The organism is Mesorhizobium sp. B2-4-1 (assembly GCF_006442185.1).
In the GTDB taxonomy this organism is placed as follows: Bacteria; Pseudomonadota; Alphaproteobacteria; order Rhizobiales; family Rhizobiaceae; genus Mesorhizobium.
The window spans coordinates 723,245-775,774 of the sequence record NZ_VFVN01000002.1 but is presented as its reverse complement, the minus strand read 5'-3'; the positions used below and the strand labels follow the sequence as shown (position 1 = coordinate 775,774).

49 protein-coding genes, 1 tRNA gene and 2 pseudogenes (1 of these 52 running past the window's edge) are annotated in these 52,530 nt (G+C 62.3%); 34 read left to right on the top strand and 18 right to left on the bottom strand.

Features of this window, described 5'->3' with window-relative positions; genetic code table 11:
- The first annotated feature begins 217 nt into the window (after window positions 1-217).
- A complete protein-coding gene (locus tag FJ949_RS08380; RefSeq protein WP_140494980.1) occupies window positions 218-502 on the top strand; it encodes a hypothetical protein in 285 nt (94 codons plus the stop codon).
- A 21-nt stretch (window positions 503-523) separates the two neighbouring features.
- Here FJ949_RS08380 and tldD read toward each other — a convergent pair whose 3' ends face one another.
- Together tldD and FJ949_RS08370 are read right to left on the bottom strand one after the other, a co-directional pair.
- A complete protein-coding gene (gene tldD / locus FJ949_RS08375; protein ID WP_140494978.1) occupies window positions 524-1,936 on the bottom strand; it encodes a metalloprotease TldD in 1,413 nt (470 codons plus the stop codon).
- Between the two features lie 164 nt (window positions 1,937-2,100).
- Window positions 2,101-2,646 carry an invasion associated locus B family protein gene (locus FJ949_RS08370; RefSeq protein WP_140494976.1) on the bottom strand — a complete coding sequence of 182 codons (546 nt, stop codon included), beginning with the start codon at window positions 2,644-2,646 and terminating at the stop codon, window positions 2,101-2,103.
- 258 nt (window positions 2,647-2,904) lie between these two features.
- On the opposite strand from FJ949_RS08370, the gene coxB reads away from it, so the two are divergent.
- The 12 genes and pseudogenes from coxB to rnhA all read left to right on the top strand — a co-directional run bounded on the left by coxB (window position 2,905) and on the right by rnhA (window position 12,310).
- Window positions 2,905-3,921, top strand: coding sequence for a cytochrome c oxidase subunit II (coxB, locus tag FJ949_RS08365; protein ID WP_181167186.1), 1,017 nt, complete (start codon window positions 2,905-2,907; stop codon window positions 3,919-3,921).
- A 38-nt stretch (window positions 3,922-3,959) separates the two neighbouring features.
- Window positions 3,960-5,612, top strand: coding sequence for a cytochrome c oxidase subunit I (gene ctaD, locus FJ949_RS08360; RefSeq protein WP_140494972.1), 1,653 nt, complete (start codon window positions 3,960-3,962; stop codon window positions 5,610-5,612).
- A 72-nt stretch (window positions 5,613-5,684) separates the two neighbouring features.
- Window positions 5,685-6,629: a heme o synthase gene (locus FJ949_RS08355; protein WP_140494970.1), complete on the top strand. Its 945-nt coding sequence runs from the start codon at window positions 5,685-5,687 to the stop codon at window positions 6,627-6,629.
- 2 nt (window positions 6,630-6,631) lie between these two features.
- Window positions 6,632-6,793 carry a hypothetical protein gene (locus FJ949_RS08350; protein ID WP_140494968.1) on the top strand — a complete coding sequence of 54 codons (162 nt, stop codon included), beginning with the start codon at window positions 6,632-6,634 and terminating at the stop codon, window positions 6,791-6,793.
- Between the two features lie 8 nt (window positions 6,794-6,801).
- Complete coding sequence (locus tag FJ949_RS08345; RefSeq protein ID WP_140494966.1) at window positions 6,802-7,434, top strand: cytochrome c oxidase assembly protein; 633 nt, start codon at window positions 6,802-6,804, stop codon at window positions 7,432-7,434.
- Window position 7,435: 1 nt separating this feature from the next.
- Entirely contained in the window at window positions 7,436-8,314 is an 879-nt protein-coding gene (locus FJ949_RS08340) for a cytochrome c oxidase subunit 3 (protein ID WP_140494964.1), read from the top strand.
- A 76-nt stretch (window positions 8,315-8,390) separates the two neighbouring features.
- Window positions 8,391-8,575: pseudogene (locus tag FJ949_RS30620) on the top strand (L,D-transpeptidase family protein); the annotation flags it as partial.
- Window positions 8,576-8,578: 3 nt separating this feature from the next.
- Window positions 8,579-8,965, top strand: coding sequence for a DUF983 domain-containing protein (locus FJ949_RS08330; RefSeq protein ID WP_140494962.1), 387 nt, complete (start codon window positions 8,579-8,581; stop codon window positions 8,963-8,965).
- Complete coding sequence (locus FJ949_RS08325; protein ID WP_181169779.1) at window positions 8,962-9,714, top strand: SURF1 family protein; 753 nt, start codon at window positions 8,962-8,964, stop codon at window positions 9,712-9,714. Before FJ949_RS08330 ends, FJ949_RS08325 begins: the two co-directional genes overlap by 4 nt.
- Window positions 9,715-9,801: 87 nt before the next feature.
- Entirely contained in the window at window positions 9,802-10,812 is a 1,011-nt protein-coding gene (gene ispH / locus FJ949_RS08320; protein ID WP_140494960.1) for a 4-hydroxy-3-methylbut-2-enyl diphosphate reductase, read from the top strand.
- A 5-nt stretch (window positions 10,813-10,817) separates the two neighbouring features.
- Complete coding sequence (locus tag FJ949_RS08315) at window positions 10,818-11,780, top strand: homoserine kinase (protein ID WP_140494958.1); 963 nt, start codon at window positions 10,818-10,820, stop codon at window positions 11,778-11,780.
- Window positions 11,777-12,310, top strand: a complete 534-nt coding sequence (gene rnhA / locus FJ949_RS08310) for a ribonuclease HI (protein WP_140494956.1) — start codon at window positions 11,777-11,779, stop codon at window positions 12,308-12,310. Before FJ949_RS08315 ends, rnhA begins: the two co-directional genes overlap by 4 nt.
- A gap of 155 nt (window positions 12,311-12,465) precedes the next feature.
- Here rnhA and FJ949_RS08305 read toward each other — a convergent pair whose 3' ends face one another.
- From FJ949_RS08305 to FJ949_RS08295, 3 genes are all read right to left on the bottom strand, one after another.
- Window positions 12,466-12,945, bottom strand: a complete 480-nt coding sequence (locus tag FJ949_RS08305) for a DUF2938 domain-containing protein (protein ID WP_140494954.1) — start codon at window positions 12,943-12,945, stop codon at window positions 12,466-12,468.
- A 2-nt stretch (window positions 12,946-12,947) separates the two neighbouring features.
- Window positions 12,948-13,430: a peroxiredoxin gene (locus FJ949_RS08300; protein ID WP_140494952.1), complete on the bottom strand. Its 483-nt coding sequence runs from the start codon at window positions 13,428-13,430 to the stop codon at window positions 12,948-12,950.
- Window positions 13,431-13,515: 85 nt separating this feature from the next.
- The gene (locus tag FJ949_RS08295) at window positions 13,516-14,322 is read right to left on the bottom strand and encodes a protein-disulfide reductase DsbD domain-containing protein (protein WP_140494951.1); all 807 of its coding nucleotides are present in this window, start codon (window positions 14,320-14,322) and stop codon (window positions 13,516-13,518) included.
- Between the two features lie 169 nt (window positions 14,323-14,491).
- Here FJ949_RS08295 and FJ949_RS08290 point away from each other — a divergent pair, with 169 nt between their 5' ends.
- Window positions 14,492-15,100, top strand: coding sequence for a YqgE/AlgH family protein (locus FJ949_RS08290; protein ID WP_140494949.1), 609 nt, complete (start codon window positions 14,492-14,494; stop codon window positions 15,098-15,100).
- 22 nt (window positions 15,101-15,122) lie between these two features.
- Here FJ949_RS08290 and FJ949_RS08285 read toward each other — a convergent pair whose 3' ends face one another.
- Genes FJ949_RS08285 through thrC form a run of 4 tightly spaced genes read right to left on the bottom strand, consistent with a single transcriptional unit; the run spans window position 15,123 to window position 21,331 of the window.
- On the bottom strand, window positions 15,123-18,011 hold the full coding sequence (locus tag FJ949_RS08285; protein WP_140494947.1) for an EAL domain-containing protein: 2,889 nt from the start codon (window positions 18,009-18,011) through the stop codon (window positions 15,123-15,125).
- 3 nt (window positions 18,012-18,014) lie between these two features.
- The gene (locus FJ949_RS08280; protein WP_140494945.1) at window positions 18,015-18,611 is read right to left on the bottom strand and encodes a GNAT family protein; all 597 of its coding nucleotides are present in this window, start codon (window positions 18,609-18,611) and stop codon (window positions 18,015-18,017) included.
- Window positions 18,612-18,626: 15 nt separating this feature from the next.
- Window positions 18,627-19,919, bottom strand: a complete 1,293-nt coding sequence (locus tag FJ949_RS08275) for a pitrilysin family protein (RefSeq protein ID WP_140494943.1) — start codon at window positions 19,917-19,919, stop codon at window positions 18,627-18,629.
- A 14-nt stretch (window positions 19,920-19,933) separates the two neighbouring features.
- The gene (thrC, locus tag FJ949_RS08270; protein ID WP_140494941.1) at window positions 19,934-21,331 is read right to left on the bottom strand and encodes a threonine synthase; all 1,398 of its coding nucleotides are present in this window, start codon (window positions 21,329-21,331) and stop codon (window positions 19,934-19,936) included.
- Between the two features lie 129 nt (window positions 21,332-21,460).
- On the opposite strand from thrC, the gene FJ949_RS08265 reads away from it, so the two are divergent.
- Window positions 21,461-22,186, top strand: coding sequence for a hypothetical protein (locus FJ949_RS08265; RefSeq protein WP_140494939.1), 726 nt, complete (start codon window positions 21,461-21,463; stop codon window positions 22,184-22,186).
- A 34-nt stretch (window positions 22,187-22,220) separates the two neighbouring features.
- Here the strand turns inward: FJ949_RS08265 and FJ949_RS08260 are convergent, their stop codons facing one another.
- Window positions 22,221-22,910, bottom strand: a complete 690-nt coding sequence (locus tag FJ949_RS08260) for an HAD family hydrolase (RefSeq protein WP_140494937.1) — start codon at window positions 22,908-22,910, stop codon at window positions 22,221-22,223.
- Window positions 22,911-23,075: 165 nt separating this feature from the next.
- On the opposite strand from FJ949_RS08260, the gene FJ949_RS08255 reads away from it, so the two are divergent.
- Complete coding sequence (locus FJ949_RS08255; RefSeq protein WP_140494936.1) at window positions 23,076-24,209, top strand: site-specific DNA-methyltransferase; 1,134 nt, start codon at window positions 23,076-23,078, stop codon at window positions 24,207-24,209.
- A gap of 66 nt (window positions 24,210-24,275) precedes the next feature.
- Here the strand turns inward: FJ949_RS08255 and FJ949_RS08250 are convergent, their stop codons facing one another.
- Together FJ949_RS08250 and mutY are read right to left on the bottom strand one after the other, a co-directional pair.
- Entirely contained in the window at window positions 24,276-24,887 is a 612-nt protein-coding gene (locus FJ949_RS08250; RefSeq protein ID WP_140494934.1) for an HAD family phosphatase, read from the bottom strand.
- Window positions 24,884-26,098, bottom strand: coding sequence for an A/G-specific adenine glycosylase (gene mutY / locus FJ949_RS08245; protein ID WP_140494932.1), 1,215 nt, complete (start codon window positions 26,096-26,098; stop codon window positions 24,884-24,886). Before mutY ends, FJ949_RS08250 begins: the two co-directional genes overlap by 4 nt.
- A 56-nt stretch (window positions 26,099-26,154) precedes the next feature.
- On the opposite strand from mutY, the gene FJ949_RS08240 reads away from it, so the two are divergent.
- The 3 genes from FJ949_RS08240 (at window position 26,155) to smc (ending at window position 31,114) form a co-directional block, all read left to right on the top strand.
- Window positions 26,155-26,655 (top strand): DUF721 domain-containing protein, encoded by a 501-nt coding sequence (locus tag FJ949_RS08240; protein WP_140494930.1) that lies wholly within the window; start codon window positions 26,155-26,157, stop codon window positions 26,653-26,655.
- A 142-nt stretch (window positions 26,656-26,797) separates the two neighbouring features.
- Window positions 26,798-27,541: a DsbA family protein gene (locus FJ949_RS08235; protein ID WP_140494928.1), complete on the top strand. Its 744-nt coding sequence runs from the start codon at window positions 26,798-26,800 to the stop codon at window positions 27,539-27,541.
- A 114-nt stretch (window positions 27,542-27,655) separates the two neighbouring features.
- On the top strand, window positions 27,656-31,114 hold the full coding sequence (smc, locus tag FJ949_RS08230; protein ID WP_140494926.1) for a chromosome segregation protein SMC: 3,459 nt from the start codon (window positions 27,656-27,658) through the stop codon (window positions 31,112-31,114).
- 78 nt (window positions 31,115-31,192) lie between these two features.
- Here smc and FJ949_RS08225 read toward each other — a convergent pair whose 3' ends face one another.
- The 3 genes from FJ949_RS08225 to FJ949_RS08215 all read right to left on the bottom strand — a co-directional run bounded on the left by FJ949_RS08225 (window position 31,193) and on the right by FJ949_RS08215 (window position 32,180).
- Window positions 31,193-31,561 (bottom strand): VanZ family protein, encoded by a 369-nt coding sequence (locus tag FJ949_RS08225; protein WP_140494924.1) that lies wholly within the window; start codon window positions 31,559-31,561, stop codon window positions 31,193-31,195.
- Window positions 31,562-31,627: 66 nt separating this feature from the next.
- Window positions 31,628-31,702 (bottom strand) — tRNA-Gln (locus FJ949_RS08220).
- Window positions 31,703-31,835: 133 nt separating this feature from the next.
- A complete protein-coding gene (locus FJ949_RS08215) occupies window positions 31,836-32,180 on the bottom strand; it encodes a VOC family protein (protein WP_140494922.1) in 345 nt (114 codons plus the stop codon).
- A gap of 214 nt (window positions 32,181-32,394) precedes the next feature.
- Here FJ949_RS08215 and ppdK point away from each other — a divergent pair, with 214 nt between their 5' ends.
- Window positions 32,395-35,073, top strand: coding sequence for a pyruvate, phosphate dikinase (gene ppdK, locus FJ949_RS08210; protein WP_140494920.1), 2,679 nt, complete (start codon window positions 32,395-32,397; stop codon window positions 35,071-35,073).
- Window positions 35,074-35,217: 144 nt separating this feature from the next.
- The gene (locus tag FJ949_RS08205; RefSeq protein ID WP_140494917.1) at window positions 35,218-35,958 is read left to right on the top strand and encodes a polysaccharide deacetylase family protein; all 741 of its coding nucleotides are present in this window, start codon (window positions 35,218-35,220) and stop codon (window positions 35,956-35,958) included.
- 38 nt (window positions 35,959-35,996) lie between these two features.
- On the opposite strand, the gene FJ949_RS08200 is transcribed toward FJ949_RS08205, so the two are convergent.
- Both FJ949_RS08200 and FJ949_RS08195 read right to left on the bottom strand, forming a co-directional pair.
- Window positions 35,997-36,386 (bottom strand): DUF427 domain-containing protein, encoded by a 390-nt coding sequence (locus FJ949_RS08200; protein WP_140494914.1) that lies wholly within the window; start codon window positions 36,384-36,386, stop codon window positions 35,997-35,999.
- Between the two features lie 139 nt (window positions 36,387-36,525).
- Window positions 36,526-36,882: a hypothetical protein gene (locus FJ949_RS08195; protein ID WP_140494911.1), complete on the bottom strand. Its 357-nt coding sequence runs from the start codon at window positions 36,880-36,882 to the stop codon at window positions 36,526-36,528.
- Between the two features lie 305 nt (window positions 36,883-37,187).
- Between FJ949_RS08195 and FJ949_RS08190 the strand changes: the two genes are divergently transcribed.
- Together FJ949_RS08190 and FJ949_RS08185 are read left to right on the top strand one after the other, a co-directional pair.
- Complete coding sequence (locus tag FJ949_RS08190) at window positions 37,188-38,816, top strand: fatty-acid--CoA ligase (RefSeq protein ID WP_140494909.1); 1,629 nt, start codon at window positions 37,188-37,190, stop codon at window positions 38,814-38,816.
- 175 nt (window positions 38,817-38,991) lie between these two features.
- Window positions 38,992-39,777 (top strand): DUF1499 domain-containing protein, encoded by a 786-nt coding sequence (locus FJ949_RS08185; protein WP_140494907.1) that lies wholly within the window; start codon window positions 38,992-38,994, stop codon window positions 39,775-39,777.
- 10 nt (window positions 39,778-39,787) lie between these two features.
- Here the strand turns inward: FJ949_RS08185 and FJ949_RS08180 are convergent, their stop codons facing one another.
- Window positions 39,788-40,696 carry an MBL fold metallo-hydrolase gene (locus FJ949_RS08180; RefSeq protein WP_140494904.1) on the bottom strand — a complete coding sequence of 303 codons (909 nt, stop codon included), beginning with the start codon at window positions 40,694-40,696 and terminating at the stop codon, window positions 39,788-39,790.
- Window positions 40,697-40,813: 117 nt separating this feature from the next.
- Between FJ949_RS08180 and FJ949_RS08175 the strand changes: the two genes are divergently transcribed.
- The 11 genes and pseudogenes from FJ949_RS08175 to FJ949_RS08125 form a co-directional block, all read left to right on the top strand.
- Entirely contained in the window at window positions 40,814-41,404 is a 591-nt protein-coding gene (locus tag FJ949_RS08175) for a biotin transporter BioY (protein WP_140494902.1), read from the top strand.
- A gap of 398 nt (window positions 41,405-41,802) precedes the next feature.
- On the top strand, window positions 41,803-43,080 hold the full coding sequence (locus FJ949_RS08170; RefSeq protein ID WP_140520791.1) for a sugar transferase: 1,278 nt from the start codon (window positions 41,803-41,805) through the stop codon (window positions 43,078-43,080).
- A gap of 41 nt (window positions 43,081-43,121) precedes the next feature.
- A complete protein-coding gene (locus FJ949_RS08165; RefSeq protein ID WP_140494898.1) occupies window positions 43,122-44,396 on the top strand; it encodes a nucleotide sugar dehydrogenase in 1,275 nt (424 codons plus the stop codon).
- Complete coding sequence (locus FJ949_RS08160) at window positions 44,396-45,421, top strand: NAD-dependent epimerase (RefSeq protein ID WP_140494896.1); 1,026 nt, start codon at window positions 44,396-44,398, stop codon at window positions 45,419-45,421. Before FJ949_RS08165 ends, FJ949_RS08160 begins: the two co-directional genes overlap by 1 nt.
- A gap of 103 nt (window positions 45,422-45,524) precedes the next feature.
- Window positions 45,525-46,220, top strand: a complete 696-nt coding sequence (locus tag FJ949_RS08155; protein ID WP_181168414.1) for a methyltransferase domain-containing protein — start codon at window positions 45,525-45,527, stop codon at window positions 46,218-46,220.
- Window positions 46,221-46,367: 147 nt separating this feature from the next.
- Window positions 46,368-47,534, top strand: coding sequence for a glycosyltransferase (locus FJ949_RS30615; RefSeq protein WP_140494892.1), 1,167 nt, complete (start codon window positions 46,368-46,370; stop codon window positions 47,532-47,534).
- Window positions 47,416-48,666 (top strand): glycosyltransferase, encoded by a 1,251-nt coding sequence (locus tag FJ949_RS08145; RefSeq protein WP_224646759.1) that lies wholly within the window; start codon window positions 47,416-47,418, stop codon window positions 48,664-48,666. The genes FJ949_RS30615 and FJ949_RS08145 overlap by 119 nt, the downstream gene beginning before the upstream one ends.
- A gap of 43 nt (window positions 48,667-48,709) precedes the next feature.
- The gene (locus tag FJ949_RS08140) at window positions 48,710-49,954 is read left to right on the top strand and encodes an oligosaccharide repeat unit polymerase (RefSeq protein WP_140494888.1); all 1,245 of its coding nucleotides are present in this window, start codon (window positions 48,710-48,712) and stop codon (window positions 49,952-49,954) included.
- Window positions 49,947-50,834: pseudogene (locus tag FJ949_RS30985) on the top strand (oligosaccharide flippase family protein); the annotation flags it as partial. The gene FJ949_RS08140 and the pseudogene FJ949_RS30985, both read left to right, overlap by 8 nt.
- Before the next feature lie 320 nt (window positions 50,835-51,154).
- Window positions 51,155-52,414: a glycosyltransferase family 4 protein gene (locus FJ949_RS30980; RefSeq protein WP_224646753.1), complete on the top strand. Its 1,260-nt coding sequence runs from the start codon at window positions 51,155-51,157 to the stop codon at window positions 52,412-52,414.
- Window positions 52,415-52,443: 29 nt separating this feature from the next.
- Window positions 52,444-52,530, top strand: the 5' end (the start) of a protein-coding gene (locus FJ949_RS08125) for a glycosyltransferase family 4 protein (protein WP_140494882.1). Its footprint extends 1,068 nt past the window's final position; only the first 87 of its 1,155 coding nucleotides appear in the window; it begins with the start codon at window positions 52,444-52,446; its stop codon lies off the right edge, out of view.

The following is a 52,530-nucleotide window of genomic DNA, read 5'->3' as shown; positions in this document are numbered from 1 at the left end:
ACAATCGAGGCAGCCGAATGCAGGAACTACTTCGAAAACGCAGGCTACGCTTCCGTCAAGATATGAAACGCTCTAGCCCTGCTCAGCGAGACTGGTCGCGTCATGCAGTCTGCCCCGAAATCCCAGCCAGATTTATCGCTAAAGTTGTGGATCATCGCCACTGCAGTTGAATCTGCCCCGCAAAAAGGCATAATCCAAATTGGGATAGGGGGAGAAGATGATTTCACCAGGTTTTGTTGCCGAGATTTTTGGTTCGGCTCTCATCATGGCGCTCACCGGTGCGGTGCTCGCTTGGATCTTGAGAAAATTCACGCGTGTGGGGCTGGTGCCATCCTATGCGCTTGGCGTCGCGGTCATGACGTTTGTCGGCGCTGCGCTCTATGTCTCGGGCCATGATGGGACCGTCGACTACCTGAGTGCATGGACCCAGTACGCGATCGGCGGCGTTATCGGCTTCCTGATCCTGTATGCCACGTCGCGCCGGTCTGTAAGCAAGACCTAGCAGACTGGCCACGAGGCGGCTTCAAACCCTTGTGCCGCCGACCGTCATCTGGTCCATCCTGAGGTGCGGCTGGCCGACGCCGACCGGCACGCCCTGTCCAGCCTTGCCGCACATACCGATGCCGTTGTCGAGCTTCATGTCATTGCCGATCATCGAAACGCGGTGCATGGCGTCGGGCCCGTTACCGATCAGCATGGCGCCCTTGATCGGTTGCGTCACCTTGCCGTTCTCGATCATGTAGGCTTCGGTGCAGCCGAACACGAACTTTCCGGAGGTGATGTCGACCTGGCCGCCGCCGAAGGAGACGGCATAGATGCCGTTCCTGACCGAGGCGATGATCTCGTCCGGCTCCATGTCGCCCGATGTCATGTAGGTGTTGGTCATGCGCGGCATCGGCTGGTGCGCGTAGCCCTCGCGCCTTCCGTTGCCGGTGGCCCGCATGCCCATCAGCCGGGCGTTCTGGCGGTCCTGCATGTAACCGACCAGCTTGCCGTCCTCGATCAGCACGTTGCGCGCCGAAGGCGTGCCTTCATCGTCGACGGTGAGCGACCCGCGTCGTTCCGCGATCGTGCCGTCATCGACGACGGTGACGCCCTTTGCCGCCACCTGCTGGCCCATCAGGCCGGCGAAAGCGGATGTCTTCTTGCGGTTGAAGTCGCCTTCCAGCCCGTGGCCGACGGCCTCGTGCAGCATGACGCCGGGCCAGCCGCTGGAGAGCACGATGTCGAAAGTGCCGGCCGGCGCCGGTACGGCTTCGAGATTGACCAGCGCCTGACGCAGCGCCTCCTTGGCGGCGTGCTTCCAGCTGTCCTCGACGAGGAAGTCGCCGAACGCCTTGCGTCCGCCCATGCCGTAGGAGCCGCTTTCCTGGCGGTCGCCGTCGCCGACCACCACCGACACGTTCACCCTGACCAGCGGCCGGATGTCGCGCACCACCTGGCCGTCGGCGCGCACGATCTCGACATGCTGCCAGGACGAGGTCAGCGATGCCGAGACCTGGCGCACGCGCGGATCCTCGGCGCGCAGCCATGCGTCGACTTCCTGCAACAGCTTCGCCTTGGCCTCGAAGGAAGGGGAGGGGATCGGGTTCTCATCGCCATAGAGATGGCGGTTGGTGCGGGCGGGCGCGGCGGCAAGCGTTCCGGAATAACCGCCCTTGACGGTCGAGACGGCATTAGCCGCGCGTCGCAGCGAAGCCTCGGACAGGTCGCTGGAGTGGGCATAGCCGCTGGCTTCGCCGGCAACCGCGCGTAGGCCGAAACCCTGGTCGGTGTTGAAATTGGCCGTCTTCAGCCGACCGTTGTCGAACATCAGCGCTTCGCTCTCGCTGTATTCGACGAACAACTCGCCATCGTCGGCGCCGTTGATGGTCTCTGCGACGATCTCCTTGACGCGATCGTCGGAAATATCGAATTGGCCGATAAGGCTGTTCATGGCGTATGTCCGTGGATGAATGGTTATATCCGGGATGTAGGCGCGAAGCCGCGCCCAGACAATCGCCAATCGTCATTCAAATGCAGGGCGGCGGCGTCCCGGATCTATCCCAGGTCCGGAAAACCTATCGTTGATCGGCAGCTCCCGGGTCGAGGCGCGGGAGTCTACGGCAGGGCCGCAAATCCGTCGGCAAAACCCTTGAGGTCCACCGGGATGCCGATGCCTTCTTCTGGCGTCTGGAAGACGATGAACGTGGCCGACGTGCCGGTCTTCAGCGTATCGAGCAGCGGCTTCTCGAGAATGACCTCAGCGTAGCAGCCGTCCTGGAAGCAGCGCACGAAATAAGCGCGGCCGATATCCTTGCCGTCGACATTGAGGCCGAGCCCGTTGGGCAAGAGCACGCCGAGCGGCGCCAGCACGCGCAGGATCTCCGCCTTGTTGTCGGCGGTGCGCAGCACCACGACCGACAGCCCCATCTCGGGGCGGTCCTCGGCGACGACGTTCTGCATCATCACGCATTGTTCCGACGTGGCGCCGGCCGGCGTGTCGCAGATGATCGACCACGCGCCATGGGTCGAGCGCACCGTGCCGCTCGGCTGGGCCGCGTTGGCCTGGCCGGCGGCCGACAAGCCGGCGACGGACAAGGCGGCGAGAAAGATGACCTTCGCCAAGGGGCTCGAAAGCCCAAATCCCGACAGCCAAGAGTTCATGACGGCTCCATTGCGAATCACGGCACTTTAAGCCGCGCCAAAGCCAAGTAAAGGACGAGACAGCGGCCGAGCCGCCACGAAAATGCCCATGCGGCGCTTTTCCTAGCCAATTTCGCCCGAATTACGACGCCAGGCGCGCCGGCCGGCAGCAAGCAGCCGATCCGTCGAACATAGCCGATTCGCCATGGCGGCCGCCGCCTTCAAAGATGCATTCCGGCTTGCGCGCAAAAATGCCGCACGGTTTCCTCCGCTCCTTTCTTGCGGAGGGAAAAAGAGTATGGTTTGAACCAGCTTGAGACAGTCGGGATTCCCGTCCCGGCATTGTTCGTTATTCTCGTGGACACAGCCGCGAGGAACTGGGAGACGAAGAGGGCGATGAGAAATTTCCTGGCAAACGCCAAGCTTCCAGCAAGTGCCAAGTTTCTAAGCGCTTGTGCCGTTACCACGTTTTTCGCCGGCACGGCCGCCCATGCCGATCAGCCCGTCGAGTGGGAGACGACCTTCCAGGCGCCGGCAACCGACATGATGCGCCAGATCGAGTGGTTCGGAAACTACACGATGTGGTTCATCATCCCGATCACCGCCCTGGTATTGGTCCTTCTGATCTACTGCATCGTGAAATTCCGCGCGAGCGCCAACCCGGTTCCGTCCAAGACCAGCCACAACACGCTGATCGAGGTGATCTGGACTGTCGGCCCCGTCGTCGTCCTGCTCTGCCTCGCCATCCCCTCGTTCCAGCTCTTGACCGCGCAGTACACGCCGCCGGAAGAAGCCAAGCTCACCGTCAAGGCGACGGGCAACCAGTGGAACTGGGATTACGAATACCAGACCGACAACACGCTCTCGTTCAACTCGGCGATCCTCCAGGATGGCGACCGTGCCGCCGCCGGCAAGGAAGATCGCAAGGTCTATCCGCGCCTGCTTGCCGTCGACAACGAGATGGTGGTGCCCGTCCACACGATGACCCGGGTGCTCGTCACCGCGACCGACGTGATCCATTCCTTCGCCATGCCGTCCTTCGGCATCAAGATCGATGCCATTCCCGGCCGCACCAACGAGACCTGGTTCAAGGCGGAGAAGGAAGGCCTCTACTACGGCCAGTGCTCGCAGCTCTGCGGCAAGGACCATGCCTTCATGCCGATCGCCATCCGCGTCGTCTCCGACGCGCAGTTCAAGACCTGGCTGGCTGCGGCCAAGACCGATCTGCCCGGCGCCAACAAGACGCTGATGGCCGAGGTCGATGGCCAGAACAAGGTAGCGGCCGCCGGCAACTGATGCCGCGGGTTAGCAAGATTTAGGGAACGGAGCGGAACATGGCAGACGCTGCAGCTCACGACGGGCACGACCACAAGCCTTATCATGGTTGGGTGCGCTGGGTTTATTCGACCAACCACAAGGACATCGGTACGCTCTACCTGATCTTCGCGATCATGGCCGGCATCATCGGCGGCGCGCTGTCGGTCGCCATCCGCATGGAGTTGCAGGAGCCTGGCATCCAGATCTTCAGCGGTCTGGCGCAGATGGTCTACGGCATGAACGGTGACGCCGCGATCGACGGCGGCAAGAGCATGTACAACGCCTTCGCCACAGCGCACGCGCTGATCATGATCTTCTTCATGGTCATGCCGGCCCTGATCGGCGGTTTTGCCAACTGGATGGTGCCGATCATGATCGGCGCCCCGGACATGGCGTTCCCGCGCATGAACAACATCTCGTTCTGGCTGCTGCCGCCGGCTTTCATCCTGCTGCTTATCTCGATGTTCGTGCCGAGCGCGCCTGGCGCCTACGGCGTCGGCGGCGGCTGGACGCTCTATCCGCCGCTTTCGACCTCCGGTCAGCCCGGTCCGGCCATGGATCTGGCGATCCTGTCGATTCACATCGCCGGCGCGTCCTCGATCCTGGGTGCCATCAACTTCATCACCACCATCTTCAACATGCGCGCGCCAGGCATGACGCTGCACAAGATGCCGCTGTTTGCTTGGTCGGTGCTGGTCACCGCATTCCTGCTGCTGTTGTCGCTTCCGGTCCTTGCCGGCGGCATCACCATGCTGCTTACCGACCGCAATTTCGGCACGACCTTTTTCGCTCCCGATGGCGGCGGCGATCCGCTGCTGTTCCAGCACCTGTTCTGGTTCTTCGGCCATCCGGAAGTGTATATCCTGATCCTGCCGGGCTTCGGCATCATCAGCCATATCGTCTCCACCTTCTCGCGCAAGCCGGTGTTCGGCTATCTCGGCATGGCCTACGCCATGGTCGCGATCGGCGCGGTCGGCTTCATCGTCTGGGCGCACCACATGTACACGACCGGCCTGTCGCTCGACACGCAGCGCTACTTCGTCTTCGCCACCATGGTCATCGCGGTGCCGACGGGCGTGAAGATCTTCTCCTGGATCGCGACGATGTGGGGCGGATCGATATCGTTCAAGCCGCCGATGCTGTGGGCGCTGGGCTTCATCTTCCTGTTCACGATCGGTGGTGTTACCGGGGTTCAGCTGGCCAATGCCGGTCTCGACCGGTCGCTGCACGACACCTATTTCGTGATCGCGCACTTCCATTACGTGCTGTCGCTGGGGGCGGTGTTCGCCATCTTCGCCGGCTGGTACTACTGGTTCCCGAAGATGACCGGCTACATGTATTCGCCCGTCATCGCCAACACCCATTTCTGGGTCATGTTCGTCGGCGTCAACCTTGTCTTCTTCCCGCAGCACTTCCTCGGCCTTGCCGGCATGCCGCGCCGCACCATCGACTATCCGGACGCGTTTGCGGGCTGGAACATGGTGTCGTCCTACGGTTCGTACATTTCGGCCGTCGGCGTGGTGATCTTCCTCTATGGCGTGTTCGAAGCCTTCCAGAAGAAGCGGATCGCTGGCGCCAATCCATGGGGCGAGGGCGCAACGACGCTGGAATGGCAGCTGCCGTCGCCGCCGCCGTTCCACCAATGGGAGCAGCTGCCGAAGATCAAATAAGGCGGCAGCCCGGAATTGAAACCGCCGGCCTGCCGGCGGTTTCGGCCAAACGGAATATGGATTTGAGTACGCATGGCCCTTGTCGACGAAACCAGCATTGACGAAGCGGGCTTCCGCATGTCGGAAGCGACGGCGGGTGATTTCTTCGCCCTCCTGAAGCCGCGCGTCATGTCGCTGGTGGTGTTCACCGCCTTTGTCGGACTGGTCGCGGCACCCGTGACCATCAATCCGCTGCTGGCGGTGATCGCGATCCTGGCTATTGCCATCGGGGCTGGTGCCTCCGGCGCGCTCAATATGTGGTACGATGCCGATATCGACGCGGTGATGACACGCACCGCCACCCGCCCGGTGCCGGCCGGCCGCATCCAGCCCCACGAGGCGTTGAGCTTTGGGTTGGTGCTTTCGGTTTTGTCGGTGATGACGCTCGGCGTGCTGGTCAACTGGCTGTCGGCGGCGCTGCTGGCCTTCACCATCTTCTTCTATGCCGTCGTCTACACAATGTGGCTGAAGCGCTGGACGCCGCAGAACATCGTCATCGGCGGTGCTGCCGGCGCCATTCCGCCCGTGATCGGCTGGGCCGCGGTGACCGGCACGGTCAGCCTGGAGAGCGTCGTCCTGTTCCTCATCATCTTCCTGTGGACGCCGCCGCATTTCTGGGCGCTGGCGCTGTTCAAGTCGCAGGATTATGAACGCGCCGGCATCCCGATGATGCCCAATGTCGCCGGCCCGGCGTCGACCCGCCGTCAGATCTTCGCCTATGCTCTGGTGCTGGCCCCGGTCGGTGTGCTGCCGTGGCTGCTTGGCTACACCACGCCGTTCTATGGCGTGGCTGCCCTGCTGCTCGGGCTCGGCTTTGTCTGGTATGCGTGGAAAGTGCTTGGCATGTCCGACGACGATCGCGCGATGAAGCCAGCCAAGGCGTTGTTCGGCTATTCGCTGCTCTATCTCTTCGCCATCTTCGCCGTCTATCTCGCCGACAGCGTCGTCGAACGTGCACTTGCGGTGGGTGGAGCATGAGCATGATCGAAGACAAGCTCGAAACGGTCACCTTGACCGAACGCCAGCGGAAGGCCCGGCGCAACCGCTCGGTCGCCATCGGCGTAGCCTTGGCCGTGCTGGTCGTTATCTTCTATATCGCGACGATCGTGAAGTTCGGTCATAACCTCTCTGGCACGATGTGAGGCGGGAGATGGGTGTCGACACGAGCGCCAAACCGGCCGGGCACAACAGCAACCGCCTTGTTGCGGCCGTCTGCGTTGCCTTCTTCACCGGCATGATCGGCATGGCCTATGCCGCGGTGCCGCTGTACAAGATGTTCTGCCAGGCGACAGGCTATGGCGGCACGACGCAACGCGTCGAGAAGCAGTATGCCGGCCGCGTGCTCGATCGCGAGATCACCGTCCGCTTCGACGCCAATATCGCCGGCGTGCCGTGGGATTTCCAGCCGGTCCAGCGCTCGATGACCATGAAGATCGGCGAGACGGTGCAGGCGCACTATCAGGCGACCAACAAGTTCGATCGCCCCATCACCGGCCGCGCCACCTTCAATGTCCAGCCTGAACTGGCGGGTCCCTATTTCAACAAGGTCGAATGCTTCTGCTTCACCGACACCACGCTGAAGCCCGGCGAAACGCTTGACATGCCGGTCCTGTTCTACGTGGACCCCGATATCGTCAACGTGCCGGAACTGAAGGACGTGAAGACGATCACCCTGTCCTACACGATGTTTCCGGTCGAGAAGAACAAGCCGGTCGCATCGTCAGAGCCGGTCCAGGGCAACAGCAAGACAATTTCAAATACCGAAGGAAATCTCGGGGGTTGATATGGCAGACGCGCACGCAAAACATCACGACTATCATCTCGTCGACCCGAGCCCGTGGCCTTTCCTGGGATCGATAGGGGCGCTCGTCACCGCCTTTGGCGGCGTTTGCCTCATGGAATACCTGAAGGGCGGCTCGTTCCCGATCTTCGGCTTCAACATCGCCAATCCGTGGCTGTTCTTCATCGGCCTCGCGATCGTCCTCTACACCATGTTCGCCTGGTGGTCGGACACGATCAAGGAAGCGCATGAGGGCCATCACACGCGGGTCGTGTCGTTGCATCTGCGCTATGGCATGATCATGTTCATCGCCTCCGAGGTGATGTTCTTCGTCGCTTGGTTCTGGGCCTATTTCGATGCCAGCCTGTTTCCGAGCGAAGCCCACCAATATGCCCGCACCGCGTTCACCGGCGGTGTCTGGCCGCCGAAGGGCATGGAGGTTCTCGATCCTTTCCACCTGCCGCTCTATAACACCGTGATCCTGCTGTTGTCGGGCACCACGGTCACCTGGGCGCACCACTCCCTTATCCACGGCGATCGCAAGGGGCTGATCAACGGGCTGGTGCTGACCGTCGGCCTCGGCATGCTGTTCACCATGGTGCAGGCCTACGAGTACATGCATGCTCCGTTCGCCTTCAAGGATTCCATCTACGGCGCCACCTTCTTCATGGCGACCGGCTTCCACGGCTTCCATGTCATCATCGGCACCATCTTCTTGGCCGTCTGCCTGATCCGGGCCATGAAGGGCGATTTCACGCCCAAGCAGCATTTCGGTTTCGAGGCTGCCGCATGGTACTGGCATTTCGTCGACGTGGTCTGGTTGTTCCTGTTCGCCTCGATCTACGTCTGGGGATCGGTCGGCGCGGTAATCGAAGCCCACTGATACCGGTCTGATGACTTTGAAGGGGCGGCTGCGGCAACGTGGCCGCCCTTCTTCTTTTCGGTCCAATGCGATCCGGGCGGTTGCGAGGGCGCACAGTGTCGATGCCGGCGGTATGATCATGATCCACGGCCAGCCGAACGGATTCGGCGGCTGCTTCAATTGGTCGGCTGGACCGACGGCGGCATTGCCGTTACGGACTCCGGCATGGACGAAGTCTGGGCGGTGGTGATCGATGGAACACCCATCAGGATTGAGCGGTAAGCAATGAGCGACGACAAGGCGATCTGGCCTCCGATCGACCCTATTTCCGCGGGCTTGCATGGACGCTGCCCGCGCTGCGGCGAGGGGCGGCTGTTTTCCGGCTTTCTCACCGTAGGCAAACGCTGCACCAATTGCGGTCTTGATTATTCCTATGCCGATGCCGGCGACGGGCCCGCGGTTTTCGTCATCCTGATCATCGGCTTCATCATCGTCGGCCTGGCGCTCTGGGTCGAAGTGACGCTGAGCCCGCCGCTCTGGCTGCATCTGCTGGTCTGGATCCCGCTGGCGCTGGTGCTGTGCCTGACGGCGCTCCGGCTGATCAAGGGGGTGCTGCTTACGCTGCAGTACCGCAACAAGGCGGCCGAGGGCCGGCTGGATCGCGGCGAATGACCGACATGTCCGCCAAGGGCGGTCGTTCGCGGCCAGGATCGGTATTGCTGCTTGGCATTGGCCTCGTCCTGCTCCTGATCCTGCTGGCGCTCGGCACCTGGCAGGTCCAGCGCCTGCACTGGAAGGAAGGTCTTATCCAGACCATCGACCAGCGCACCCACTCGCCGCCGCTCCCGCTGGCCGAGGTGGAGAAACAATTCGCCTCGACTGGGGACGTCGACTACACGCCGGTGACGGTGACCGGCACGTTCCTGCATTCCGGCGAGCGGCATTTCTACGCAACATGGGAAGGCGAAGCCGGCTTCAACGTCTACACGCCGCTGGCCCTCGACGATGGCCGCTTCGTCCTGATCAATCGCGGTTTCGTGCCATACGATCTGAAGGATGCCGCCAAGCGCGCCAAGGGACAGGTCGCGGGCAAGGTCACGGTCACCGGCCTCGCTCGCAATCCGCTGCCGGCAAAGCCGTCGATGATGCTTCCCGACAACGACGTGGCGAAGAACATCTTTTACTGGAAGGACCGTGACGTGATGGCGGCGAGCGCTGGCTTGCCGGCGAGCGCCAAGCTGGTGCCAATCTTCATCGACGCCGACAAGACGCCGAATCCGGGCGGTTTGCCCATCGGCGGTGTCACCATCATCGACCTGCCGAACAGCCATCTGCAATATGCCGTGACCTGGTATGGGCTTGCCGCGGCACTTGCCGCCGTTCTCATCCTGCGGCTTCGCAGGCCAGCGAAAGAGGAATGAGCGCGACCGACCCGCTTGAAGGGCCATCGCCCTTGACAGGACGGGGGTAGGCACCTCATTTCGGCTCTGATCAAACGGCCCGGATTCATGCTTCAGACCACGACAAAGCCTTCTCTGACGATCCGCCTCTGCCAGCCGCGCGGTTTTTGCGCCGGCGTCGACCGTGCTATCCAGATCGTCGTGCTGGCGCTGAAGAAATATGGCGCGCCGGTCTATGTCCGCCATGAGATCGTGCACAACCGCTATGTCGTCGAGGGTCTGCAAAGCCTTGGCGCCGTCTTTATCGAGGAACTTTCCGAGATTCCGGCCGAACATCGGCAGTCGCCGGTCGTCTTTTCCGCGCATGGCGTGCCGAAGTCGGTACCGGCGGATGCCCAGGCGCGCAATTTGTTCTATCTCGACGCCACCTGTCCGCTGGTCTCCAAGGTCCACAAGCAAGCGATGCGCCACCAGCGGCTCGGCCGCCACGTGCTCCTGATCGGCCATGCCGGACATCCCGAGGTGATCGGCACGATGGGACAATTGCCGGAGGGCGCGGTAACGCTGATCGAGACCGAAGCCGATGCCGCGAGGCTTGCGCCGGCGGACCCGAAGGCGCTCGGCTTCGTCACCCAGACCACGCTATCGGTCGAGGACACGGCCGGCATCATCCGCGCGCTGCAGGACCGCTTTCCCGACCTGAAGGCGCCGGCGGCGGAATCGATCTGCTATGCCACCACGAACCGTCAGGAAGCGGTCAAGGATACCGCTGCGGGCGCCGATCTCTACCTGATCGTCGGCGCGCCCAATTCCTCCAATTCGCGGCGTCTTGTCGAAGTGGCTGAGCGTGCGGGGGCTGCGATGTCGCTTCTCGTGCAGCGCGCCGCCGAGATTCCGTGGGATGACATCGGCGACATCTCGACGCTCGGTCTGTCGGCGGGGGCATCCGCCCCGGAGATCATCGTCGACGAGATCATCGATGCGTTCCGCCAGCGCTTCGATGTCACGATCGACCTGGCCATCACGGCCACTGAAACGGAGGATTTTCCCGTCATGCGGGTACTGCGCGATGTCGAACTGACGGCGGCCGACATGGCTTTCGTCAACGGGGCGCCGTAAGGCACATGGCGGTCTACACCGACGTTGCGGAAGGCGAACTCGGCGCATTCCTGAAGCACTACCCAGTCGGCGATCTCCTGTCCTACAAGGGCATCGCGGAGGGCACCGAGAACTCGAATTTTTTGCTGCACACCTCCAGCGGCTCCTACATCCTGACGCTCTATGAAAGACGGGTCGAAAAGGCGGATCTGCCGTTTTTCCTCGGGTTGATGGGCCATCTCGCCAAAAAGGGTGTGTCCTGCCCGCTGCCGGTAACCGCGCATGACGGCAGCGTCATCGGCACGCTGGCGGGCCGGCCGGCCGTCATCATCACTTTCCTCGAGGGTCTCTCGCTCCGGCGGCCGACATCGATCCATTGCGCCGAGGTCGGCAAGGCGCTGGCCTCCCTGCATCTGGCCGGTGCCGACTTTCCGATGACCCGCCCCAATGCGCTCGCCATCGACGGCTGGCGCAAGCTCTGGTCGGCAGCCCGCGACCGTGCCGACGAGGTCGAGCCGGGCCTTGCGGCCGAAGTCGACGCCGACTTCGCCGACTTCGAGCGGAATTGGCCGAAGGGTCTCCCGGAAGGCATCATCCATGCCGATCTTTTCCCGGACAATGTGTTCTTTCTCGGCGAGAAGCTCTCCGGCCTGATTGATTTTTATTTCGCTTGCAACGACCTCTACGCCTATGACGTCGCCACATGCCTGAACGCCTGGTGTTTCGAGAAGGATTTTTCCTTCAATCTCACCAAGGGCAAGGCGCTGCTTGCCGGCTACCAAGGTGTGCGGCCTCTGAGCAATCAGGAAAAGGCGGCACTTCCGATGCTGGCACGGGGCTCGGCGCTGCGTTTCATGCTGACCCGGCTGTATGACTGGCTGACCGTTCCCGATGGCGGGCTGGTAATGAAACGCGATCCGACCGAATACATCAGAAGAATGCGGTTTCATCGGACGATCAAATCTGCTTCGGAATATGGGCTGGCATGAGCAAACACGTTGAGATCTTCACCGATGGCGCCTGTTCGGGCAATCCCGGCCCGGGCGGCTGGGGCGCGATCCTGCGCTTCAATGGCGCCACCAAGGAACTATCGGGTGGCGAGGCCGAGACGACCAACAACCGTATGGAATTGCTTGCCGCCATCTCGGCGCTGAATGCGCTCAAGGAACCTTGCACGGTCGATCTTCACACCGACAGCAAATATGTCATGGACGGCATTTCAAAGTGGATCCATGGCTGGAAGAAGAACGGCTGGAAGACCGCCGACAAGAAGCCCGTCAAGAACGGCGAACTCTGGCAGGCGCTGGATGAAGCCAATCGGCGTCACAAGGTCACCTGGATCTGGGTCAAGGGCCATGCCGGCCATACCGAGAACGAACGCGCCGACGAACTTGCTCGTGAGGGCATGGCGCCGTTCAAGAAGGGCCCGGTCAGGCTTGTTTCTACCCCACCCAAGCCGGTCTCGCAGTCCAAACAGCCGGCGGTGGCAAAGGCGCGGCGTTCGACCCAAAGCTATTGAATTCCGGGGCGGCACCATCCCCAGGCTGGGATCTCTGTCATGCCGGGCCTGCGCTATGTGACGCATCCCCAGGTTCAGGTGGCCGGAATGGGACGACGCGCGCCGAATTGTCCACGGGTGGCGGCCGATCGGCAGGCCGGCACAGCCGCAGATCCTCAGCGGATCAGCAGCGCCGTACCGTAGAGTCCGAAAGCGAACACGGTGTGTGACACCAGATTCAGCGCCCGTACCTTCATCGGGTTGGGCCGCTTCGACGCTGCCCAGCCCGCGCCCATGCCGGGCGCCAGCAGGAACCAGCCGGCGCCGACCGTGACCATGCCGAGGATGAAAGCCGGCAGGAAAGTCGGCGCGACAAGCCAGCCCGCTCCGGCCACCACGACAAGGATGATGCCGTAGACGATGCCGACAAAATAGTGAAAGGCCCAGCCCAAAGCCGATTCGTGTACATAGGGCGTCGCATCGCCAATATCGTCGTGAAAGACTTTTTCCCGTAAATGCCAGACCCAGCGGCCAACGGGGGCCCAGTTCGGCCGTGCTTGACCGAACATCTTGTAGAGAAGAAAGGCCCAGACATCCATCAACAGCGTGGCGCCGATGCCGATCGCCACGCTACGCCAGGCGATGTCGAACGTCATGGTCAGAGCAGTTCGAGGATCTTGGCGGCGCCGGATTCATCGACGCCCGGCTTGGTCTCGACATTGAGCGACGTGACCTTGCCGTCATCGACGATCATTGAAAACCGCTTCGACCGAAGACCCATGCCTCCGCCGGAGAAGTCGGCGTCGAGGCCGATCGCCTTGGCGAAGTCGCCATTGCCGTCGGCGAGGAACAGGATCTTGCCCTCACCGCCGGTGAAGCGCGCCCAGGCGCCCATGACATGGACGTCGTTGACCGAAACCACGGCGATCGTATCGACACCGCGCGCCAGGATGGCGTCGCGGTTCTCCAGGTAGCCGGGCAAATGATTGTTGCTGCAAGTCGGCGTGAAGGCGCCCGGCACGGCAAACAGCACGACCTTCTTTCCCGCAAAAATCTCGGCCGTCGTGATCGGCTTGGGACCGTCGGCAGTCATCGTCTTGAACGTCGTATCGGGCAGTCTGTCGCCAGCGGAAATAGTCATGAGTTCCTCGCTTGGGAGAATGGGGAAGGACGTAGCCTTGGGTAGCGAACTATGCGGTTTCCCGCAACCATCGCGGGGGGCTGGATCAAGGGAAAGGCAAGAGCCCTTCGACCGCGCCTGCCGAACTCGTCAGCGTATAGTGAAGTCCGCCATCCGTGGGTGTCGTCGATGGCCGGTCGAGGATCGGCACGGTGAAGACCAGCTTGCCGTCCTTCTGGCTACGGGCCGGCGAACCGAACATGTAGTCGCGGTCTCCTGCGACGAAGAAGTCCGCCGCTTCCGGATCGCCGGGAAAGCTCGCCTCCACAACCAGCGTTTCATGGTCGCCCGGCAGCACGTTGATGCCGAAGTCGGATCTTGCCGGCGCGGGCAAGGCGGCGAAGCTCGCCTTGACCAGCTCCGCGTCCTCGGCATTGTCCGGGTCGGAGCCGGGGTCGACGGTCAGCCGCGTCTGCACAGGGATGCATATCGTCTCGCAAATGCCAAGGAAAATGTCGGCGTCGATGACGGACGGATCCTTCGCGGCCGACAGCGTGAACGTCACCGGCAGCGAGACCGGATAGTCGTAGCCCGCCCATTTGCCGTAGCCGTCGTCATTACGCTTCGGCGCCGGGAAGGAGAGGCTGGCATCGGAAATGTTGGTGCTGGCCGAGATATCGAGTTGCGGCGGCACACCCGCGTCGCCCGGGTCGCGCCAATAAGTCTTCCAGCCAGGCTTGAGCGCTATGTCGAGAACGCCCCGGATGCGGCCGGCATCGTCGGGCTTGCCGCTCGTCACCAGCCTTACCTTGCCGCCTTCGCTGTTGTACCAGGCGGACGAAGAGGCGGCGGCTGGGAGTGTGATTGCCGATCCGACAGCGGCGCCGAGCAACAGGATTTTCAAGCTTTGCATGGTGATGATTTGATCGTCCGTTCATGGCCGTGCAATGATTTCATGGTCTTGCCGGTATCATATTTGCGTGACCTTTGCCGCAGGTAATGATCGGCCGGCGGAACGGGCTTGGTCGAAAACCGGCGCGGTACATCTTTTCGGCGCCCGGGAAACGCGTTACGCTCTGATCATGGACTTGTTGCGCCACAAGAAGACGGCCGCCGGCAGCGGCTTTCTCGACGATCAGTTCCTCATTGCCATGCCCGGCATGAAGGACGACCGTTTCACGCGCTCGGTCATCTACATCTGCGCCCACAGCGATGAGGGCGCGATGGGCCTGATCATCAACCAGACGCAGCAGATGCTGTTTCCGGACCTTTTGGTGCAACTCGGCATCATGAACGAGCACGAGGCGATCCGGTTGCCCGCCCGTACCCGTGATTTCGTCGTTCGCAATGGCGGGCCCGTCGACCGCAGCCGCGGCTTCGTGCTGCATACGGGCGATTACCGGGTGGAGTCTTCGCTGACCGTTTCCGACGATGTCTGTCTGACCGCGACCGTCGACATATTGCGCGCCATATCGTCGGGCCGGGGACCCCGTCACGCGCTGATGGCGCTGGGTTATTCGGGCTGGGGCGCCGGCCAGCTGGAAACCGAGATAGCCGAAAACGGCTGGCTGACCTGTCCGGCTACTCCGGAGCTTCTGTTCGATACCGACATCGAGCGCAAATACGATCGGATTCTTGCCTCGATCGGCATCGACCTCGCCCATTTGAGTGTAGCGGCCGGCCACGCCTGAGCTCCAGCGGCGTGAAAGCCAATTACGCCTGCGTCAGCGGATACTGTTCCTTCAGCGTCTTCAGCACCTGATCCCCGGGCATCGGGGCGCCGAACATGAAGCTCTGCACATATTCGCAGCCCATCTGGCGCAGCTCCAGCGCGTCGCGCTCGTCCGAAATGCCTTCGGCGACCACCGACAGGCCGAGCTCATGCGCCATGCTGACCATGGATTTGAGCAGCACGGCGCGTTTGGGCGTGCTGTCGTCCACGAAACTCTTGTCGATCTTGATCGTGTCGAAGGGAAAGCGCGTCAGATAGGCGAGCGAAGAATAGCCGGTACCGAAATCGTCGAGCGACAGGCCGATGCCGAGCTGCTTCAGCTTGGTCAGCACATGGGCAGTCTGCTCGGGATTGTCCATAACCAGCGATTCCGTGAGCTCGAGCCGGAAGCAGCGCGGCTTCAGATTGGCCCGCGCAATCACGGAGCGGACGTCGCTGACCAGGTCGCGGCGGATGAGCTGGCGGCTGGAGAGGTTGACCGAAACCGACAGCGGCGCGTCGCCGATCTGCTTTTGCCATGCCGCCAGATCCTCGGCGGCCTGCTGCATGGCGAACAGCCCAAGCTGTACGATCAGCCCGCAGCTTTCGGCGACCGGAATGAAATCCGCCGGCGGGATCATGCCGCGGCGCGGATGGTCCCAGCGCAGCAATGCCTCGAAGCCGGCGACGCTGCCATCTTCCAGCCGAACGATCGGCTGGTAGGCAAGCGTGAATTCGCGCCGTTCGATGGCGCGGCGCAGGTCGGATTCGAACTGCAGCCGATCGGTGCCGACGGCGCGGAAGGCCGGACGGAACGGTTCGATCCGGTCGCCGCCGAAGCGCTTGGCCTGGTGCATGGCAAGCTCGGCGTCCTTGACCATGTCCTCGGCCGAGGTCTGCGCCGAGGTCCAGGTGATCAGCCCGATCGAGGCGGTCAGCACGATCTCGCGCTTGGCAAAGGTGATCGGGGCGTTGATGGCATGCTTGATGGCGTCCGCCACCGCCGCGATGCGGGCCGGGTCCTGCTCGGAAAGCAGCATCAAGGCGAACTGGTCGCCGGCGAAGCGTGACAGCGAGTCCTTCGGCTTCAAGAGCCGGTGCAGGCGTCGCGCGATGGTGAGCAGGATGGTGTCGCCGGCCGAGATGCCGAGCCCGTCATTGACCTGCTTGAAGCGGTCGATGTCGATGACGAAGACGGTCGGGCGCACCTTCTCTTCGGTCCGTGCGATCGAGATGATCGCCTCGAGCCGGTTCATGAACAATTCGCGATTGGGCAGGCCGGTGAGGTTGTCGTGCACCGCGTCGTGCAGCAGCCTCTCCTCGGATTTTTTCTGCTCGGTGACGTCAACCATGGTGCCGACACAGCGGATGACCTCACCGTCCGATCCGATAACCGGGCGCGCGCGCAGCGCAAACCAGTGATAGTGGCCGTCGGCGCCGCGCAACCGGAAGTTCTGCGCCACCTTGCCGCGACGGTGCTCGAGCACCACGTCGAGCGTGGTGCGGAACGTGTCGCGGTCATCGACATGCAGCACCGGCAGCCAGTTGCGGGCTGCACCCCCCAGGCTGTTGGGGGCGAGGCCGAGCTGGATGCTGACGTCGGGCTTGGTGACGACGCGGTCGCGCAGCACGTCCCAGTCCCACACCGTGTCGCCCGAGCCGGCCACCGCCAGCGCCTGCCGCTCGAGGTCGGAGAACAGACCCTGGTGCAGCGCGCCGCCGGCAAAGGCATGCTGCATGACGGTGAAGCCGATCAGCAGGATGATGAGGATCAGACCGCCGCCAAGCGCCGGCTGGGCGATGTCGTTGTCGAGCATGCCGGTTATCGCCATCCACGATCCGCATAGCCACAACAGCACCATCACCCAACTGGGCACCAGCATGATGGCACGGTCATAGCCGCGTATGCCGAGGAAGATGATCAGGCCGAGCCCGGTCAGCGCGGTGGCGGCGAAGGACAGCCTGGCGATGCCCGCGGCGACCGCCGGGTCGACGATGGCGACGCCGGCGATCAAGAGCAGCCCGAGGATCCAGACCAGCGCCCCATAGCTGAAATGGCCGTGCCATCGGTTGAGGTTGAGATAGGCGAACAGGAACACCACGAAGGTCGCCGCCAGGGCCACCTCCGTTCCCGCCCGCCACATCTGCTCGTTGCCGGGCGATATCTCGATGATCTTGTTGAGGAAGCCGAAATCGACGCAGATATAGGCAAGCACGGCCCAGGCGAGTGCCGCGGTCGCGGGGAACATGGAGGTTCCCTTGACCACGAACAGGATGGTCAGGAACAGCGCGAGAAGCCCGGCGATGCCGATGACGATGCCGCGGAACAGCGTGTAGGAATTGACTGAGTCCTTGTAGGATTCCGGGTCCCAGAGATAGACCTGCGGCAGCTTGGGCGAGGCGAGTTCGGCGATGAAGGTGATCACCGTTCCCGGGTTCAGCGTCACCCGGAAGACGTCGGCGTCCGGGCTGCTCTGGCGGTCGAGCGCAAAGCCTTCGCTGGGCGTGATCGCGGCGATACGGGTCGAGCCGAGATCCGGCCAGAAGATGCCGGAATTGACCAGTCGGAAATGCGGCGCCACGATCAGCCGGTCGAGCTGCTGGTCGGTGGTGTTGGCAAGCGCGAACACGGCCCAGTCGCCGGTGGAACGGGCGTCATTGGCCTCGACCTCGATGCGTCGCACGATGCCGTCGGGTCCGGGCGCGGTCGAAACCTGGAAGTTTTCGCCCTGGTTGCGGTAGATTTCCACGGCGCCGGACAGATCGAGCGCGACATCGTCGCGAGCGATCTTGATCGGTTCGACGGCAAAGGCCGAGGACGCCGCCCACAGCGTCAGGATCGTCGCGAGGACAAAGGCGAACAGCGGCCCGTTGCGCAGGAATTTCGTCAAAAATCAGTCCTTCGTTCCAGCGCCTGGCGGATCGTCCGCGATCCGGGCGTAGAGGTAGTGGTCCTGCCAGATGCCATTGATCCTGAGGTAGGATCGCAGAAGTCCTTCGCGCCGGAATCCGGCTTTTTCAAGCACACGGATCGACCTGATATTGTCGGGAATACAGGCCGCTTCGATCCGGTGCAACCTCAGCGTATCGAAGGCGAAGCGGGTCACGACCTTGACGGCGTCGGTCATCAGGCCACGACCGCCGAAGCGCTCGCCGATCCAGTAGCCGACATGCCCGCTCTGCGAGACCCCGTGGCGTATGTTGCCGAGCGTAATTCCGCCAGCCAACCTGCCGCTCGACTTCTCGAATATGAAGAAGGCGATCGCGGTTCCCTGCGCATAGTCCTCGCGGTAGCGGCTGATGCGCAGTCGCCATGCCGCCCGGTCAAGCTCGTCCGGCGCCCAGCGCGGCTCCCATGGTTCGAGGAATGCCCGGCTCTCGCCGCGCACAGTCGACCACTCCCGGTAGTCATTGGTGAACGGCACGCGCAGCGTCACGCGGTCGCCCTTCAGTGCCGGCAGGTCGCGGCGAAAGAAAGGGAGCGCGAACACGGCGCTTGTGCGGGCTTAGACGGCGAGCTTGCGGGCCGTGGTGGGCGTGCCCGGAAGCGAATCGAGGATCGCTTCGTATGGCGCCAGCGTACCCACGGGCCCTACAGCGGTAAGCGTCGGTTTGGTCGAGAACAGCCGTGACGACAGGTCGGTCAAACGATCGACCGTCAGCGCCGAGAGCCGCTCCATCAGTTCCTCCTTGGCGATCGGCCGGCCGAACAAGAGCAGCTGTCGCGCGATCTGCGAGGCGCGGCTGGCCGGACTTTCCGCCGACATGATCAGACCTGCGCGGTATTGTGCGCGCGCCCGGTCCAGCTCTTCCTGCAGGATGTTCTCGCCGGCCTTCTGCAATTCCTCGATGATGACGGGCACCAGTTCGGCGATGTCGCTCTGCCCGGTCGCGGCATGGACGCCGAATATGCCGGTGTCGGAAAAGCCCCAGTGGAAGGCATAGACCGAATAGCACAGGCCACGCTTTTCGCGGACTTCCTGGAACAGCCTGGACGACATGCCGCCGCCGAGGATCATCGACAGCACCTGCGAGGCGTAGAAATCGCGCACATGGTAGGCGCGGCCTTCGAAGCCCAGCACGATCTGCGCGTCCATCAGGTCGCGGTCCTCGCGGAAATCGCCGCCGACATATTGCGCATATTGCGGGATGGTGTTGTCGGCCTTGGTGCGGAAGCCGCCGAGCTGCTTTTCCACTTCGCGCACGAAATTGTCGTGCTTGATGTCGCCGGCGGCCACGATCACCATGCGTTCGGCGCCATACTGGCGCTCGATGAAATCGTGCAATTGCTTCGAGGTAAAGGATTTGACGGTTTCCGGCGTGCCCAGAATCGAGCGGCCGATGGTCTGGTGGCGAAAGGCCGTCTCGGTGAACCGGTCGAACACGATGTCATCGGGCGTGTCGTGCGCGGCGCCGATTTCCTGCAGGATCACGTGCTGCTCGCGTTCGAGCTCCTGCGGATCGAATTCCGATTCCTGCAGGATGTCGGCAAGAATGTCGACGGCCAGCGGCACGTCGTCGGAGAGCACCCTGGCATAGTAGGATGTGGTCTCGACGCTGGTGGCGGCGTTGATCTCGCCGCCCACGTCCTCGATCTCCGATGCGATCTCGAAGGCTGTTCGCCGCTTTGTGCCCTTGAACGCCATGTGCTCGAGCAGATGGGCCATGCCATGCTCTTCGTCACGCTCATTGCGGGCACCCGACTTGACCCAGGCACCCAGGGCAACCGATTCGATGCTTGGAAGGGTTTCGGTGGCGACTGTCAGGCCGTTCGACAGACGGCTTACCTCAACACCCATATGGTTCGTACTCCTTAACGCGCCGCTCGCGCACGGCGGCTGACGTAATCTTCCACCATTTTCAGGTCGGATGGAAGTACCGTGTATTTTTCCTCCGATGTCATCAACCCACCTAGCCATGCGGGCAGCGCGGGTGACACGCCGCTGGCGGCCTCGACGGCGGCCGGGAATTTTGCTGGGTGCGCAGTGCCCAGCACCACCATCGGCACGGCATTCGAAGCCTTGCCGGCCGCGACATGCACGGCTGCCGCGGTATGCGGATCAAGCAGGTAGTTGCTGGCCGCGAGCGTCGAGCGGATCGTCGCGGCGACCTCGTCCATATCTGCGCGGCCGGCATCGAATTCGGCTCGCATCCCCGCGATTTCCGTGGCTTCTATGGTGAAGGCGCCGGATTGTTTGAGCCCGGCCATGTAGCGCCGCACGGTCGCCGGGTCGCGGCCCGACGCCTCGAACAGCAGGCGCTCGAAATTCGACGACACCTGAATGTCCATGGAAGGCGAGGTGGTCGCGAACACGCCCTTGGTGCGGTATTCGCCGGTCGCGAAAGTGCGTGCCAGTATGTCGTTGTCGTTGGTGGCGATGACCAGCCGATCGATCGGCAGTCCCATTTTTTTGGCGGCGTAACCGGCAAAGATATCGCCGAAATTCCCTGTGGGCACGGTGAAGGAGACGGGGCGATCGGGCGCGCCGAGCGACAGGGCCGAGGAGAAATAATAGACGATCTGGGCCATGATGCGGGCCCAGTTGATTGAATTCACCCCCGACAGCGAGACACGGTCGCGAAAGCCGTGATCGTTGAACATGTCCTTGAGCATGCCCTGGCAATCGTCGAAATTGCCTTCGATCGCCAGGGCATGCACGTTCTCAGCCTTCGATGTCGTCATCTGCCGTTGCTGCACCGGCGACACGCGGCCATGCGGGAAGAGAATGAAGATGTCGGTGCGGCTGCGCCCGGCGAAGGCGTCTATCGCTGCTCCGCCGGTGTCGCCCGATGTGGCGCCGACGATGGTGGCATTCTGGTTGCGTTCGGCGAGCACATGGTCCATCAGCCGGGCGAGCAACTGCATCGCTACGTCCTTGAAGGCGAGCGTAGGTCCATGGAAGAGTTCGAGGACAAAAGCGTTGGGGCCGGTCTGGACCAGCGGGCAGACAGCCTCGTGGCGGAAGGTGGCATAGGCCTCCCGCACCAGACGCTCGAACACGGGGGCCGGGATTTCGTCGCCAAGAAACGGCGACAGCACCCGGATGGCCAGTTCGGGATAGGCCAAGCCGCGCATGGCGCGGATCTCGGCCATCGAGAATTGCGGCCACTGGCGCGGCACATAGAGCCCGCCGTCGCGTGCCAGGCCTGTCAGGACGGCATCGCAAAACCCAAGCGCGGGCGCCTCGCCGCGGGTACTCACATATTGCATCGTCACAATTCCGTTACTGCCTTGGGTTTTCGACCCACGCAAGGTGGTTAATTTCTACGCTGGCTCAGTCGCATTTTTGCCGCGCGGTTGATATACGTCACCAGCTTTGCGAGAGGGAAGTGCAGTTTCATGGCGTTTCATACATTCAGCGGTCGCTTTTTCGCGGGTCTTGCGCTCACCGGCTTTATGCTTGCCGCCGCCGGCTGCCAATCAGGCGACAACGGTATGCTGAACCTGGGTTTTGGCAAGAAGGACCCGACCGCGCCACCGCCGCCGCAGGACCCCAAGATTCTGGCCAGCCAGTTGAATGCCTATTGCCCGAGGGTGATGCTTCGCGACGGCACGGCATTCTTCAACACCTACGCCAACGAAGCCCGGAAGCCCAGGCCCAAGCTCAAGAAGACCGGCGACGCCGCGCAGGATGCCGCGGCCCAGGCTGCGGCCGATGCTGCCGCTGCTACTCCGCCGGACGATTCGGCGAGGGTCATTTATCAGGCCTCGATCAGCGACGTGACCCGCGATTGCAGCCGCGCCGACGGACAGCTGACGATGAAGATCGCCGTCGCCGGCAAGATCGTGCCGGGGCCGAAATTCACGCCCGGCACCATCACCATGCCGATCCGCACCGCGGTGATGCATGGCACCGAGGTGCTTTATTCGCAGATCCACCAATATCAGGTCCAGGTTACCGACCCCTCGGTCGCCACGCAGTTCGTGTTCACCGATTCCAACATCGTCGTGCCGGCGCCGACGGCGCAGGATTATCAGGCCTATGCCGGCTATGATGAAAATGCGCCGAAGGCCGCGACCGACAAATCGAAGAAAAACAGGAAGAAAGCCGCCGCGACCAACTAAATCCGCAGGGTGCTCGTCGGGGCCTAGCGGACGCTCACACGTCCGCCGACCATTCTGATAGGGCGACCAGCGTGCCGCTCAGATCCGCCCAGCGGCGGATCACCGTCTCGGCGCCCGCCTCCGTCAGCGCATCGGCATGGCCGGGATAGCTATGGGCGGCGCCCGTGAACCCGATGACACGCATTCCTGCCGACCTTGCGCCGGTCACGCCGTGCACGGAATCCTCGATGACGAAAGTGTTTGCCGGATGGGCGCCGAGCTTTTCGGCGGCGAACAGGAACACGTCCGGAGCCGGTTTGGTTTTTCCGGTCGGCGTCTCCATCGCGGAGAAGATGCGCCCGGCAAAGAATGGCAGCAGATGCACCTTCTCCAGCATGAATTCTATCCGCTCCGAGCGTGAGTTGGAGCAGATGCAACGTTGCGCCGTCACCGAGGCGACCGCTTCGCGCACGCCCTCGATGGCACGAACGTCGCTGCGCAGTTTCCGGTCGACCAGCTCTTCGGCGCGATCGATCAGCGAAACCTGGAACGGGATGTTGGACTTCTCCTCAACCCGCATCAGAATGTCCTTGAACGTCAGCCCCGCATAAGTCTCGGCAATCTCCTCGGCCGAGATTTCGTACCCGGACAAGGTCAGGAGCTCGGCCTCGACGCGCGCGGCGATGATTTCGGAATCGACGAGCACGCCGTCGCAATCGAAGATGACAAGGTCTGGCTGGGGCATGGTGATCCGGGCAATGAGAACGGGCAGGCTTCAGGCGGCGCGGCATACACCAACGGGCACGTCGGCGCAAACCGGCGGCGTCCGATCGCTGCCCTTCACCGAATATTTACGCTGATCGGTAACCATAACCGGGAGTAAACAGTAACGCGTGCCTTGGGTGTAAAAATGTCAGCCGTGCGTCTTGTCGACGAGCTTTCCCATGCTCCCCAGCAATCCGAATGGCTGGACACGATCCTGAAGGGCGACTGCGTCGCGGCGCTCGACCGGCTGCCCGAAAAATGCATCGACGTCATCTTCGCCGATCCGCCCTACAATCTGCAGCTCGACGGCGACCTGCACCGGCCCGACCAATCCAAGGTCGACGCGGTCGACGACGACTGGGATCGGTTCGAGAGCTTCGAGGCCTACGATGCCTTCACGCGCGCCTGGCTGCTGGCCGCGCGCCGGGTGCTGAAGCCCAACGGCACCATCTGGGTCATCGGCTCCTATCACAACATCTTCCGGGTCGGGGCCAAGATGCAGGACCTCGGCTTCTGGATCCTCAACGACGTCGTATGGCGCAAGACCAACCCGATGCCGAATTTTCGCGGCCGCCGCTTCCAGAACGCGCATGAGACGATGATCTGGGCCTCCCGCGACCAGAAGGGCAAGGGCTATACCTTCAACTACGAAGCGTTGAAGGCGTCGAACGACGACATACAGATGCGTTCCGACTGGCTGTTCCCGATCTGCACCGGTGGCGAGCGGCTGAAGAACGACAATGGCGATAAACTGCACCCGACGCAGAAGCCGGAGGCGCTGCTCGCCCGCGTCATGATGGCCTCGACCAAGCCCGGCGACGTCGTGCTCGATCCCTTCTTCGGCTCCGGCACGACAGGCGCGGTGGCCAAGCGCCTTGGCAGGCATTTTGTCGGCATAGAGCGCGAGCAGGCCTATATCGACGCCGCCAATGAACGCATCGACGCGGTGCGGCCGCTCGACGGCGCGGACCTGACCCTGCTCACTGGCAAGCGCGCCGAGCCTCGCGTCGCCTTCGTCAGCCTGATCGACACCGGGCTGGTGACGCCCGGTGCTACGCTCTACGACGCCAAGAAGCGCTGGGCGGCCAAGGTTCGCGCCGATGGCACGGTGGCGATCGGCGACAGTGCCGGATCGATCCACAAGATCGGCGCCGAAGTTCAGGGCCTGGATGCCTGCAACGGCTGGACCTTCTGGCACTATGAGCGCAGCGGCGGCCTGACCCCGATCGACGAACTGCGTCGCATCGCGCGTCTCGGCATGGAAAGGGCAGGGGGCTGACCCTGCCGATTGCCGCGGCCTTGGCGTTGGTTCAAAGTCTCAACGAAGTACTGGAAGCGATTCAAATCACGCCTTGATTCCGAGCCGCTCAAGGTCTGCTTGAAGTGTCTTGGCATCGGTGAACAGCACTGCCTGCCAGCCGGCCGCTTTGGCGCCGTCGACATTCTTCTGGCTGTCGTCGATGAACAGCGTCGCGGACGGTTCGAGCTCGAACGCGGCGACGTGATGGTCGTAGATGTCGCGATCCGGCTTGATCTTGCCGATCTCACCCGAAATGGTGACACCGCGCGGACGATTGAGAAAATCGAAGCGTTTGCGCGCTTCGGCCAGCGTATCGGCGGCGAAGTTGGTCAGCATGGTGACATCGTGGCCGCTGTCGATCAGACCGACCATGATGGCGACGCTGTCGTCATAGGCATGCGGCACCATGTCGTGCCAGTGGCGGCGAAAATTGCGGATGTTTTCCGCGTGATCCGGGTGGTCCGCGATCAGCAGCGTTTCCGCCTCTTCCCATGTCCGGCCGCGGTCCTGCTCGATGTTCCAGTCATGCGTGCAGACATTGTCGAAGAACCACTTTCTCTCCTCGGCATCGGGAATAAGCCGGCTGAACGGGATGTTCGGGTCGTAGTGGATCAGCACTTTGCCGATGTCGAACACGATGTGGCGGATTTCAGTCATGGGGCCTCTCTGCACTGTTCGGTGACGGCTTTTTTCGTCGCGCCGGGTATCGCAGCCTCGATTGCCTTTTTCATGACAGTGGGCAGCGCTTCACCCGAAATGTCCGACGGCAGCGACCAGAAATGCCCGGCGGGCGTCTCGCCGGTGCTTCGGGCGAGGAAGATTTCGAGCTCGAGCGCAAAATGGGTGAAGACATGCGCGATCCGGCCGGCTTGTCGCCAGTCGCCGGGAAAGGGTGCGGCCGCCGCTGTGGTCGCGCCGTCCAGCCGCGCCGTCCAGCCGGTCGTCGGCACCTCGGTCATGCCGCCGAGCAGCCCTTTGTCGGCGCGTTTGCGCAGAAGAATGGCACCGTCGCTTCGCACGGCGACGAAGGCTGCGCCGCGCCGCAGCGGTTTGTCGGCCTTGGGCAGGCGCACGGGATATTGTTCAGGATCGCCTGAAACGACCGCGCTGCAGCCCTCGCGCAGCGGGCAAAGCATGCAGCGCGGCCGGCGCGGGGTACAGATCGTGGCGCCGAGGTCCATCATCGCCTGAGCGAAATCGCCGGGCCTCGTCGTGGGAACCATGCGCTCGACACGGGCGCGAATGTCGGCCTTGGCTTCGCTGAGCGGCGTGGCAATGGAGAACAGGCGGGTCACGACACGTTCGACATTGCCATCGACGACGGCAGCCGGCCGGTCGAAAGCGATCGCCGCGATCGCCGCCGAAGTATAGGCGCCGATGCCCGGCAATTCCTTCAAGCCGGCTTCCGTATCCGGAAACCGGCCGTCGCGCCCGGCCACCAGATCGGCACAGGCCTTGAGGTTGCGGGCACGGGAATAGTAGCCGAGCCCTGCCCAGGCTTTCATCACGTCCTCGACGGGCGCCGCCGCCAGCGCCGCGACATCAGGCCATTTCTCGACAAAGGCGCGAAAATAGGCCTTCACGGCTTCAACCGTGGTCTGCTGCAGCATGACCTCCGACAGCCAGATCCGGTAAGGATCGGGCCGCACGCCACGGGCATGGTCGCGCGGGGTCACGCGCCACGGCAACTCGCGATGATGCACGTCGTACCATGCGAGCAGGCGGGATGCGGTATCGCCAGCTTTGCTGCTGTCCCCGGACGCAGCTCTGCTGCTGTCACTAGACGCAGCTTTGCTGCTGTCACTAGACGCAGCTTTGCTGCTGCTGTCCTCTGATATGGCCTTGCGGGTCTGCTCGTGCGGTGCCATTGATCTCGTATCGGCCTCGGCCGGGAAGAGTGGAGGTGGGTGGCTGGAGAACGCACATGGCAGGGAAAAAGCCCTTCGGCAATCCCGTTCCGGTGAGCGATCTCGCCACCGCGATCCTCGATCCGGTGCTGCGCAAGCGGGCGGGCATTTCGGTCAGCCTGGTCCAGTCGTGGGAAGAGATTGCCGGTTCGCGCCTGGCCGGCCATTCGCGCCCTGAAAAGATCCAGTGGCCTCGGCGGCTGCACGAAGACGACCCGTTCGAGCCGGCCGTGCTGGTGATCGCCTGCGAGGGCATGGCGGCGCTCCATCTGCAGCATGAGGCCGGCGAGATCATCAATCGCGTCAATGCATTTCTCGGCTTCACGGCCATCGGCCGCATCAGGATAGTGCAGAAGCCGGTTCTAAGTGAAAAGGCGCGGCCGAAACCACCCGTCAGGCCTCTCAATGAGGCGGAAAAATCAAGACTGTCGCACATCGTCGGCAAGATAGAAGACGATGGCCTGCGTGCCTCTCTGGAGCGGCTCGGCGCCACTATTCTGGGACAAAGAAAGTCATAGCACCGTCGCCAATCTCGCGATTTCGTGATTATAAGCTTCAAGTTTCACGATTGGATTGGGGACGGCGATGCCTTAATTCGCGCCAACTCTCGCCTTTTCGTGCCTTTGCGTTGCAAAATCCAACCCCTGTCAGGTGATTCGTATGAACCGTCCTCCGTTCGGCAAAAGCTTGTCCCGCAGAAACCTGCTGTCTTCGCTGGCCGCCATTCCGGTGGTGGCCGTGCTTGCGGCATGCAGCGACTCTGGTGAGGAAGCCAAGGCGGCCGATGTGAAGCCTGCCGCTCCCGCCGCACCCGCGACATCGGCCACGCCGGCCGCCGTCAAGGCGCCGGAGGCTCAAGGCACCGTCGACATGGCCGAACTGCTTAAGCCCGGCGCATTGCCCGACAAGCAACTCGGCAAGGACGACGCCAAGGTCACGATCGTCGAATACGCCTCGATGACCTGCCCGCATTGCGCGCATTTTGCCGAAACCACCTTTCCGGAATTGAAGAAGAAATACATCGATACCGGCAAGGCGCGCTATATTCTGCGCGAATTCCCGTTCGATCCGAGCGCCGAGGCCGGTTTCATGCTGGCGCGCTGCGCCAAGGACAACTACTTCCCGATGGTGGATGTCCTGTTCAAGCAGCAGGCGAACTGGGTGGGCGTGTCCAACACCAAGGATGCGCTGCTGCAAATCTCCAAGCTCGCCGGTTTTACACAGGAGTCCTTCGAAGCCTGCTTGACGGACCAGAAACTTCTGGACGATGTGAGGGCGGTCCAGAAACGCGGCGCCGACGAATTCAAGGTCGACTCGACGCCGACCTTCTTCATCAACGGAAAGACCTACAAAGGGGCGATGTCGATTGAGGAAATGTCGGCCATCATCGACCCTCAGCTCTGACGTCCTGGCGATGCCGAAGCGGCAGCGCTTCGGCATGCGTGGCCTTTGGCCGTGCTGCGCGCCGCCGCAAACCCGCGGCGCGTTTTCGCAAAAGTCGCTTTCAGGGCGGCGTGAATGAAGTTTTCGCGCCTTCGCCTCCTCGGTTTCAAATCCTTCGTCGAACCAGGCGAGTTCGTGATCGAACGCGGCCTGACGGGCATTGTCGGGCCGAACGGCTGCGGCAAGTCTAACCTTGTCGAGGCGCTGCGCTGGGTGATGGGCGAAAGCTCCTACAAGAACATGCGCGCGTCCGGCATGGACGACGTGATCTTTTCCGGCTCGGGCACGCGCCCGGCACGCAATACCGCCGAGGTCACGTTGTTCCTCGACAACAGCGATCGCTCGGCGCCGGCAGCCTTCAACGACGCCGACGAATTGCAGGTCTCGCGCCGCATCGAGCGTGAGGCGGGCTCGCTCTACCGTATCAACGGCAAGGAAGCGCGCGCCAAGGACGTGCAGCTTCTGTTCGCCGACCAGTCGACCGGCGCGCGTTCGCCCTCGATGGTTGGCCAGGGTCGCATCGGCGAGCTGATCCAGGCCAAGCCCCAGGCGCGCCGCGCCCTGCTGGAAGAAGCGGCCGGCATTTCCGGCCTGCATACGCGCCGCCACGAGGCCGAACTCAGGCTCAAGGCCGCCGAGCAGAACCTCGAGCGCCTGGATGACGTCGTTGGCGAGCTGGAAAGCCAGATCGAAAGCCTGAAGCGCCAAGCACGCCAGGCCTCCCGCTTCAAGAACCTGTCGGCCGACATCCGCAAGGCCGAGGCGACGCTGCTCCATCTGCGCTGGACGCTGGCCAAGGCCCAGGAAGGCGAGGCACGTTCGGCGCTGGCCGTCGCCACCGCCCTGGTTGGCGACCGCGCCGCCGCCCAGATGGCGGCCGCCAGGGAGCAAGGTATCGGCGCGCATCGGCTGCCCGATTTGCGTGACGCCGAAGCTGCGGCGGCCGCGGCCTTCCAGCGCCTGTCGATCGCCAGATCGCAGATCGAGGAAGAAGCCGGCCGCATCCGCGCCCGTCAGGCGGAACTCGAGCGCCGGCTCCAGCAGCTCGACGGTGACATCGCCCGCGAGGAGCGCATGGTGCGCGACAATGCGGATATCCTCGAACGCCTGCGCGCCGAGGAAGCAGCGCTCAACTCCGAAAATGCCGGCGCGGCCGAGCGTGAAGCAACCACCCGCGCCGCCTTCGAACAGGCAGCCGCGACGCTCTCGCAGAGCGAAGCCAGGCTTGCAGCACTTACCGCCGAGCGGGCCGAGGCCGCCGCTTCGCGCAATCAGGTCGAGCGGACGCTGCGCGAGACCGCCGAGCGTCGGGACCGTTTCGCCCGCCAACTCGCCGATGTCGACCGCGAATTGTCGGAAATACTCTCCAAAGTCGCGGGCCTGCCCGACCCGGCCGAGAAGCGACTTCTGGTCGAGGACGCGCTGGCGCGGCTCGAAGAGAGCGAGGCCGGCGCGATTGCCGCCGAACAGGCGGTCGCCGAGGCGCGCGCCGCCGAAAATGCCGCCCGCCCGCCATTACAGGACGCCAGGGCCGAACTGGCGCGCATCGAAACCGAAGCCCGCACGCTGGCCAAGATCCTGAACGCAGCCAGCGGCGATCTCTTCCCGTCCGTGCTGGAACAGATCAGCGTCGAGCGCGGCTATGAGACGGCCTTGGGCGCCGCCCTCGGCGAGGACCTTGACGTGCCGCTCGACCGCAGCGCCCCGGTGCATTGGGGCGAGAGCGCGATCCAGGCCGATGACGCCGCGCTTCCCGAAGGCATCAAGAGCCTGGCCAGCGTGGTACGTGCCCCGGCGCAGCTTGCCCGCCGGCTGGCGCAGATCGGCATTGTCGAAGCCGCCGACGGCCGCCGCCTGCAAGGGCTGCTCGCGCCCGGCCAGAGGCTGGTCAGCCCTGAGGGCGCGCTGTGGCGGTGGGACGGGCTGACCGCCAGCGCCGACGCGCCGACCGCGGCCGCGCAACGCCTGGCGCAAAAGAACCGGCTGGCCGAGCTCGATGCCGAAGCGGTGCAGGCGACGCTTGTGCTGCGCGAGGCCGAGGCGGTGCTCGCACAGGCCGAACAGTCGCTTCGCGAGGCCAGCGAGGCCGAGCGCGCCGCGCGTCAGGCCGGACGCGACGCCCAGCACGGGCTGGACGCCGCCCGCAACGCGCTGGCCGAAGCCGAAAAGGCCGGCGGCGAGTTGGCGAGCCGGCGCGCCGCCCTGGACGAGGCCCGCGCCCGTATTGTCGACAGTCATGAAGAAACTTCGGCCGCCTTTGCTGAGGCGGAAATGCTGCTGCAGGACGCGCCCGATCTCGGCGACCTGCAGATACAGCTCGAGCAATCCTCGGCCAATGTCGCCCGCGACCGCGCCACGCTCGCCGATGCGCGTGCCGTCCATGAAGGGTTGCGGCGGGAGGCCGAGGCGCGTTCGCGCCGGCTCGATGCGATCGGCGCCGAGCGCAGCAACTGGCTGGAGCGCGCCGAGAACGCTTCGACGCAGATCGCCTCGCTGGGCGAACGCAAGTCAGAGGCCGAGGCCGAACGCGAGAGATTGGCCGACGCACCCGACGAGATCGATGCCAAGCGGCGCGCCTTGCTGTCACAGCTCACCGAAGCCGAGACCTTGCGCAAGGCGGCAGCCGACCGTCTGCAGGAAGCGGAGAACAGGCAGGCCGAACTGGACAAGGCGGCCACCGGCGCCATCCAGTCGCTGGCCGAGGCGCGCGAGACTCGTGTCCGCGCCGAGGAGCGCTTGACCGCAGCCGACGAGCGCCGGCTGGAGGTCGAGGCGCGCATCCAGGAGACGCTGAACACGCCGCCACATCTGGTCATCCGCCATACCGGGCTGGAAGCGGACGATCCGATGCCCGAAACGGCCGAGATCGAGCGCCAGCTCGACAGGCTGAAGATCGAGCGCGAGCGGCTCGGCGCCGTTAACCTGCGCGCCGAGGAAGAGCAGAAGGAGCTTTCGGACCGGCTGGAGACCATCGTCTCGGAGCGCGAGGACATTATCGAGGCGATCCGCAAGCTCCGGCAAGCGATCCAGAGCCTCAACCGCGAGGGCCGCGAGCGGCTTCTCGCGGCCTTCGACGTGGTCAACGGCCATTTCCAGCGGCTGTTTTCGCATCTCTTCGGCGGCGGCACGGCGGAATTGCAGCTGATCGAATCCGAGGATCCGCTTGAGGCGGGGCTTGAAATCCTTGCCCGTCCGCCCGGCAAGAAGCCGCAGACCATGACGCTGCTGTCCGGCGGCGAACAGGCGCTTACGGCGATGTCGCTGATCTTCGCCGTGTTCCTCACCAACCCGGCGCCGATCTGCGTGCTCGACGAGGTCGATGCGCCGCTCGACGACCACAATGTCGAACGCTTCTGCAATCTGATGGACGAGATGGCCAAGACCACCGAGACGCGCTTCGTCATCATCACCCACAATCCGATCACCATGGCGCGCATGGACCGGCTGTTCGGGGTGACCATGGCCGAGCAGGGCGTCAGCCAGCTCGTTTCGGTCGATCTGCAGGCAGCCGAAGCCATGCGCGAGGCAAGCTGACTTCACCTTCAACGTGCCGTGCTGAAGCCTGATTTTGAGCGTTGTCTTTCGCGGTAAGGCAGTCGGTTCGGCTTCTTCTCACCTTGCGCGTTGCACGATCCAGGTCGCCCAGATCGCGGCCAGCAGACCGCATGCAATGCCAATGCAATCGGCAACCCAGTCGAGCACGTCGAAATCGCGGCCTATCGCCGTGGTGCCCTGGAGAATTTCTATGGCAGCGCCGACAAAGGCGAGGAAGACGATCAGCGCCGGCTTGTGCCGCGGCCAGCCGAGGCTGCCCAGGAAAGCCAGCACGGCGAATGCGCTGGCGTGATTGAGCTTGTCATAATGGAAGCCGATATCGATTCCGAATTGCTTGAGGCGATGTGCCGGCAGCAGCGCGAGAACGAGGACGGCCAGGAGCGTGACGACAAAGGCAATCCGCTCGGCGACGGAATAGATTCTCATTCTGCTCCAACAACATGTCTCCGGTATAAACCGTAACCTATGTGTCCGGAACGGACCTTGCGCGCTTGGCTGGGGCGCCAGGATTCGAACCTGGGAATGTCGGTACCAAAAACCGATGCCTTACCACTTGGCGACGCCCCAGCAGCTGACATGCGTCGACTGCGCGCGGCCTTATAGGCTGTGCCGGTGGAAAGCTCAATGCCTGGAGATTGCGACTTTCCTGCTGATCCACGACTCCGTTGGCGACGGTCGTCTCATGCGCCGGTCGTGCCGCCTATTCTCCCCACACCGCCATCTCGTTTCCAGCCGGGTCGGCAAAGTGGAACCGCCTGCCGCCCGGAAACGAAAAGATCGGTTTGATGATCGTGCCGCCGGCATTCTCGACGGCGGCCAGCGTCTCTTCCAGATCCTGGGAATAGAGCACCGGCAACGGCTTGGCGGTGGCGTCGCCGCTGTCGGCCTGGAAACCGCCGTCCAGTCCCTCGCTAAAGGCCGAATAGGTCGGGCCATAGTCGGTGAACGACCAGGCAAAGGCGGCGCTGTAGAAGGCTTTCACACTGTCCAGCGTCGCGCCGGTTGCCGGCAGTTCCAGATAGTCGAGTTTTCCGGTGAGCTTCATGATGCACCTCTTCGTTCCCTGTATGTTCTAGTCTTGGACCGTTGCACTGGCAAGTCCTTTTGCCGCAGCTTTTGCTTAATCGATTGTAGCGGCCAAACGGCTTTGCCGACGCCTTGCCTTTCGCATTGCAGCATCATATCCGTCGAAAGTCGGGATATGGCGGGGCTTTCTGTTTCGTCAATCTTTCCAATCTCCTGCAACCGGAGAGCAAAGCATGACCAAGTGGGTTTTCACCTTTGGCGATGGTGCGGCCGAAGGCCGGGCTGGCGACAAGAATCTGTTGGGCGGCAAGGGTGCCAATCTGGCCGAGATGTGTAGCCTTGGCCTGCCGGTGCCGCCGGGCTTCACCATCACGTCGGAGGTCTGCAACGCCTACTATGCCAACGGCCGCGCCTATCCGGCAGGGCTTGAAGCGGACGTCGCCGTGGCGCTGGACCATATCGGCCGGCTCACCGGCCGCCGTTTCGGCGATCCGTCGAAACTGCTGCTTGTGTCGGTGCGCTCCGGCGCCCGCGCCTCGATGCCTGGCATGATGGACACCGTGCTCAATCTCGGCCTCAACGACGAAACCGTCGAGGCGCTGGCCGCCGATTCCGGCGATGCGCGCTTTGCCTATGACAGCTACCGGCGCTTCATCCAGATGTATTCCGATGTCGTCATGGGGCTCGACCACGAGGTGTTCGAGGAGATCCTCGAGGATCAGAAGGCCAGCCTCGGCCATGAACTCGACACGGAACTGACAGCTATCGAGTGGCAAGGCGTCATCGCGCTCTACAAGGCCAAGGTCGAAGAGGAGCTCGGCAGGCCGTTCCCGCAGGATCCGCACGAACAGCTCTGGGGGGCGATCGGTGCCGTGTTCTCGAGTTGGATGAACAACCGCGCCATCACTTACAGGCGCCTGCACGATATTCCCGAAAGCTGGGGCACGGCGGTCAATGTCCAGGCCATGGTGTTCGGCAACATGGGTGAAACTTCGGCCACCGGGGTCGCCTTCACTCGCAATCCGTCGACCGGCGAAAAGCAGCTCTATGGCGAGTTCCTGGTGAATGCGCAGGGTGAGGACGTCGTCGCCGGCATCCGCACGCCGCAGAACATCACCGAGGCGGCCCGCATCGCCGCCGGCTCCGACAAGCCGTCATTGCAGAAACTGATGCCGGACGCCTTCCAGTCCTTCGTCACCATCTCGGACAGGCTGGAAAAGCACTACCGCGACATGCAGGACCTCGAATTCACCATCGAGCGCGGCAAATTGTGGATGTTGCAGACGAGGTCCGGCAAGCGCACCGCCAAGGCGGCGCTCAGGATCGCCGTCGAGATGGCCAGGGACGGCTTGATCTCGAAAGAGGAAGCGGTCGCCCGCATCGATCCCGCCTCGCTCGACCAGCTCCTGCACCCCACCATCGATCCGAAGGCCGCACGCGACGTCATCGGTGTCGGCCTGCCGGCGTCTCCAGGCGCCGCCACCGGCGAAATCGTCTTTTCCTCCGCGGACGCCGAGGATCTCAAGACACAAGGACGCAAGGCTATCCTGGTGCGTGTCGAGACCAGTCCCGAGGACATCCACGGCATGCATGCGGCGGAGGGCATCCTGACCACGCGCGGCGGCATGACCAGCCATGCTGCCGTCGTGGCGCGCGGCATGGGCAAGCCGTGCGTTTCGGGCGCCGGTTCGCTGCGCGTCGACTATAAGGCAGCTACGCTGATGTCGATGGGGCAGACCTTCCGCAAGGGCGACATCATCACCATCGACGGCGGCAACGGGCAGGTGCTCAAGGGCGCCGTAGCGATGCTCCAGCCCGAGCTTTCCGGCGATTTCGCCGCCATCATGGAATGGGCGGATGCGGTGCGGCGCATGAAAGTGCGCACCAACGCCGAAACCCCGCTCGATGCGCGCATGGCGCGCTCCTTCGGTGCCGAAGGCATCGGCTTGTGCCGCACCGAACACATGTTCTTCGATGGCGCCCGCATTATCGCCATGCGCGAGATGATCCTGGCCGACACCGAAAAGGACCGGCGCGCCGCGCTTGCCAAGCTGCTGCCGATGCAGCGAGCGGATTTCCTGGAGCTGTTCGAGATCATGGCCGGTCTGCCGGTGACCATCCGCCTGCTCGATCCGCCGTTGCACGAATTCCTGCCCAAGACCGAGGCCGAGATAGCCGAAGTCGCGGCGGCGATGAATGTTGCGCCGGACAAGCTCAGGCAGCGCACCGAGGCGCTGCACGAATTCAACCCGATGCTCGGCCATCGCGGCTGCCGGCTTGCTGTGTCCTATCCCGAGATCGCCGAGATGCAGGCGCGCGCCATTTTCGAAGCCGCCGTCGAGGCTGGCCGCAAGGCCGGCGCGCTGGTGGTACCCGAGATCATGGTGCCGCTGGTCGGGCTTGTGAAGGAACTCGACTATGTCAAGGCGCGCATCGATGCGGTGGCCAAGAGCGTCATGGACGAAAGCGGCGTCAAGATCGACTACCTGACTGGAACCATGATCGAGCTCCCCCGCGCGGCGATCCGCGCCCATGTCATCGCTGAATCGGCCGAGTTCTTCTCTTTCGGCACCAACGACCTAACCCAGACGACATTCGGCATCTCGCGCGACGACGCGGCCTCGTTCCTGGAGACCTATCGCCAGAAAGGCATCATCGAACAGGATCCGTTCGTATCGCTGGACATCCATGGCGTCGGCGAACTGGTGCGCATGGCCGCCGAGAAGGGCAGGGCGGCGCGGCCAGGGATCAAGCTCGGCATTTGTGGTGAGCATGGCGGCGATCCGGCCTCCATCCGCTTCTGCGAGGAGGTCGGACTGGACTATGTGTCCTGTTCGCCCTACCGCGTGCCGATCGCCAGGTTGGCGGCCGCGCAGGCGGCCGTTCAGGTGGCAAAGGCGGGCCGCGGCTGAGCGCCTGCCGCCGATCGGAACGAGGAACTGCCGCAAGACGGTCAGATTGTCGCGTCTGGTGCTTTTCTGCTATCCAGCTCCGATTTTCGCCTTCATGCGGGTCTTGGGATGCCTGCGTGAAACGCCCGATTGGAATTGGATTTGATGCGCCTGCTGCAAAAAAATCTCTGCATTGTCGCCATGTCTTTGGCCGTCGTGTCCAGCGGCCATGCCGCATCGCTGGTCGAACCCATCCTGCACATCAAGCCGGATGCAGGTGGAACCGGGCGCATTGCCTTGACCCTCGATGCCTGCGGCGGACGGACCGACAACCGCATCCTCTCGGCGCTGGTGGAAAACAGGATACCTGCGACCATCTTCGTCACCGGCATCTGGCTGAAGCGGAACGCCGCCGCCGTCGAGATCATGCGGGCGCATCCCGACCTGTTCGAACTGGAAAACCACGGCGGCCATCACATCCCGGCCGTCGACACGCCGCAGAAGATCTATGGCATACGCAGCGCCGGCAGTCCGGAAGCGGTTCTGGCCGAGGTCGAGTCGGGCGCCGTCGCCTTGGCCGGGACTGGCGAGCCAGCGCCGAAATGGTTTCGTGGCGCGACCGCGGAGTATAGTCCGTCGGCGATCGCCATGATCCGCAAGCTGGGCTTCAAGATCGCCGGCTTCTCGATCAATGGCGACGGCGGTTCGCTGCTCGGCGCCAGGGAAACCACAAGGCGCATAGAAGCGGCCAAGGATGGCGACGTCATCATCGCCCATATCAACCAGCCGACCCATGCCGCCGGGGAGGGCGTCGTGCAGGGCCTGCTGGCGCTCAAGCAGAAGGGACTGACCTTCGTGCGGCTCGATGATGCCGGAGGCTTCGGCAATAACGGCACCACCGACTGATCGGCAGGACGGCAGGTCCGGCCTCCTCGTTCGTCCGTTCAAGCTGGCTTGGCTTCGATGCTGACCTTGCTTGCGTAGAACGCGCCGTGGTTGCGGATTTCAGCCATTTCGTCGAAAGGCTGCTCATAGGCCCACATCGCATCCTTGCCTGCCTCGGCGGCAGGCAGCACGCTCCAGTAGCTTGCGTCGCCCTTGTAGGGACAATGGGTGGAGGATTGCGTGCCGCTCAGCTTGTTGAAATCGATGTCTGCGAACGGGATGTAAAAGGCGGCCGGATAGGGCGCTTCCGTCAGCACCTTGGCGTTCGTCGATGAGGCGATAACAGTGTCGCCTGCACGCACGGTGACGGTGCCCTTATACGGTTCGACGGTGATGACCTTATCGGGGTTGCGCTGGAAGCCGGGTGCCGGGTTGGCGATCTTGTCCATGCTGTTTCTCCTCGTCTCAGCTTTAAGTGTGTCGACGAGGTGGTTTGCGCAAGGCCGACGGTCGCCAGCAATCCGCAATCAATCTCCAGCCGTGGGCGCTGCCGACGGCATTTTTAGCGATGACCTTGTCCGGCGAGGCTCAGGCCGCGGTTCTGAACGCGTCCATCAGGCCGGCATAGGCGGCCGCGATACCGGCCACGGGATTGCTGCTCCTGGATGCGGTCTCGACTTTCAAGTGGCCGCCGCCGGTCGGCAAGGTGAGCAGCAGGAATTGACGATTGCCGCCATCGCCCACGGATGCCGCGGCGACGTGCTCGCCTTCCCCTTCGTTCTGGACGCACATCTTGAACAGCAGCGTGCCGCCCACCGCTTCGAGCGCACCGCCGACAACTTCAACAAATTCATCTTCGGAAACAGTCTTTGTGTCCGGCACCAGATCGCCCAGGCTTTCGGCAAGCGTGCTTTCCAGTGCCTTATCGTCGAGCTGCGTGTCCATGCGAACCTCTTTCAGTCGCCAATCGCACCCCTTTGCCCATTAGCGAAACTTAATGCCGACGATGGCCGGATTGTGGCGGATTCTCCTCTCGGTCGAGTAATTTAGACTTCTCTGATATAATGGATTTCAAGGCCGCCGGTCCTATGACATGAGCGCCAGGCATTCGGACCTCCAAGAAAAGACACGACTCGATCGCTTGCCTGCGCGACCGGCATTCGGATTTCGTTCGCCACCGGCGGTGGCTGGACAATCCACCGGTTCGCTTCACAATGGCAACAAAAGCGAGGAGCGTAAGGGAGGAACGAATGCTGGGGCTGATGCAGGAATGGCCGCTTCTTTGCCATAAGCTTATCGACAACGCAGAGCGGCAGCATGGCGCGCGAGAGATCGTATCGCGCTCGATCGAAGGTCCGATCGTGCGCACAACCTACGCCAGCATCCATCGTCGCGCCCTGAAGGTCTCCCAGCGCCTGGAGCGTGACGGCTATCGGCTGGGCGACCGCATTGCGACGCTGGCCTGGAACACGGCGCGCCACATCGAGGCCTGGTATGGCATCATGGGCATCGGCGCGATCTATCACACGCTCAACCCGCGGCTGTTTCCCGAGCAGATCGTCTGGATCATGAACCATGCCGAAGACAAGGCGGTCTTTGTCGACCTGACTTTCCTCCCTTTGCTCGAGAAGATCGCCGGCGCGGTCAAGTCCCTGAAACAGGTGATCGTGCTGGCCGACAGGGCGCATCTGCCGCAGACCATGCTGCCCAACGTCGTCGCCTACGAGGAATGGCTCGACGAGGCCGATGGCGATTTCGCCTGGAAGAGCTTCGACGAAGGCACCGCCGCCGGCATGTGCTATACGTCTGGAACCACTGGCGATCCAAAGGGCGTCGTCTACAGTCACCGCTCGAATGTCCTGCACGCCATGATCGCCGCCATGCCCGACGCGATGGGCCTGTCTTCGCGCGACACGATCCTGCCGGTGGTTCCGATGTTCCACGCCAATGCCTGGGGCCTTGGCCAGAGCGCACCGATGATCGGCGCCAAGCTTGTCATGCCGGGCTGCAAGATGGACGGCGCCTCCATCTATGAATTGCTCGACACCGAGAAAGTAACCTTCAGTGCCGCCGTGCCGACCGTGTGGATGATGCTGCTGCAATATCTGGAGGAGACCGGCAGGAAGCTGCCCTACCTCAACAAGGTTGTCATCGGCGGCTCGTCATGCCCACGCATCATCACCAAGAAATTCCAGGACAATTACGATGTCCAGGTCGTCCACGCCTGGGGCATGACCGAAATGTCGCCGCTCGGCACACTGTGTACGCTGAAGCCGGACTATGCAGGCCTTAAGGGTGACGCCCGGCTCGATGTCCAGGGCAAGCAGGGTTACCCGCCCTTCGGCGTCGAGATGAAGGTGACGGACGACGAAGGCAACGCGCTGCCTTGGGACGGCAAGACATTCGGGCGGCTGAAGGTGCGCGGCCCCGCGGTGGCCAGCGCCTACTACGGCGGCGCCGGCTCGGAGCAGTTCGACGAGGATGGCTGGTTCGATACCGGGGATGTCGCCCACATCGACGCTGGCGGCTATATGCAGATCACCGATCGCGCCAAGGACGTCATCAAGTCCGGCGGCGAATGGATTTCGACCATCGACCTGGAGAATCTGGCCGTCGGCCATCCCGATGTCGCCGAGGCAGCCGCCATTGGCGTCCCTCATTCGAAATGGGGCGAGCGGCCTTTGCTGGTGGTTGTCCGCAAGCCGGGGAAGGAACCGACCAAAACCGATATCCTTGGTTTTCTCGACGGTAAGGTGGCCAAATGGTGGATGCCCGACGACGTCGCCTTCGTCGGCGAAATTCCGCACACCGCCACCGGCAAGATCCAGAAGATCACCTTGCGCCAGCAATTCAGGGACTACCGCTTGCCGACGGATTGACGCGATATTGCGTGTCTCGGCCTGATGCGGTCGTAAAAGGACAGTGCAGCGACGTGCACCTTTCCGGCAGGGCACGATAGCATTTCCAACTGGCGCACGATCCTCCTCGAAAATCGATTCCGATTTTGGTGGCCATGCGCTAAGTCTTCTTCGGCTTGGGATGACGCAGAGAAACATGGTCAGCATTTCGGAACGGCAAACGTCGAAGGCTGCCGGATGGTCGCGGCGCACCGCTGCTTTTTCGGCGGTGCTTTTGCTGACCGTGTTCGTCGGCCATTATTTCAACCTCGTTGAAACGCCGGTGTTCCTGTGGGTGTTGGCTATCGTCGCGCTGTTGGCGGCGCTGGCGCTGCTGTTCGCCGGATTTGCCTTCTCGAGGGTGTGGAATTTTGGCGACTATGGCGGCCGCGACATCACGGTCGGCGTCTTGCTGGCAGTGCTGGTGCTGACCCCCTATGGCATCGCCGCCTATTGGGCGACAATCTTTCCGCCGCTCAGGGATATTTCAACCGATTTCGACGAACCGCCGGCACTCGACGTCACCGGTCGCACGAAGGACATGAACGTGCTCTCGCCGCCGACGCCCGGCGAGCAGCGGTTGCAGACCGACAGCTATCCGCTTGTCACCGCGCGCAGCTACGACCTGCCGTTCGAGACCGTCGTCACTGCCGTTGAAACCGTGCTCGACCGCCGCAATTGGGATCTTACCGGACCCTATCCCGAACTCGCCGGGCAAAGCGACGTGACGATTACCGCTGTCGCCAGGAGCTTCGTGTTGGGCCTCCCCGCAGACGTGGCAATTCGCATCACGGACGACGGGGATACGGTTCTCGTCGACATGCGGTCGGCTTCCCGCTACGGCCGCTACGACCTCGGCGACAACGCTGCGCGCATCACCGACTTTCTGGCGGAGTTGGACCAGGAAGTCGCCGGCCAGGTCGGCGCGGCTCCGGCCGAATAGATGCTCGGGCCTAAGGGGCTGGCCTAAAAATGCCGTCTATGGCCGGCGCGGCGTCTGTCGCGACCAGGCCGCGCGCCACCAGATCCTCCAGATGGGCAAGCACCGACAACCCGGCGGCGCCATGCAGCCGCGGGTCGGTATCCCTGTAGATCGCCTTGACCATGTCTGCGATCGTGCGGTCGCCCGCGCGGATCCGCTCAAATATGGCCCGTTCGCGCATTTTGCGATGGGTCTTCAACCCGCGCATGAAGCCACGCGGTGCCGTCACCGGCCCGCCGTGGCCGGGCAGCAGCAGGCGGTCGCCGCGTTCGATCAGCCGGTCCAGCGAGGCCATGTAGTCCGCCATCGCCCCGTCCGGCGGCGCGACGATGGAGGTCGCCCACGCCATGACGTGGTCGGCCGAAAACAGGATGCCGGTGCCCTCCAGCGCGAATGCCGCGTGGTTGGCGGTATGGCCGGGGGTCAGGACCGTGCGGATTGCCCAGCCGTCGCCGGCGACCAGCGCGCCGTCCGGCAGCGCGAGATCGGGAACGAAAGCGGTATCGGCGCTGGCATCGAGCGCGTTGATCTCGCCAATATGCAATGGCCTTGCCGGCCGGTGCGGCCCTTCCGCCATCACCTGGGCTCCGGTCTCCTGCTTCAGCCGTGCCGCCAGCGGGGAATGGTCGCGATGCGTGTGGCTGACGAAGATGTGGCTGACCGGCCTGCCGGCGATGACGTCGAGCAAGGTGCGAAGGTGAGCTTCGTCATCCGGCCCCGGATCGATCACTGCCAGCGTATCGCGTCCGACGATGTAGCTGTTGGTGCCGTGAAAGGTGAAGGGACTTGGATTTCGGGCCGTGACGCGCTGCACGTCGGGCGCGACGCTGACGCCCCCGCCGTAGCAGGGATCGAAGCTGGTATCGAATTCGAGGGCCATGACGGTGTCGATGCCTGTTGCGGGAATGGCAAAACCGATTGCCGCATAGCACGCAAGCCAATATAGGAAAACGCAAGACCGCGATCATCGGATGGCGGCACTCGGATGGGGAAGACCATGGCAACTGCAACGACGATGCGCCCGCTTGTTTCTCTGGCTCTGCCGCAAGATGGCGCGGCGCGGCTGGCAACGCAGTTCTTCCTGGCGATAGCCGGGACATTGCTCCTGACCCTGTCGGCCAAGACCAAGGTGGTTCTGGGGCCAGTCGATATTTCGATGCAGACGCTCGCCGTCCTGCTGATCGGGGCCGCTTTCGGCCTGCGGCTCGGCGTCGCCACCCTGCTGCTCTATATGGCCGAGGGCGCGATGGGCTTCCCGGTCTTCCAGAGCACGCCGGAAAAGGGAATTGGCATTGCCTACATGCTCGGCTCGACCGGCGGCTATCTCGCCGGCTTCGTGGTCATGGCGGCGATTGCCGGCTGGGCCGCCGATCGCGGCTGGGATCGCCATCCGATCAAGCTTTTCAACGCGATGCTGGTTGCCGAGTTCGTCATGATGGCCATGGGTTTTGCCTGGCTGGCGATGCTCATCGGTCCGGAAAAATCCTGGCAGTTCGGGGTCGTGCCGTTCATCGTCGGTGATCTGATCAAGGTTGCCCTGGCCGCAAGCCTGGTGCCCGCCGTCTGGTCGCTGCTGAAGCGCAACTGAACTAGCGATCCACTGAGACATTCCGGGGAAGAACCTGGTTCATCCAGGTCGGACGGATGTGACTGGGAGGTCTTGGCCAAGCAGCCAGCCAGTCACCAGAGATACGAACATCCATTTACCTTCATGCGTCCAGACATTCTCGATGGCGGGCAGTAAGCCAATTTATTAGCGATAGCTTTTGAACCGCATTCAGCGACGCGATTGATAAAAAATCCTGCCGATTGCTACAGTGTAAATAGATACTTGCTGGTATCGTTACAGTGTCGTAGCTCTTGATCTTCGACTGAGTCGAACAGCCAGTAGCGAGAGGCCCGATTCCGCTTTGCGAATGAACGGCCAAGCCAAGCGCATTATTGCAATGGCAATCGCCGACATGGCAGCTTCGAGGGGGGAAGAAGTTGAATGTCGCAACATCAACTCTTGTCGGAAGCCGGCACTTCCTGTTCAGAATTCGCTTTCAACTTATTGGCGGACTGACGTTCGCGATCGTCGCGCCGGCCCTCATCCGGATCGCCTTCAAACCCGATGCGGTCTACGTCGCCAATCTCCAGGTAACCGTCGCTGCCGCGGTCATTGCGCATGTAGCAGGCTTCCTTGCCTATCGGCGTATCGGGAATTTCCCCGGCGTGGCCGCTGCCAGCTACATCCTGCCGACATTTGTGCTGTCCTACGGGCTTGTTTTCCTGACTATTTTCTTTTTTCGTTTCGAGTACAGCCGGTTTCAGGCGGCTGCCAGCTTCACCCAGTCCACGCTCTGGTATTTTGGCCTGAGCATCATAACGCGGCATCTCGAACCGTACCGGCTGGTCGTCATTCCCGGCGGGAACGTAGAGCGCCTAAGGACACTGCCGGGAGTGCATTGGTTCTGGATCACTTCGCCTGGCACCGTCATCGAACGGGCGAATGGCGTGGTTGTCGATCTGCGGGCCGACCTTGACGCCGAATGGGAACGATACATCGCGGACCGGGCCCTTTCGGGCACGCCGGTCTACCACGTCAAGCAGGTCAGCGAATCGCTGACCGGCCGCGTCGAGATCGAACACCTGTCGGAAAACACGCTCGGCTCGCTCAATCCGAACCAGGCCTATCTCAAGATCAAGCAGGCAATCGACTGGATCTCCGCGCTTGTCATGGTCGTGGCTCTTTCACCTTTCGTGGTGTTGATCGCGCTGCTGATCCGGCTGGACTCGGAGGGCCCGGTGCTGTTTCGCCAGCCCCGCATTGGCTACAGGGGCCGGATCTACACGGTCTACAAGTTTCGTTCGATGAGGCAGCAAGCCGGCATTGGCAGCGACAAGGACAAGGCGATCACGAAACGTGACGACGATCGCATCACCCGGATAGGGCGTTTTTTACGCAAGTTCAGGATCGACGAGCTGCCGCAGGCCATCAACATCCTGCGCGGCGAAATGAGCTGGATCGGGCCACGGCCCGAGGCTGTCGTCCTGTCGCACTGGTATGAGGCGGAATTGCCGTTCTATCGCTACCGGCACATCGTCAGGCCAGGTGTGAGCGGGTGGGCGCAAGTAAACCAGGGGCATGTTGCGGCGGTCGACGATGTGATGGAGAAATTACACTACGATTTTTACTACATAAAGAACTTCTCGCCTTGGCTTGATGTTCTCATCACCCTCAGAACCATCAAGACGATGATTACCGGCCATGGTGCGCGATAGCGGAGGCCGTGGCTGATTAAGGCTTGCCGGACAGGAAGCAAATGGACCTCGGCTCCAGGAAAATAGCTGTCATCGGGCTTGGCTATGTGGGTTTGCCGCTGGCGGTGGCCCTCGGAGCGATCAGGGACGTCGTCGGCTTCGACATCAGCCAATCGCGCGTGGATGCGCTGAGGCGTGGCGAGGATCACACGCTTGAGGCCAGCAGAGATGAAATCGATGCCGCCACGCGGCTGCGGTTCACCAGCGACAAGGCCGATCTGCGGGATTGCGGAGTTTTCATCGTCACTGTCCCCACTCCGATCGACAGGGCCAACCGGCCGGACCTGAAGCCCCTTGTCATGGCGTCCGCCACGGTCGGCGAGGTGATCTCCCCCGGTGCGGTGGTAATCTTTGAATCGACCGTCTATCCCGGCTGTACGCAAGAGGTGTGTGCTCCGCTGATCGAGAAACATTCGGGGCTGCGCTACAACGAAGACTTCTTCCTGGGCTACAGCCCTGAGCGCATCAACCCCGGCGACCGCGAGCACCGGCTTCAGACGATCGTCAAGGTGACCAGCGGCTCCACGCCGGAGGTGGCGGACGCCATCGACGCCCTCTATGCCTCGATCATTCCCGCCGGCACGCATCGTGCATCGAGCATCGCGGTCGCCGAGGCAGCCAAGGTCATCGAGAACACGCAACGCGATCTCAATATCGCCTTGATGAACGAATTGTCGCTGATCTTCGGCAAACTGGGCATCGACACGTCGGAGGTGCTGGAAGCGGCCGGCACCAAATGGAATTTCCTGCGCTTCAGCCCTGGTCTCGTCGGCGGCCACTGCATAGGCGTCGATCCCTATTATCTGACCCACAAGGCTCAAGAACTCGGCTATCATCCCGAGGTGATTCTTGCCGGTCGCCGCATCAACGACGGCATGGGCCGGCATGCAGCGGACCAGACGGCCCGCCTTATGATGCGCAAGGGCATACCTGTCGTTGGCAGCCGGATTCTGGTCATGGGCGCGGCCTTCAAGGAAAACTGTCCGGACCTGAGAAACTCCAAGGTCGCCGACATTGTCGCGCAGCTGAGGCAGTACAATGCCGGCATCGATATCTGGGATCCTTGGGTCGATGCGCAGGAATGCGCGCGCGCCTTTGGCGTAACGAGCGTTAAAGAGATGCCCGCCGCGCGTTACGATGGCGTTGTCGTCGCCGTGGGGCACGGGCAGTTTCACACCCTGGGCGTTGCCGGTCTTCGGGCGCTTTGCAAGGACCCTAGCGTCGTCTACGACATCAAGGGTCTGTTCCCCAGGGATGTTACGGACGGGCGGTTCTGATGAAGGTTCTGGTCACCGGCGCTGCCGGCTTCATAGGCTATCACGTCGCCAGGCGGCTGCTCGAACGCGGCGACGAGGTCGTCGGCATAGACAGCATCAACGACTACTATGATCCGCAGATCAAGCAGGCGCGGCTGCGGCTTCTGGCCGAAGCAAGCCGCAACACCAATGCGGGCTACCATTTCATCCACGGTAATCTCGCAGAGCGAAACGTGGTGGACGGCTGCTTTGCCGATCACGCCTTCGACAGGGTGATCCATCTCGCCGCCCAGGCCGGCGTCCGCTACAGCCTTGAAAACCCGCACGCCTATGTCGAGAGCAACATTATCGCCTACGCCAACATGCTGGAGGCCTGCCGCAACAGCCGTGTCGGCCACCTGACCTATGCCAGCACGTCGAGCGTCTATGGCGCCAATACCGACATGCCGTTTTCCGAGCATCGCCCGGCCGACCATCCGCTGCAGTTCTACGCCGCAACCAAGCGCGCCAACGAGCTGATGGCGCACAGCTACAGCCACCTGTTCGGGCTGCCGACCACGGGCTTGCGTTTCTTCACAGTGTACGGCCCTTGGGGGCGTCCCGACATGGCGCTGTTCCTGTTCACCAGGAACATCCTGGCCGGCGAGCCGATCAAGCTGTTCAACAACGGCAACCACACACGCGACTTCACCTACGTCGAAGACATCGCCGAAGGCGTGATCCGCACCAGCGACAGCCCCGCCGCCGCTAACTCCGCCTGGGATTCCGGTCATCCGGATCCTGCGACGAGCAGCGCGCCTTGGCGCATTTTCAACATCGGCAACAACAACCCGGTGAAGCTGACCGCCTATGTCGAGGCGCTTGAAAACGCGCTTGGCCGCAAGGCCATCGTGGAGCTCTTGCCGCTGCAGGCCGGCGACGTGCCTGACACTTTCGCCGATACTTCGGCGCTGCAGGCGGCGGTCGGCTATCGTCCCGGCACGTCCGTGACGGAGGGCGTCGGGCGGTTCGTCGAATGGTACCAGGCCTATTTTGAGCGGAGGTAGGGGGAGGTCACGTCTTGTCCACGAAATCGATGACGGGATAGCGTCTTTGCTGCGGGGTTTTGTTCGCACGAACGTGGCGGTCTCAGAGTGTCTGGACCGAGCCTTGCCGCTACGGCTGCGCGTGGATGGCAACCACGCCTTTGCTGCGGAAATCGCACCGGTGCTCTTTACACCTAACGCACTGGTCTATGATCTGGGCGGAGGAGCAAGGCCGCTTGTAAGCCTAGCCGAGAAGCGTCGTCTGGGGCTGGTTGTCGTCGGGGTGGACCGCGATGCCAAGGAACTGTCGAAGGCTCCGGGCGAGATCTATGACGAGCGGATCGAGGCGGACCTTACTTCGTTCAGGGGGAAGGGAGATGCCGATCTGGTCATATGCCAGGCCACTCTGGAGCACGTCCGCGACGGCGAAGGCGCATTTCGCGGCATTGCCAGCTGCGTAAGGCCGGGCGGCACGGTCGCCATTTTCTCGCCTTCACGCAACGCCGTTTTCGCCAGGCTCAATCGGGTCTTGCCCGAGGCGATCAAGCGTCGCCTGCTGTTTGCGGTCTATCCGGACAAGGGCAGGGGGCACGACGGCTTCCCAGCCTTCTATGACAGATGCCTGCCGAGCGAGGTGGAAAGGATCGCAGCGCAAAATGGCCTGGAGCTTGTCCAGCGTCATCTGTTCTGGAGGAGTTCATACTTCTACGCTTTCGTGCCGGCCTTCCTTGTCTGGCGCCTCTGGCTAGGTCTCTCGGCGCTTCTCATTGGGAAGGATGCGGCCGAAACCTACGCCTATGTCTTTCGGCGAAGACATTGATCACCCGAGGATATTCTCCGCTTTGGTGGACCCGAACGCGACGGGCTGTCTCCCTGGTATCCGGGTGGAGCATCGCTCATCGCGCACGGTCAGGCGCAAGCAAAAAGCTTTCGCCGTGACCGGCCAGGAAAGGTGGCGAACCGAGTGATGTGCACGCGCCAAGACAAGAGATCGCCAGGCAACCCAGCAGCTCGGATTGCTATCTTCATTCCCTCTCTTCGTGCTGGCGGCACCGAGCGGGCAATGCTCACCCTGGCCAGCGAATTTGGCCGGCGCGGCTTGCCGATCGATCTGGTGCTTGGGTGTGCGACGGGCGAGTATCTCGCTTTGGTTCCGAAGACGATAAGGATACAGGACCTCCGGGCCTCGCGGTTGCTGTTTTCCGTATTGGCTTTGATCCGGTATTTGAGGCGGGAGCAGCCGCGGGTGATGCTGACGGCGTTACCCCATGCCAATATCGTTGGCATCGTCTCGTCCATGCTCTCGCTGCGCCGGATACCGATCGTGATATCCGAAAGGAGTAATCTTTCCAGGACCGTCGCGGATACGAAGCTGGTTCGTGAGAAGTTTCTGCCATTTCTCATGCGGCTGACCTATGGTCGTGCCAGCACGATCATCACTGTATCGCATGGCGTCGCGGAAGACCTGACCCAGAGCATCGGGGTCGACCGGAATTCCGTCAAAACGATCTACAATCCCCTGGACATCAAACATGTTGAAGAGCAGGCGGATGAACCGCTCGATCATCCTTTCGCGGTCGAGGATGGCAGGGTTTTGTTGGTGGCCGTTGGGCGGCTTGATTTCGCAAAGGACCATGCCACGCTCATAAGCAGCTTCGCGCGGATTGCGAGGAAGAGACCCGTCAAATTGGCCATTGTCGGGGAAGGACCGCTGCGGGGATCGCTTCAAACCCTGATCGACGAACTCGAGCTGAATTCTTCGGTCGCTCTGGTCGGCTTTTCGAAGAATCCGTATCCGTGGATGCGGCGGGCAGCGTTGTTTCTTCAATCCTCCCGCAGGGAGGGATTTCCAAACACGATCATCGAAGCAATGGCTTGCGGGACCAACGTGGTGAGCACCAACTGCGAAAGCGGTCCGGCCGAGATACTCGAGGACGGCAAGTGGGGGCGTCTCGCCGCGGTCGGAGATGCCCAGGGTTTTGCGGCAGAAGTGATGGCCGCCCTTGATGAAGCTGATCCTCCAGACGTCAGGCGTCGGGCGCGGGATTTCAGTGTCGAAAAGGTGGCCGACGCCTACCTGCTCGCGATGGGTGTCGATCCCACGAACGCCGTGGGGAAGGAGCGGTCGTATTAAGATCCTGCACGTCATCACCGGACTTGAGAACGGCGGCGCCGAGGCAGCGCTATACCGCCTGTGCACGGCCGAGCGCAGCCATTCCCATTTTGTCGTCTCGCTTTCGGGTGACGGAAAATATGGCCCGTTGCTTCGCGCGGCCAAAATACCGCTCGCCTGCCTGGCGATGCCAAAGGGAAGGTTGAGTCTCAAGGGGCTCGCCTCGCTCAGGCGCGTGTTCTCGACCTATCGGCCGGACGTGGTTCAGTGCTGGATGTATCACGCCAACCTCGTCGGAGGCGTCCTAGCGCGGCTTGGCGGCATCAGCCCGGTTCTTTGGGGGATGCACAATTGCGGACTGGATCCGCGGGCGGCCTCCTTTACGACCAGGACAGTGGACAGGATATGCGCTCTCATATCCGGTATCATCCCGGCTCGGATTGTCAGTTGCTCGCAAAATGCATCGCGGTGCCACATCCATGCAGGATATTCGAGCTCGAACTGGACGATCATACCGAATGGCTACGATCTGGCCGTGTTCGAGCCGGACGACCGGGCGCGCGCGCGGCTCCGTCGGGATTGGTCGATAGGTGATGGCCAGTTCGTTATCGGAAACGTCGCTCGCTGGCATCCCGACAAGGACCACCAGAATCTCTTCGCTGCCCTGTCCAGGCTGTCGATGCACAAGAGCCTTCCCTTCAAATGTGTTCTTGCCGGCCCGGGTATGACGGCTGAAAACACTGCGCTTGCCGTGCTGTTGGAGCGCTACGATGTTCGCCACAAGGTGAAGCTTCTTGGGCCGAGCGACGACATTGCCGGTTTGATGAATGCATTCGACATTCATGTGCTGGCCTCCAGCAGCGAAGCCTTTCCGAACGTGGTTGCTGAGGCGATGGCATGCGGCACGCCATGCGTGGCAACGGACGTCGGGGACATCGCGATGCTTGTCGGCAACACGGGATTGATCGTTCCGCCGCGGAACCCTGACGCGTTATCGCGTTCCATCGAGATTATGGTTTCGGAAATTCAGGATACCCGGTCTTGGGCGAGCAGGCGGCAAGCATGTCGCGACCGCATCGCTGCGGATTTCTCGCTTGAGCGGATGGCGCACTCGTATGGCTTGCTGTGGGAGAAATCGTCCCTGGGCCGCTAAGGGGTGAGAACAATACGAATATTCAGATGGCGATGGAACGAAAGTGAAGCACCTCAAACGAGATTATTTTGTTTCGCCATTTGCGCTCACGCCGCAAATGTTGTTGCTTTTGTCGAGCTTGGTCTACTTTGTGCCATTCGTCACCGGGGGATTTCAGTATGTTGATGTCAGCAGAAGGAAGTATGATTTCATATATCACGCGGGCACTGGATATGCCATTGCGCTTTCTCTTTCTTGCATTGCTGCCGCGATGCTGGTCTTCATGCCAAGGCGTCAAGATTTCGAAGTCGAAGGCGACGTTCGGGGGGAGTCGATCGTAATAATTGTGATGCTGGTGGTGTTCGGTGGGATTTCGATAGCAAATCCGGCACTTTTTTCGGCCGCAAAGGCCGATGTTTTGTCATCTACCGGGCGGATCCAGTATGTATTTTACAACAGCTGCATCATCGGCATGGTGTTCGGAGCCCTGTCGGGGTGGAAGAAATCCAGGCTGGTCATCATCTTGAGCTGCCTGGGACTGATGCTTACGCTCTATATCGGGCATCGCTCTTCGGTTGCCATCGCGATTTTAGCTTGTTTGTACATAAGGTACAGGAACATTTCCCTGCTTTTGATCAGGAAAAGATACATAATTGGAGGAATTGGCGCATTCTTTTTTCTTGCAGTGTACAAGGCAGTATATGCAGCAATAAAAGCAGGAAATTTTGAACTTGTAGGTCAGAAAATACAATTCGACCAATTGTCCGATTCCGCTCTCGTGGGGCTGGAGCAGTTCGTGACATTGGCTCACCTGGATCTGGTCGTGAAATATGACTACACCTTGCCGTGCTCGAATCTTTGGCTGGTGCCTCTTTCTCTGTTTCCGTTCTCGGATACGGTCTTTGGCAAGGACGGATGCACCTACAACGAGCAGGTTCAGCCGTTCCTATTTCCGGGTTACAGTGGTGGCGTCGCTGCAAACATCTGGGCGGAGTTCTTTGCCAATTTCGGGTATGCCGGATTTCCGCTGCTCGTTGTCATTCTGTCGCTCGTGTGTGTTGCCCTCGAGGCGATAATCCGCAATGTGCGCAGCGCGACGCTCAAGGCCGGGCTGATCGTGGCCATCGTCCATCTCACATTCTACATCCAGCGCAAGGAGCTGCTTGGCGCCTTCATCTCCGCCAAGCGAGCCGTTCTCGTTGCGCTTTTCATTTTTGGCTTGGTTTATGTGCACCGGAAGTGTTTTCCACCGGGCCCCGCCGAGGTGATGCCGCAGGGGGCGCGGGCCTTGCGCCGAGACAATGGCTGAGGACGTGACGGCGGTCGCCAAGCCTTCCGGATGGATGCGCGCGCGGCGGGTTGTCCGCGACGTTACGTTTACGACGTCCGCAAGCGGAGTGGCCGCGTTGTGCTCCATCCTTGCACTGGCGCTCAACGCACGGTCGCTGGGTCCGGGGAATTTTGGCACACTCGCCGTAATTCAGGCCTATGTGGCGTTCGTTTCCGGCCTATGCACGTTCGAGAGCTGGCAGCTAGTGATCAGGCTGTGCGCGAGGTCGCCTTTGCGTCTGGGACCGGCGGCATCTTGCGGAATTGCCCTCGATGTTTCAGCCGCCCTTCTCGCCACGGTCCTGGCAATAGGCGGGATCTTGCTGTTTGGAGAAGCTGTTGGCGTGTCGCGGGATAATCGCCTTCTGGCGATTATCTACAGCCTCACCTTGTTGGCGAGTCTTTCGGGTACGCCGAAAGGTGTGCTTCGGCTGAACGGCCGGTACGACGTCATTGCCGGCAATCAACTCATGCAAGGGGTTGCCGTGGTGGTTGCCTCTCTCGTCCTTTGGATCCTCGATGCCTCATTGCCGGATTATGTAATCGTGCTGGCAGCGGTCGGCGCATTCTACAACCTGACGCTGTTCGTTCGCATGCTGCTCTATGCCAGGCAGGAGCACATCGAACTGCTCAACCCGCTTCGCTCCCGGTCCAAACGCCGTTTCTTCTGGGCGTTTCTTGCCATGGCCACGGGGACCAGTCTGCTCTCGACGCTTGTGAGCGCCAGGCGGCATCTCGCATTGTTCCTTGTCGCGGGCCTGCTGGGAGAGGTCGCCGCGGGCTCCTATTCGCTCGCATCGCGCCTGGCGACGATGGTTTCCCGGCTGACCGGTCCCTTGAACCAGGTGATCTTTCCCGAAATCGCGAAACTGTCCAGGCAAGAGCCTCCTTCTCGTCTATACCGCTTGAACGCCCGCATCACCGTGGTTTCGGCATGCGGTGCCACCGGCATGGCAGTCGTGGGGGTGCTGCTGCAAAACCCCATCGTCCTTCTGGCTGGCGGTTCGGCCTACGCCGAAGCTTCGCTGCTCTTTGCCATTCTGTTCGCTTCAGAATGCTTCGGCCTGGCTGGAATGCATCTCAATCCGTTGATCCAGGTCCTGGCCGGGACGAAGCCGCTTTTGAAAATCACGGCGCTGGCGATCGCCATCTATGTTCCGCTTTGCCTGGCTTTGTCCGGATGGATCGGAATTTCAGGCATCGCCTGGGCCGGCTTGCTGGTATCGGCGGCGGTTTATGCAGCGATGATGGTGGTTTCGCATCTATTGTTGAAAAAGCGGATCCGCCCGGCGGAAGATATCTGAAGGCTGATGTTTTGAGATACCTGTTTTGCCTGCCAAGATACCACACCAATGCGGCACCCTGGGTTCGCATTCTGACTTCGGCGGGGCACCATGTTGCGGTCGACGTAGTCGAAACGAGCGTCACCGAGAATCACGCTCTTGTTTCTCCCAACGTGATGGCTCCATCCGCGCTGTCCCGGATGATCATGCGTCGGCGCTCGAGCAACATTCCGAATTCGCCTTTTTCCTTTCCCGGCGTCTTTTCCTACTGGAAGCGTTTGCAGGCCGAAGACCCCGACGTGGTGATCATCCGCGGAGTGACGCGATGGTTTTGCAGGGTCGCGGCACTCTGTTCAATTCTGCAAGGGCGCAGGCTGGTCATCTACGACCAGGAGGACGCCAAGCCCAGCGCATGGAGTGGCACATGGGTTCGAAGAGCCGTCTTTCATGGCCTAGGCATCCCGCATTTCACCTCACGGCTTTCGCCAAATCTTGGCCCGGCCAAGCTCGGCGATGCCATGTCCCTGCCATTCGGGAGCCCTTTCGAGCCGGCCCGGACTGAAGGCCTGGAAAGCAGGCCATTGCAGTGGCCGCCTCGAATCCTGATGGTGGCAAAATACCGGGAGCGCAAGGGGCACAGTTTGCTTCTGAGGGCGTTGTCCGCGATTTCATCCATGCCCTTCTCCCTGACATTCTGCGGCGAGGAGGCAACGAACGCCGACACGGCTTTCTGTCAGGCCTTGCGGCGCGAGGCTCAGGCGCTTGGCGTGGCCGACCGGCTTCGGTTTCAGAACAACATTGCCCACGACGACATGATCTCGGTCTTTTCCGGTCATGATCTCTTGATACTGCCATCGCGGGCTGAACCCGCGGCGGTGTCTCCCATCGAGGCGGCCTGGGCGGGATGTGCCGTGCTGATGTCGCGAGACAGCGGCACGAGGTACTACATGCCCGAGGGGGCCGCTTTCGATTTCAACCCCGACGATCCGCAAGACATCGCACGCGCGGTCGCGAGGCTGGTCGCTCGGCCACAGGATCTGGGGCCTGCAAGGGACGCCTGCTTCGCCCGCATCTCATCGCTCGCCAGTGACGACGAGATCTTGCGGCTGTTCGAGACCTTTGGGCCGGGCAGGGCACGACTGCATACAAGACGGTGAGCGAAACGGCATTGGGGGAGGCGGGGACGATGCTTGGGATCGGAAGAAAGATAATCATCTCCATCAACACGTCCTGGAATGTCGTCAATTTCCGCAAAGGCCTCATCGAGGCGCTG

Bases quoted from the DNA above. Each gene is read 5' to 3' on its own strand.
- ispH (WP_140494960.1), top strand. From the start codon at position 9,802: ATGCTTCAGACCACGACAAAGCCTTCTCTGACGATCCGCCTCTGCCAG.
- FJ949_RS08225 (WP_140494924.1), bottom strand. From the start codon at position 31,561: ATGAGAATCTATTCCGTCGCCGAGCGGATTGCCTTTGTCGTCACGCTC.
- FJ949_RS08265 (WP_140494939.1), top strand. From the start codon at position 21,461: ATGGCGTTTCATACATTCAGCGGTCGCTTTTTCGCGGGTCTTGCGCTC.
- FJ949_RS08300 (WP_140494952.1), bottom strand. From the start codon at position 13,430: ATGACTATTTCCGCTGGCGACAGACTGCCCGATACGACGTTCAAGACG.
- FJ949_RS08255 (WP_140494936.1), top strand. From the start codon at position 23,076: ATGTCAGCCGTGCGTCTTGTCGACGAGCTTTCCCATGCTCCCCAGCAA.
- mutY (WP_140494932.1), bottom strand. From the start codon at position 26,098: ATGGCACCGCACGAGCAGACCCGCAAGGCCATATCAGAGGACAGCAGC.
- FJ949_RS08250 (WP_140494934.1), bottom strand. From the start codon at position 24,887: ATGACTGAAATCCGCCACATCGTGTTCGACATCGGCAAAGTGCTGATC.
- FJ949_RS08305 (WP_140494954.1), bottom strand. From the start codon at position 12,945: ATGACGTTCGACATCGCCTGGCGTAGCGTGGCGATCGGCATCGGCGCC.
- FJ949_RS08235 (WP_140494928.1), top strand. From the start codon at position 26,798: ATGAACCGTCCTCCGTTCGGCAAAAGCTTGTCCCGCAGAAACCTGCTG.
- FJ949_RS30615 (WP_140494892.1), top strand. From the start codon at position 46,368: ATGTGCACGCGCCAAGACAAGAGATCGCCAGGCAACCCAGCAGCTCGG.
- FJ949_RS08180 (WP_140494904.1), bottom strand. From the start codon at position 40,696: ATGGCCCTCGAATTCGATACCAGCTTCGATCCCTGCTACGGCGGGGGC.
- FJ949_RS08325 (WP_181169779.1), top strand. From the start codon at position 8,962: ATGACCGACATGTCCGCCAAGGGCGGTCGTTCGCGGCCAGGATCGGTA.
- FJ949_RS08290 (WP_140494949.1), top strand. From the start codon at position 14,492: ATGGACTTGTTGCGCCACAAGAAGACGGCCGCCGGCAGCGGCTTTCTC.
- FJ949_RS08165 (WP_140494898.1), top strand. From the start codon at position 43,122: ATGGACCTCGGCTCCAGGAAAATAGCTGTCATCGGGCTTGGCTATGTG.
- FJ949_RS08215 (WP_140494922.1), bottom strand. From the start codon at position 32,180: ATGAAGCTCACCGGAAAACTCGACTATCTGGAACTGCCGGCAACCGGC.
- ppdK (WP_140494920.1), top strand. From the start codon at position 32,395: ATGACCAAGTGGGTTTTCACCTTTGGCGATGGTGCGGCCGAAGGCCGG.
- tldD (WP_140494978.1), bottom strand. From the start codon at position 1,936: ATGAACAGCCTTATCGGCCAATTCGATATTTCCGACGATCGCGTCAAG.
- FJ949_RS08355 (WP_140494970.1), top strand. From the start codon at position 5,685: ATGGCCCTTGTCGACGAAACCAGCATTGACGAAGCGGGCTTCCGCATG.
- smc (WP_140494926.1), top strand. From the start codon at position 27,656: ATGAAGTTTTCGCGCCTTCGCCTCCTCGGTTTCAAATCCTTCGTCGAA.
- FJ949_RS30980 (WP_224646753.1), top strand. From the start codon at position 51,155: ATGGATCGGAATTTCAGGCATCGCCTGGGCCGGCTTGCTGGTATCGGC.
- FJ949_RS08260 (WP_140494937.1), bottom strand. From the start codon at position 22,910: ATGCCCCAGCCAGACCTTGTCATCTTCGATTGCGACGGCGTGCTCGTC.
- FJ949_RS08295 (WP_140494951.1), bottom strand. From the start codon at position 14,322: ATGCAAAGCTTGAAAATCCTGTTGCTCGGCGCCGCTGTCGGATCGGCA.
- FJ949_RS08315 (WP_140494958.1), top strand. From the start codon at position 10,818: ATGGCGGTCTACACCGACGTTGCGGAAGGCGAACTCGGCGCATTCCTG.
- FJ949_RS08175 (WP_140494902.1), top strand. From the start codon at position 40,814: ATGGCAACTGCAACGACGATGCGCCCGCTTGTTTCTCTGGCTCTGCCG.
- FJ949_RS08160 (WP_140494896.1), top strand. From the start codon at position 44,396: ATGAAGGTTCTGGTCACCGGCGCTGCCGGCTTCATAGGCTATCACGTC.
- thrC (WP_140494941.1), bottom strand. From the start codon at position 21,331: ATGCAATATGTGAGTACCCGCGGCGAGGCGCCCGCGCTTGGGTTTTGC.
- FJ949_RS08275 (WP_140494943.1), bottom strand. From the start codon at position 19,919: ATGGGTGTTGAGGTAAGCCGTCTGTCGAACGGCCTGACAGTCGCCACC.
- FJ949_RS08345 (WP_140494966.1), top strand. From the start codon at position 6,802: ATGGGTGTCGACACGAGCGCCAAACCGGCCGGGCACAACAGCAACCGC.
- FJ949_RS08205 (WP_140494917.1), top strand. From the start codon at position 35,218: ATGCGCCTGCTGCAAAAAAATCTCTGCATTGTCGCCATGTCTTTGGCC.
- FJ949_RS08200 (WP_140494914.1), bottom strand. From the start codon at position 36,386: ATGGACAAGATCGCCAACCCGGCACCCGGCTTCCAGCGCAACCCCGAT.
- FJ949_RS08185 (WP_140494907.1), top strand. From the start codon at position 38,992: ATGGTCAGCATTTCGGAACGGCAAACGTCGAAGGCTGCCGGATGGTCG.
- FJ949_RS08240 (WP_140494930.1), top strand. From the start codon at position 26,155: ATGGCAGGGAAAAAGCCCTTCGGCAATCCCGTTCCGGTGAGCGATCTC.
- FJ949_RS08340 (WP_140494964.1), top strand. From the start codon at position 7,436: ATGGCAGACGCGCACGCAAAACATCACGACTATCATCTCGTCGACCCG.
- FJ949_RS08195 (WP_140494911.1), bottom strand. From the start codon at position 36,882: ATGGACACGCAGCTCGACGATAAGGCACTGGAAAGCACGCTTGCCGAA.
- ctaD (WP_140494972.1), top strand. From the start codon at position 3,960: ATGGCAGACGCTGCAGCTCACGACGGGCACGACCACAAGCCTTATCAT.
- FJ949_RS08350 (WP_140494968.1), top strand. From the start codon at position 6,632: ATGATCGAAGACAAGCTCGAAACGGTCACCTTGACCGAACGCCAGCGG.
- FJ949_RS08190 (WP_140494909.1), top strand. From the start codon at position 37,188: ATGCTGGGGCTGATGCAGGAATGGCCGCTTCTTTGCCATAAGCTTATC.
- FJ949_RS08380 (WP_140494980.1), top strand. From the start codon at position 218: ATGATTTCACCAGGTTTTGTTGCCGAGATTTTTGGTTCGGCTCTCATC.
- FJ949_RS08370 (WP_140494976.1), bottom strand. From the start codon at position 2,646: ATGAACTCTTGGCTGTCGGGATTTGGGCTTTCGAGCCCCTTGGCGAAG.
- rnhA (WP_140494956.1), top strand. From the start codon at position 11,777: ATGAGCAAACACGTTGAGATCTTCACCGATGGCGCCTGTTCGGGCAAT.
- FJ949_RS08330 (WP_140494962.1), top strand. From the start codon at position 8,579: ATGAGCGACGACAAGGCGATCTGGCCTCCGATCGACCCTATTTCCGCG.